This window comes from Microbacterium sp. HSID17254 (assembly GCF_003989315.1).
Classification (GTDB): Bacteria; Actinomycetota; Actinomycetes; order Actinomycetales; family Microbacteriaceae; genus Microbacterium.
In genome coordinates, this window is the sequence record NZ_RBLT01000023.1 from 1 (window position 1) to 55571 (window position 55571).

45 protein-coding genes are annotated in these 55571 nt (G+C 70.5%); 17 read left to right on the forward strand and 28 right to left on the reverse strand.

The annotated features are described in order from the left end of the window. From D8M34_RS12705 to manA, 3 genes are all read right to left on the reverse strand, one after another. Nucleotides 1–2740: glycosyltransferase (locus tag D8M34_RS12705; RefSeq protein ID WP_148113057.1), on the reverse strand; the 2740-nt coding region annotated here is incomplete at its 3' end. Nucleotides 2741–2822: 82 nt separating this feature from the next. Continuing rightward, complete coding sequence (locus tag D8M34_RS12710) at nucleotides 2823–3140, reverse strand: WhiB family transcriptional regulator (RefSeq protein ID WP_126894191.1); 318 nt, start codon at nucleotides 3138–3140, stop codon at nucleotides 2823–2825. Between the two features lie 154 nt (nucleotides 3141–3294). Then, the gene (gene manA / locus D8M34_RS12715; protein ID WP_126894192.1) at nucleotides 3295–4422 is read right to left on the reverse strand and encodes a mannose-6-phosphate isomerase, class I; all 1128 of its coding nucleotides are present in this window, start codon (nucleotides 4420–4422) and stop codon (nucleotides 3295–3297) included. Nucleotides 4423–4490: 68 nt separating this feature from the next. Here manA and D8M34_RS12720 point away from each other — a divergent pair, with 68 nt between their 5' ends. Then, entirely contained in the window at nucleotides 4491–5906 is a 1416-nt protein-coding gene (locus tag D8M34_RS12720; protein ID WP_126894193.1) for an O-antigen ligase family protein, read from the forward strand. Beyond that, a complete protein-coding gene (locus tag D8M34_RS12725; protein WP_238695656.1) occupies nucleotides 5903–7201 on the forward strand; it encodes an O-antigen ligase family protein in 1299 nt (432 codons plus the stop codon). Before D8M34_RS12720 ends, D8M34_RS12725 begins: the two co-directional genes overlap by 4 nt. Nucleotides 7202–7211: 10 nt before the next feature. Here D8M34_RS12725 and galE read toward each other — a convergent pair whose 3' ends face one another. Continuing rightward, complete coding sequence (gene galE / locus D8M34_RS12730) at nucleotides 7212–8201, reverse strand: UDP-glucose 4-epimerase GalE (protein ID WP_126894194.1); 990 nt, start codon at nucleotides 8199–8201, stop codon at nucleotides 7212–7214. Nucleotides 8202–8347: 146 nt separating this feature from the next. Here galE and D8M34_RS12735 point away from each other — a divergent pair, with 146 nt between their 5' ends. The 3 genes from D8M34_RS12735 to D8M34_RS18895 are packed head-to-tail and all read left to right on the forward strand — an operon-like array spanning nucleotide 8348 to nucleotide 11824. Then, nucleotides 8348–10258, forward strand: a complete 1911-nt coding sequence (locus D8M34_RS12735; protein WP_126894195.1) for a glycosyltransferase — start codon at nucleotides 8348–8350, stop codon at nucleotides 10256–10258. Then, the gene (locus D8M34_RS12740) at nucleotides 10255–11217 is read left to right on the forward strand and encodes a glycosyltransferase (protein ID WP_126894196.1); all 963 of its coding nucleotides are present in this window, start codon (nucleotides 10255–10257) and stop codon (nucleotides 11215–11217) included. The genes D8M34_RS12735 and D8M34_RS12740 overlap by 4 nt, the downstream gene beginning before the upstream one ends. A gap of 1 nt (nucleotide 11218) precedes the next feature. Then, nucleotides 11219–11824: a hypothetical protein gene (locus tag D8M34_RS18895; RefSeq protein WP_153245004.1), complete on the forward strand. Its 606-nt coding sequence runs from the start codon at nucleotides 11219–11221 to the stop codon at nucleotides 11822–11824. 33 nt (nucleotides 11825–11857) lie between these two features. On the opposite strand, the gene D8M34_RS12755 is transcribed toward D8M34_RS18895, so the two are convergent. Genes D8M34_RS12755 through glf form a run of 3 tightly spaced genes read right to left on the reverse strand, consistent with a single transcriptional unit; the run spans nucleotide 11858 to nucleotide 14557 of the window. After that, nucleotides 11858–12592, reverse strand: a complete 735-nt coding sequence (locus D8M34_RS12755; protein ID WP_025103024.1) for an ABC transporter ATP-binding protein — start codon at nucleotides 12590–12592, stop codon at nucleotides 11858–11860. After that, entirely contained in the window at nucleotides 12592–13410 is an 819-nt protein-coding gene (locus D8M34_RS12760; RefSeq protein ID WP_126894199.1) for an ABC transporter permease, read from the reverse strand. The genes D8M34_RS12755 and D8M34_RS12760 overlap by 1 nt, the downstream gene beginning before the upstream one ends. Nucleotides 13411–13420: 10 nt before the next feature. Further along, a complete protein-coding gene (gene glf / locus D8M34_RS12765) occupies nucleotides 13421–14557 on the reverse strand; it encodes a UDP-galactopyranose mutase (protein ID WP_062766491.1) in 1137 nt (378 codons plus the stop codon). A gap of 151 nt (nucleotides 14558–14708) precedes the next feature. Between glf and D8M34_RS12770 the strand changes: the two genes are divergently transcribed. After that, complete coding sequence (locus D8M34_RS12770) at nucleotides 14709–15596, forward strand: glycosyltransferase (protein WP_062766488.1); 888 nt, start codon at nucleotides 14709–14711, stop codon at nucleotides 15594–15596. Here the strand turns inward: D8M34_RS12770 and D8M34_RS12775 are convergent, their stop codons facing one another. Genes D8M34_RS12775 through D8M34_RS12785 form a run of 3 tightly spaced genes read right to left on the reverse strand, consistent with a single transcriptional unit; the run spans nucleotide 15597 to nucleotide 18504 of the window. After that, a complete protein-coding gene (locus tag D8M34_RS12775; RefSeq protein ID WP_231729423.1) occupies nucleotides 15597–16331 on the reverse strand; it encodes a glycosyltransferase family 2 protein in 735 nt (244 codons plus the stop codon). It abuts the gene before it with no gap. After that, nucleotides 16328–17557 carry a hypothetical protein gene (locus tag D8M34_RS12780; protein ID WP_126894200.1) on the reverse strand — a complete coding sequence of 410 codons (1230 nt, stop codon included), beginning with the start codon at nucleotides 17555–17557 and terminating at the stop codon, nucleotides 16328–16330. The genes D8M34_RS12775 and D8M34_RS12780 overlap by 4 nt, the downstream gene beginning before the upstream one ends. Continuing rightward, a complete protein-coding gene (locus D8M34_RS12785) occupies nucleotides 17554–18504 on the reverse strand; it encodes a glycosyltransferase (RefSeq protein WP_062766482.1) in 951 nt (316 codons plus the stop codon). The genes D8M34_RS12780 and D8M34_RS12785 overlap by 4 nt, the downstream gene beginning before the upstream one ends. 102 nt (nucleotides 18505–18606) lie before the next feature. On the opposite strand from D8M34_RS12785, the gene D8M34_RS12790 reads away from it, so the two are divergent. Next, complete coding sequence (locus D8M34_RS12790; RefSeq protein WP_062766479.1) at nucleotides 18607–19623, forward strand: glycosyltransferase; 1017 nt, start codon at nucleotides 18607–18609, stop codon at nucleotides 19621–19623. Nucleotides 19624–19632: 9 nt separating this feature from the next. On the opposite strand, the gene D8M34_RS12795 is transcribed toward D8M34_RS12790, so the two are convergent. The 3 genes from D8M34_RS12795 to D8M34_RS12805 are packed head-to-tail and all read right to left on the reverse strand — an operon-like array spanning nucleotide 19633 to nucleotide 22707. Further along, nucleotides 19633–20016, reverse strand: a complete 384-nt coding sequence (locus tag D8M34_RS12795) for a DUF2304 domain-containing protein (protein ID WP_062766476.1) — start codon at nucleotides 20014–20016, stop codon at nucleotides 19633–19635. Then, nucleotides 20013–20753 carry a glycosyltransferase family 2 protein gene (locus tag D8M34_RS12800; protein WP_062766473.1) on the reverse strand — a complete coding sequence of 247 codons (741 nt, stop codon included), beginning with the start codon at nucleotides 20751–20753 and terminating at the stop codon, nucleotides 20013–20015. The genes D8M34_RS12795 and D8M34_RS12800 overlap by 4 nt, the downstream gene beginning before the upstream one ends. Nucleotides 20754–20769: 16 nt before the next feature. Further along, a complete protein-coding gene (locus D8M34_RS12805) occupies nucleotides 20770–22707 on the reverse strand; it encodes a DUF6541 family protein (RefSeq protein WP_126894201.1) in 1938 nt (645 codons plus the stop codon). A gap of 133 nt (nucleotides 22708–22840) precedes the next feature. Here D8M34_RS12805 and rfbA point away from each other — a divergent pair, with 133 nt between their 5' ends. The 7 genes from rfbA to D8M34_RS12840 are packed head-to-tail and all read left to right on the forward strand — an operon-like array spanning nucleotide 22841 to nucleotide 31480. Continuing rightward, complete coding sequence (gene rfbA, locus D8M34_RS12810; protein ID WP_025103013.1) at nucleotides 22841–23713, forward strand: glucose-1-phosphate thymidylyltransferase RfbA; 873 nt, start codon at nucleotides 22841–22843, stop codon at nucleotides 23711–23713. Beyond that, nucleotides 23710–24708 carry a dTDP-glucose 4,6-dehydratase gene (rfbB, locus tag D8M34_RS12815; RefSeq protein WP_062766466.1) on the forward strand — a complete coding sequence of 333 codons (999 nt, stop codon included), beginning with the start codon at nucleotides 23710–23712 and terminating at the stop codon, nucleotides 24706–24708. Before rfbA ends, rfbB begins: the two co-directional genes overlap by 4 nt. Then, nucleotides 24705–26132, forward strand: a complete 1428-nt coding sequence (locus tag D8M34_RS12820) for a sugar nucleotide-binding protein (protein ID WP_126894202.1) — start codon at nucleotides 24705–24707, stop codon at nucleotides 26130–26132. Before rfbB ends, D8M34_RS12820 begins: the two co-directional genes overlap by 4 nt. Further along, nucleotides 26129–27430, forward strand: a complete 1302-nt coding sequence (locus D8M34_RS12825) for a UDP-glucose dehydrogenase family protein (protein ID WP_062766460.1) — start codon at nucleotides 26129–26131, stop codon at nucleotides 27428–27430. Before D8M34_RS12820 ends, D8M34_RS12825 begins: the two co-directional genes overlap by 4 nt. Beyond that, complete coding sequence (locus D8M34_RS12830; protein WP_082758493.1) at nucleotides 27357–29483, forward strand: acyltransferase family protein; 2127 nt, start codon at nucleotides 27357–27359, stop codon at nucleotides 29481–29483. Before D8M34_RS12825 ends, D8M34_RS12830 begins: the two co-directional genes overlap by 74 nt. Before the next feature lie 8 nt (nucleotides 29484–29491). Next, complete coding sequence (locus D8M34_RS12835) at nucleotides 29492–30391, forward strand: glycosyltransferase (RefSeq protein WP_082758492.1); 900 nt, start codon at nucleotides 29492–29494, stop codon at nucleotides 30389–30391. A gap of 18 nt (nucleotides 30392–30409) precedes the next feature. Continuing rightward, nucleotides 30410–31480 carry a glycosyltransferase family 4 protein gene (locus D8M34_RS12840; RefSeq protein ID WP_062766451.1) on the forward strand — a complete coding sequence of 357 codons (1071 nt, stop codon included), beginning with the start codon at nucleotides 30410–30412 and terminating at the stop codon, nucleotides 31478–31480. A gap of 25 nt (nucleotides 31481–31505) precedes the next feature. On the opposite strand, the gene D8M34_RS12845 is transcribed toward D8M34_RS12840, so the two are convergent. From D8M34_RS12845 to D8M34_RS12870, 6 genes are all read right to left on the reverse strand, one after another. Continuing rightward, nucleotides 31506–33260, reverse strand: a complete 1755-nt coding sequence (locus D8M34_RS12845) for a glycosyltransferase family 2 protein (RefSeq protein ID WP_082758491.1) — start codon at nucleotides 33258–33260, stop codon at nucleotides 31506–31508. Further along, entirely contained in the window at nucleotides 33257–34015 is a 759-nt protein-coding gene (locus D8M34_RS12850) for an ABC transporter ATP-binding protein (protein ID WP_062766445.1), read from the reverse strand. Before D8M34_RS12850 ends, D8M34_RS12845 begins: the two co-directional genes overlap by 4 nt. Beyond that, a complete protein-coding gene (locus D8M34_RS12855; RefSeq protein ID WP_062766442.1) occupies nucleotides 34015–34884 on the reverse strand; it encodes an ABC transporter permease in 870 nt (289 codons plus the stop codon). Before D8M34_RS12855 ends, D8M34_RS12850 begins: the two co-directional genes overlap by 1 nt. 64 nt (nucleotides 34885–34948) lie before the next feature. Beyond that, nucleotides 34949–38308, reverse strand: a complete 3360-nt coding sequence (locus tag D8M34_RS12860; RefSeq protein WP_161973071.1) for a glycosyltransferase family protein — start codon at nucleotides 38306–38308, stop codon at nucleotides 34949–34951. Between the two features lie 107 nt (nucleotides 38309–38415). Continuing rightward, nucleotides 38416–40626 carry a hypothetical protein gene (locus D8M34_RS19360; protein ID WP_194088848.1) on the reverse strand — a complete coding sequence of 737 codons (2211 nt, stop codon included), beginning with the start codon at nucleotides 40624–40626 and terminating at the stop codon, nucleotides 38416–38418. Between the two features lie 101 nt (nucleotides 40627–40727). After that, nucleotides 40728–41801, reverse strand: a complete 1074-nt coding sequence (locus tag D8M34_RS12870; protein WP_062766433.1) for a glycosyltransferase — start codon at nucleotides 41799–41801, stop codon at nucleotides 40728–40730. A 122-nt stretch (nucleotides 41802–41923) separates the two neighbouring features. Here D8M34_RS12870 and D8M34_RS12875 point away from each other — a divergent pair, with 122 nt between their 5' ends. After that, nucleotides 41924–43687, forward strand: a complete 1764-nt coding sequence (locus D8M34_RS12875; protein ID WP_062766430.1) for a DUF4012 domain-containing protein — start codon at nucleotides 41924–41926, stop codon at nucleotides 43685–43687. Nucleotides 43688–43829: 142 nt separating this feature from the next. Beyond that, entirely contained in the window at nucleotides 43830–44399 is a 570-nt protein-coding gene (locus D8M34_RS12880) for a hypothetical protein (RefSeq protein ID WP_025102999.1), read from the forward strand. A gap of 154 nt (nucleotides 44400–44553) precedes the next feature. Here the strand turns inward: D8M34_RS12880 and D8M34_RS12885 are convergent, their stop codons facing one another. The 6 genes from D8M34_RS12885 to D8M34_RS12910 all read right to left on the reverse strand — a co-directional run bounded on the left by D8M34_RS12885 (nucleotide 44554) and on the right by D8M34_RS12910 (nucleotide 50460). Continuing rightward, complete coding sequence (locus tag D8M34_RS12885) at nucleotides 44554–46008, reverse strand: LCP family protein (RefSeq protein WP_126894204.1); 1455 nt, start codon at nucleotides 46006–46008, stop codon at nucleotides 44554–44556. Then, entirely contained in the window at nucleotides 46005–46472 is a 468-nt protein-coding gene (gene purE, locus D8M34_RS12890) for a 5-(carboxyamino)imidazole ribonucleotide mutase (RefSeq protein WP_025102997.1), read from the reverse strand. Before purE ends, D8M34_RS12885 begins: the two co-directional genes overlap by 4 nt. 121 nt (nucleotides 46473–46593) lie before the next feature. Next, nucleotides 46594–47718 (reverse strand): 5-(carboxyamino)imidazole ribonucleotide synthase, encoded by a 1125-nt coding sequence (locus D8M34_RS12895; protein WP_126894205.1) that lies wholly within the window; start codon nucleotides 47716–47718, stop codon nucleotides 46594–46596. Between the two features lie 84 nt (nucleotides 47719–47802). Further along, complete coding sequence (locus D8M34_RS12900) at nucleotides 47803–48351, reverse strand: PH domain-containing protein (protein ID WP_025102995.1); 549 nt, start codon at nucleotides 48349–48351, stop codon at nucleotides 47803–47805. 58 nt (nucleotides 48352–48409) lie between these two features. Then, on the reverse strand, nucleotides 48410–49180 hold the full coding sequence (locus tag D8M34_RS12905; protein ID WP_126894206.1) for a biotin--[acetyl-CoA-carboxylase] ligase: 771 nt from the start codon (nucleotides 49178–49180) through the stop codon (nucleotides 48410–48412). Then, the gene (locus tag D8M34_RS12910; protein ID WP_126894207.1) at nucleotides 49177–50460 is read right to left on the reverse strand and encodes a CDP-glycerol glycerophosphotransferase family protein; all 1284 of its coding nucleotides are present in this window, start codon (nucleotides 50458–50460) and stop codon (nucleotides 49177–49179) included. Before D8M34_RS12910 ends, D8M34_RS12905 begins: the two co-directional genes overlap by 4 nt. Nucleotides 50461–50610: 150 nt before the next feature. Between D8M34_RS12910 and D8M34_RS12915 the strand changes: the two genes are divergently transcribed. Then, the gene (locus D8M34_RS12915; RefSeq protein WP_126894212.1) at nucleotides 50611–51636 is read left to right on the forward strand and encodes a glycosyltransferase family 2 protein; all 1026 of its coding nucleotides are present in this window, start codon (nucleotides 50611–50613) and stop codon (nucleotides 51634–51636) included. Nucleotides 51637–51646: 10 nt separating this feature from the next. Here the strand turns inward: D8M34_RS12915 and D8M34_RS12920 are convergent, their stop codons facing one another. The 3 genes from D8M34_RS12920 to D8M34_RS12930 all read right to left on the reverse strand — a co-directional run. Beyond that, complete coding sequence (locus D8M34_RS12920) at nucleotides 51647–53083, reverse strand: CDP-glycerol glycerophosphotransferase family protein (RefSeq protein ID WP_126894208.1); 1437 nt, start codon at nucleotides 53081–53083, stop codon at nucleotides 51647–51649. After that, nucleotides 53080–54333 carry a CDP-glycerol glycerophosphotransferase family protein gene (locus D8M34_RS12925; protein ID WP_126894209.1) on the reverse strand — a complete coding sequence of 418 codons (1254 nt, stop codon included), beginning with the start codon at nucleotides 54331–54333 and terminating at the stop codon, nucleotides 53080–53082. Before D8M34_RS12925 ends, D8M34_RS12920 begins: the two co-directional genes overlap by 4 nt. 45 nt (nucleotides 54334–54378) lie before the next feature. Continuing rightward, the coding region (locus tag D8M34_RS12930; RefSeq protein ID WP_126894210.1) for a S1C family serine protease at nucleotides 54379–55571 on the reverse strand (1193 nt) is incomplete at its 5' end.

Sequence of the window (55571 nt, forward strand, 5' to 3'; positions counted from 1 at the left end):
TCGCACGGGTCGGGATGGACAGCAGCAGAGCGGCGAGGACGACCAGCAGCTGGACGGTCACGACGAGGCGCGCCGTGCCCTCCGCGCTCCCGCTCAGCTCGGCGGGTGCGGCGGGCTCCCCCTCGAGACGCCACAGCACGCCGCGGTGGGTGGACCCGGCCTGCATGAGACCGGCGCGCTGGTCGATGGCCGCCACGGACGCGGTCCGCAGCGACCGGGCTCGATCCCCCTCGTCGTCCACCGCCGCGAGGAGCACGTAGCTGATCCCCCGTTCGAGCAGCTCCGAGGGCGCGTCGAAGTCGCGGGCCGAGATGAGATCCACCGCGAGGGTGGAGACGTCGTCGCCCTGGGGCTCGACCGCGGTCGAGAGCATCGTCGTCTGTGCGCCCAGGGTCTCACTGGCGCCGTGGACGACCTCGACGGCGAGCCCGCCGTCGTTCTGCGGCGTGAGGATGAGGGTCGCGACGGGCTGGTCCCCGGCCGCCTGGGCGCGCACGTACGCCGGAAGCGTCGACTCGGGACCATTGGTCAGCGCCGATCGATCGGTGTGGAGCGCGGTGAGGGCGGGTACGGCGCAGGCGACGAGCGCGAGAGCCGCCACACCCGTCGCGGCGACGCGGAGCCGAGGCAGCGGGAAGGCCGTGTCCAGGGTGACCGTCGCGGCGCCGACCACGCCGATCCACGCGAGGCTCAATCCGGTGCCCGGCCAGATCGGGACGGCGGTGCCCTGCGTGAAGGCGACGCTGACGTCCACGGCGAGGAACGCGGTCCCCAGCCCGGTCAGGGCGACGACCAGGAGGGTGATGCCGGCGCGCCACCGCGGGGACACGGCCGACCCCAGGGCGAGCAGCGCGAGCGGAGCGCACAGCAGTGCCGCCCAGGTGCCGGGGACGACCGTCGACCAGCGGGCGAGATCCTCGGTGGGGAACCCGGTGGCGAGGGCGAGACGCCCGGCGGCATCGGCCGCGGCCTGCGGCCCGAGCCAGGTCAGGCCGGGGTCCGCGAACAGGCCCAGGGGGGTGCCGTGGGCGAGCTGCCAGAAGATCAGCGGCGCGAACAGGGCAGCCGTGGGCAGGGGCAGCCAGAGGAGGCGGCCGGCGCCGCGGAACTGCGCGGTGCCGAGCACGATCCCGAGCGCCACGACCCACAGCACGGCGAGCGCCGGCGCGAGCACCGGTGCGCACGCCACGACGGCGGCGAGGAGCAGGGACGCGCTGCCGGCGGCGCCCCAGGAGCGGTGTGCGACGACGGCGGAGTGGAACAGCCACGGCAGCAGCAGATGCACGAGGACCGCGGCCGGTCGGCCGTCGACGAGCGCGGTGAGGAAGGTCGGCGCGAGGGCCCACGCGATACCGGCGAAGATGCGCAGGCCGGCACGATCGGTGACCCGGGTGGCGGCGAACCACCCGCCGAGGACGGCGAGGGGAAGCGCGAGGATCCACAGCAGGACCACCGCGAAGGAGGGCGCGCCGGGCCACAGCGAGCCGAGCAGGGCGACGACGGCGGCGAACGGATCGGCGGGGCCGACGACGTCGAGACCGACCCCGCGCATCCCCCAGGCGGCGTCCCTCCACAGCGCGCCGACCGTCTCCCGCAGCGGAAGCAGCCCGCCCCCGCCCAGCGCCGGCCAGGCGAGGAGGCTGGTGAAGGAGGCGATGCTCACCACGAGTGCGGCAAGGACCGCCCATGCCCCGCCGCCGGAGAAGAAGCGGAGCTCACTGACGGCTCCGTGCTCGCTGCCGTGCCCGTCGTCGAGCCGCCGTCGCAATTGCGACGGGGTGACCCGCAGCGGGGCGATGCTCGCCCAGGTGGAGGAGCGGAAGGACCGGATCCGAGCCCGCGATCGCGCGACGGCCGCGAACCGGAGCATGGCGGTGAGGGCGGCTCCCCACTCCGGGAACACCGCCTCCGGCCGCTTGCCGACGAGATGGGTGAGGGAGCGCCAGAGCGCGAGGGGCAGGAAGGTCAGCCAGTGCAGAGGGACCGCGGCCGCCGGGGCGTAAGCGAGACGCCGGTGCAGTTGCGCGAGGCGGGTGACGAAGGCACGGCGGGATCGTCCTGTCGGCAGTGCCGCCGGACCGTCCGGAGCGGCGGAGACCCGCGCCGCCGGGGCGAGCACGACCCGACCGCCTCCGAGCCGCGCGCGCACGCCGAGATCGAGACCCTCGTCCGCGCCGGCCAGGGCGGGGTCGGGGCGCAGGGCCTCGCGCACCTCGCCGCGGATGAGCAGGCCGCGGATGTCGGCGCCGAGGGCATCATCCATCCGATCGTGCTGACCCTGGTCCAGCTCCCCCGCCGCGAGCTCCACCGCGCGGCCGAAGGTGGTCATGCTCACGCCCAGGGACACGATCTCGCGGTCGTTGTCGGTGGCGACGAGCTTCGGCGCGACGATCGCGGCGGACGGCGAGCGCTCCAGCATGCCGGTGAGGCGCTCCAGGGCGCGCGGGTGCGGCGCGGTGTCCTGCGCGAGGATCCAGATCGCGGAGCCGTCGAGGATGCGGGGGCGCGCCAGGTCGATGGCCTCAGCGAAGGACGTCGAGGGCCGTGCCTCGATGATGCCCTCGACCGTGGCGGCGACCGCTTCACTCTCCCGAGCGGTGGCGGCGTCGCCGCACATGATCAGCGTGACGGCCGCGGGCGGGACGGTCTGGGCGCGCACGGCGTCGAGCGTGCGGAGGAGCTGGGCGCGTGCGGAGGGGCCGGGGCGCGCGACGATGAGGGCATGAACTCGGGCTGGCATGACGTGGTCAGCCTATGCGCGGTGTCATGCCGGGAAGCGCACCGCTCCCGGCGCGCCCACGAAGCCGCGCGGCGGAGAGGCGTCAGCTGGCGCGACGCTTGAGCTTGCGACGCTCGCGCTCGGAGAGGCCGCCCCAGATGCCGAAGCGCTCGTCGTTGGCCAGCGCGTACTCGAGGCACTCGCCGCGCACGTCGCACGAGGTGCAGATGCGCTTGGCGTCGCGCGTGGAGCCGCCCTTCTCCGGGAAGAAGGCCTCGGGGTCGGTCTGCGAGCACAGGGCGTCGCTCTGCCACGCGAGGGCATTGTCGTTGTCCGGGTCGGACCGGCGGACCCCGGGGACACCGAGGTTGACCGGATCGACGAACCAGTTCTCCGGCACATCGGAACGGTATCCCGTCATCTCGACCTCCAACCCTTCAAAAACCGCCCCCCTGGCGGGCCGTGCTCACCTAATTACACCCGTGTCATTCGCTCCGGTCAAGTCGCGGATCGTAAACCCTCAAGCGATTCTTGAAGGTTCATGGACGCCTCTCGGCGTGTCGCGCCCGCGCGGATCAGTGCCCGGGGGTGGCCACGAAAGCCTCCCCCGTGCCCGAGAGCGTCAGGCGGCGCTCATCGGCATCGGCGAAGGCGACCGCGCCGATCCGGAGCGCGATGTCCGCTCCCGACTCCGTGGCCACCCGGACCGCACCGCCGGTGGCCAGCACCATCGTCGGGCCGTCCACCTCCACGGTGATCGGCGCGCCGTCGAGGCGCACCCGGCGGAGGGCGAAGTCCGGCACCGGCACGGAGTACGTCGTCACGGCCTCGTCGCCCGCCGGTCGCAGCACCGGCACCTCGCCCGGCGTGGTGTCCAGGATCGCGAGCAGCTCCGGCACGTCGATGCGCTTGGGCGTCAGGCCGCCGCGGAGCACGTTGTCGCTGGCCGCCATGATCTCCACGCCGAGACCGGAGAGGTACGCGTGCAGCAGGCCGGCCCGCAGGAAGACGCCCTCGCCGCGACGCAGCACGAGATGGTTCATGAGCAGAGCGACCACGACCCCCGGATCTCCGGGCGACGTCTCGGCGATGGCGGCGACGGCGCGCAGCGACGGGTGCTCCTGCCCCGCGGGTCCGTCCGCGGCACGGCGGACGGCGGCGATGACTTCGTCCACCGCGGTCTGCGCCTCTCCCCCGAGCAGCCACCCGATCGCGTCTCCGAGCGGGTCCGCCGCGCCCGTGAGCCGCTCGCGCAGGGACCGCACTCCCGGGGCGTCGTCGAGGGCGTCGAGGAGACGCAGGGTGTCGGCGACCGGACGCAGACCGCTGAGCGATTCGAAGTGCTCGCTGAGGGCGACGAGGAGCTCCGGCTTGTGGTTGTCGTCGCGGTAGTTGCGTCGCGGGTCGTCGAGCGGCAGGGCGCTCTCCCGCGCCCAGCCGTCCCTCGCCTGCTCCTTCGTCGGGTGCACCTGGATCGACAGCGGCCGCGCGGCTGCGAGCAGCTTCAGAAGGTAGGGCAGCGTGCCACCCGTCACCTCGTCCAGCGTCCCTCCGCCGTCGAGGTCGGCGGGGTCGCCCGGGTGGTCGCCGAACCACACCTCGGCCTCCGGCGCCCCGGACGGCACGCGCCCTTCGAGTTCGGCGAGGAGCGACGGCGACCCCCAGGCGTAGTCGCGGGGCACGTTCGTGAGGCTGCGCAGCATGCCCCCAGCGTAGAGCCCGGGGCGACGGACGGGTCGGATCCGGGCCCGTCGAGGTAGCCTGAGTCGCGATGGCCCAGTACACCAAGCACCCGGTGGCCGCCCCGCCCACCGCGCCCGAGCGCGAATCCACGGGGCACCTCCTGCTGCGCGGGTACGTCATCGCCGTCCTCTTCGTGGCGTTCGCCCACTCCGCGGTCTACAACCTGCTGGGAGAGGTCGGCGCGGCGATCACGCTCGCGCTCTTCACCGCGGCCACGCTGGCGGTCGGGATCCCGATGCTCGCCCGGAACCGTCCGCAGCCGTTCCGCTGGCGCCGGCTGCCGTGGGCGGCCCTCGGCTACGCGGCCCTCGCCCTCCTCTCCGTCGTCTGGTCGCAGTGGCGTGTGCCGACCGTGGCGACGGGCGTCCTGTTCGCCGCGGTCACCGTGAACGGCCTCTTCATCGCGCACGTGCTCACCTGGCACGAGATCGTCCGCGCGCTGTCCTCCGCATTCAAGTGGATCCTGGGGCTGTCGCTCGCGCTCGAGCTCTGGGTCTCGCTCGTCCTGCACGGCCCGCTGCTGCCGAACTTCGTCGACCTCCCGCCGGGGAAGATCGACCCGCAGTGGTACTGGGTCCGGGACAACCTCTTCGACGGAGGGCGCATCCAGGGCATCCTCGGCAACGCGAACCTGCTCGGCATCGTGTCGCTCTTCGCCCTCATCACCTTCGGCGTGCTGTTCGCGGCGAGGTCGCGCTGGCGCACGACGCTCGCGCTGTGGATGCTGCTGGCCGCGTACTTCCTGTTCCGCACGGCGTCGGCCACCGCCCTCGCCTGCGCCGGAGCCGCAGCCGTCGTGCTCCTCGTCGCCCTGCTCATGCGGCGCGCCACCTCACCCGGCGCGCGCACCCGGATCTACGTCATCGCGATCGGGTCGACCGCCGTAGGCGCCCTCGTGCTCTGGCTGCTGCGGGAACCGCTGCTCGGCCTGCTCGGCCGCAGCGCGGATCTGACCGGCCGGTCGAGCAAGATCTGGGAGAAGGTCCTGGAGCGCGTCGCGGAGCACCCCGGGATCGGCAACGGGTTCTCGAGTCCCTGGGTGCCCACGGACCCGGCCTTCGACGGCTGGATCGTCGACCACGGCATCACCGTCTTCCACGCCCACAACATGTGGTTGGACGTGCTGCTGCAGCTCGGCGTCGTCGGCCTCGTGCTGATGGCCATCGCGTACGGCAGCCTGCTCTGGCGCTCCTGGTTCTTCGCCGTCGACCGGCCGCGATGGGATCTCGACGCGCATCGCCCCTACTCTCCGCTGACGCTGCTGCCCAGCCTGTTCACCGTCGTGCTGCTGGTGCAGGGGCTCACCGAGTCCACCCCGATCATGCTGTGGGGCTGGCTGCTCCTGGTGCTCCTGTCCTTCAAGCTCAAGTCGGTGCCGCTGGTCGGCGTCGGCGAACGGGACCTCGTCTTCGAGCGCGGCGCGACGCCGCGGCGGGTGCCGTGACGACGGGGCATCGCCTCGCCCGCCTCCTCGGCTCGGCGGAGATGGCCAGGGCGTTCACGCTCGCGGCGCTGCTGGCGGTGTTCGGCTCGTTCGCGATCGAGCGGATGACGTCGGCGGTCACGCTCGCCACCGTCATCACCGCGCTCTGCCTGCTCGGCGCGGCGATCCTGTGGGTGCGGCGGGAGGAGCTGTCCGCGCTGCGGATCGCGCCGTCCTCGCTGCTGGCGTTCCTGGCGTGGGCGCTCGTGAGCCTGCTGTGGACGACCGACCGCTCCGACACGATCCTGGGCTGGCTGTCGCTCTTCGGCTACGCCTTCCTCGCCATCACCATCGGGCACGTCCGCGACACCCTGCAGACCGTGCGGGCGCTGGGCGACACCCTCCGCGTGCTGCTCGGCATCTCGCTCGGGGTCGAGATCCTGTCCGGGATCCTCCTCGACCTCCCCTTCGCGTTCCTCGGCGTCCAGGGCAACCTCGCGGCCGGCGGACCCATCCAGGGCCTGTTCGGCAGTCGCAACATGCTCGGCTTCATCGCCGTGCTCGCCCTCATCACGTTCGTGATCGAATGGCGCACGCAGTCGGTCGACCCGCCCCTCGCCGTCGGCTCTGTCGCCCTCGCCGGCGGCCTCGCGTTCCTGTCCGCGTCGCCCACCGTGCTGGTGCTCGCCGGCGCGGTCGGGGTGGTCACGGTCGCCCTCACCATCGTCCGCCACACCCCGCCGGCGCGTCGCAACGTCGTGCAGTGGGCCCTGGGGGTGCTCGTCGCGCTCGCCCTCACGGTGGCGTTCGCGTTGCGCCACCAGATCATCGCCCTCCTCGACGCCGGGTCGGATTTCTCCATGCGCGCGGAGCTGTGGAACATGATCCTGGACTTCGTCGCGGTCAAGCCGATCACCGGGTGGGGGTGGTTCGGCGACTGGGCGCGCGGGGAGTACCCGTTCACGTTCATCAACTTCCAGCTCGACGACCGCCACCAGAGCGCGCTGAACGCGTTCTTCGACGTGCTGCTGCAGCTCGGCGCCGCGGGTCTGGTGCTCTTCCTCCTGCTCGGCGGCATCGCGCTGATCCGCTCGTGGCTGGTCGCCAGCGTGCGCCGCTCGGTCGTCTACGCGTGGACGCCGATCACGCTGGTCACCCTGGCGGTCGACTCGATGTTCGAGAGCTTCACGCTCGTGGACGCCGGCTGGTTCATGCTCGTGCTGTGCGCGCTGCGGGCCGGACAGTCCCGGTCGTGGCGGGAGAACATCGACGCCGCCCACACGGGCGCCATCCCGACGCTGCGCCCGCAGGAGTGAGGCGTCGGGCTCAGCGGACCGTCGGGAGCTTCTCGGCCCAGGCCAGTGCGTCGCGCACGCCGTCGTCGACGGAGCGCTCCGCACGCCAGCCCAGCACGTCGCGCGCGCGATCCACGACCGCGAAGGCGCCGGCCTGGTCCCCCGGGCGCCGGTCCGTCTCGACGACGGACAGCGGGGCGCCGGTCACCCTCTCGAACGCCTGCACGAGCTCACGGACGGTGACCCCGTCGCCGGTGCCGAGGTTGATCACCCGGTAGGGCTCGGTGGGCGTGGCGACCTCGTCGAACCGCGTCACCGCGGCGACGTGCGCCCGCGCGAGGTCCCAGACGTGCACGTAGTCGCGCAGGCCCGAGCCGTCCCTGGTCGGCCAGTCCGTCCCCGTGATCGTGAAGGGCTCGCCAGCCGCCCGCGCCTGCATGATCTTCCCGAGCGCATGGGTCGGCCGGGGGTTCTGCAGGCCGGTGCGCAGCTGGGGGTCGGCGCCGATCGGATTGAAGTAGCGGAGAGCGATGGCGCGGAAGTCGCCCGCGGCTGCGGCATCGGCGAGGATCTGCTCGACCATGGCCTTGGTGGTGGCGTACGGGCTGGAGGGAGCGATGCGGCCGCTCTCGTCGACCCCGTCCCCCGTCTCCCCCGCGTAGATCGAGGCCGACGAGCTGAAGACGATGCGGTGGATGCCGGCGTCGCGGAGACGACGGAACAGGACGATCGACCGGCCGACGTTGGTGTCGTAGTACCCGAGCGGGTCCGCCACGGACTCCGGCACCACGACACGCGCGGCGCAGTGCACGACCGCGTCGATGTCCGGATGATCGCCCAGCAGCCGATCGAGCACCGCGGCGTCGGCGATGTCGCCCACGTACAGGTCGCGCCCCGCGCCGAAAGCGGCGAGGCCCGTGGACAGGTCGTCCAGCAGCACGACCTCGATCCCGGCCTCCAGGCACGCGGTCGCCACGGTCGATCCGATGTAGCCGGCCCCGCCGGTGATCAGTACCTTCATCGCGGTCAGTCTAGCCAGGCGCGTCGTGCGCGCAGGCGGGGCTCTCCGCAGATCCGAAGGAGACCAACGGTAGGCTACTCACTGCTCGTCGAGTCGCGCGCTGCCCTCCGGCAGCGGCTGCGGCACCAACAACGGAGAACCTCCCTGTGGCCCACGTCCTTCAGAACGTCGTCTTCCCGCTCGATCGCGACCCCGACCTACTCCCGCTGTACGCCGACCCCGAGACGTGGTCCGTGATCGAGGACGAGCCGGTCCGCGTCTCCAGCCGCGCACATCTCGGCAACATCCTCGGCCGCCACCGCGCCCGCATCGTCGCCGGGCGCCGGGTCTCGCTCGGCACCTACTTCAATGCCTTCCCCGCCTCCTACTGGCAGCACTGGACCAGCGTCCGGGAGGTCCGCCTCACCGTGCGCACGACCGGCCCGGCGACGGTCCTCGTGTACCGCTCGAACGGCTCCGGCGTGCGTCAGCGCGTGGCCACGCGCGAGGTCACCGGCGAGGCGACGACCTCCTTCGACCTCGACCTCACCCAGTACAGCGACGGCGGCTGGATCTGGTTCGACATCGTCGCGGACGAGAAGCCCGCCGTCCTCGAGGGCGCCGAGTGGACCACTGAGCAGGAGCCCGCCCGCACCGGCAAGGCGTCGCTCGGGATCACGACCTACAACAAGCCCGACTACTGCGTCGAGACGCTGCGGGCGCTCGCGGCGTCGCCGGACGCGCTCGAGTTCGTCAACCGCATCTTCCTCGTCGACCAGGGCACGCAGCTCGTCGCGGATCAGGACGGGTACGCCGAGGTCGCCGAGCGGCTGGGCGAGACCCTCCAGGTCATCCGGCAGGGCAACCTCGGCGGGTCCGGCGGCTTCGCCCGCGCGATGCACGAGGCCCTCCAGCGGCCGGAAAGCGACTTCGTCCAGCTGCTCGACGACGACGTGCGCATCGAGCCGGAGTCCCTGCGCCGTTCCATCGTCTTCGGGCAGTTCGCGACCACGCCGGTCCTCGTCGGCGGGCACATGTTCGACCTCCTCGACCGCCCCAAGCTGCACGGCTGGGCCGAGGTCGTCGACGAAGAGCCGTTCATGTGGCGCAACCTCTACCAGGAGAAGATGCCGCACGACTTCGGGGCCGCCAATCTGCGGCAGTCCCCTCTCCTGCACATGCGCATGGACGCCGACTACAACGGCTGGTGGATGTGCCTGATCCCGCTCGACGCCGTCCGGAAGGTCGGGCTGTCGCTCCCCGCATTCATCAAGTGGGACGACGCGGAGTTCTGCCTGCGCGCAGGCGAAGCGGGCTTCGCGACGGTGTCGATGCCCGGAGTCGCCCTCTGGCACGTGTCGTGGGTGAACAAGGACGACTCCATCGACTGGCAGGCCTACTTCCACGCCCGCAACCGCCTCGTCGCCGGCCTGCTCCACTCGAACGCTCCCCGCGGCGGCCGCCTGCTCGTGCACAGCCGCCGGGTGGACCTCAAGCACCTCATGATGATGCAGTACTACCCCGTGGCCCTGCGCGCGAGAGCACTGCGGGACGTGCTGTCCGGCCCCGACCACATGCGCCGGAACCTGGCCACCGCGATGCCGGCCGCACGGGCTCTGGCCGCCGAGTACCCGGAGACCGTGGTCCACCGCGATCCCGCCCGGGTCCTGCACTCCCGCCACGGGCGCCAGGTCTTCCAGCGGCTGCGGCGGCACGAGTACGACAGCCCCACCGGGTTGCAGCTCCGTGTGTTCACCCTGCGGACGCTGCTGTCGCACTGGATGCATCGACCGGACCCCGCGAACGTCGCCCAGCCCGAGGTCGAGTTCGGCAAGGACGACGCGCACTGGTGGCGGGTGCCGCACTTCGACAGCGCGCTCGTCAGCGCCGCAGACGGCTCCGGGAAGAACATCTACACGCGCGATCGCGCCAAGTACCGCCGGATGCTGCTCGAGACAGTCCGCCTGCACGCCGAGTTGCGCCGACGGTGGCCCGAGCTCCAGCGGCAGTATCGGGAGGCACTGCCCGAGCTTGTCTCGCCGTCCTCCTGGCAGCAGATCTTCGAGGAGAAGGCATGACCGTCGAGTCCCCCGTGTTCGACCCCGCGAGCGCGGCGATCGTCATCGTCACCTTCAACCGCTCGCACCTGCTCTCGGGACTCCTGACGAGCATCGCCGCGATGGACCCGAAACCGGGTCGCGTCGTCGTGGTCGACAACGCCTCCTCCGACGACACCACGGATGTCGTGGAGTCGTTCCGGGACGACATCGGCACGGAGCTGGTCTATCGCCGGCTCGACACCAACACCGGCGGCTCCGGCGGCTTCAGCGAAGGCATGCGCACGGCGTACGACCTCGGCGCCGAGTGGATCTGGATGATGGACGACGACGTGGAGGTACTCCCCGACGGTCTCGCCCGGATGGGCGCCTGGGCTCCCCGGTTCAAGAGCATCCAGGGGCGGCGCTACGACTACGACGGCAGCGAGTTCTACTGGCAGTACCGCATCGCGGAGCGCATGGGCATCCCGATCCCCTTCGCCCCGGCGGGATTCGACTCCTCCGGCTACAAGGAGATGAACAGCGGCTGCTTCGAGGGGATGTTCATCCACCGCTCGATCGTGCAGCGGATCGGGCTCCCGGACCCGCGCTTCTTCATCTACTGGGACGACCAGATGTACGGCTGGCTCGCCTCGCGCCTGACCACCGCGGTCATCGTGGACGAGTTCGTGCTGCGCCGCACCCGCGAGATCCGGCAGTGGGACATGGGCATCCGCCACATGAACGCGTCCAGCAACGCGTACCGCTACTACATCATGCGCAACCGCGGCTTCATCAAGCAGTACTACCGGGTGCACGGCGTGTACAACCCGGTGCTCTTCGGGCTCGGGACGACCGCCACGTTCTTCAAGGAACTGATCCGTCTCGTCTTCGTCGAGCGCACGGTGCGCGGCACGAGCAACCTGTTCCGCGGACTCCGCGACGGCGGCCGCATCGGGCGCGACCGCTCGTGGCAGCCGATGAGCCCCCTGGAGGCCTGAGATGGTGGAGCCGCAACCCGAGGTGCGGTGGGCGCCGCTTCCGCCGCGCCCCCGGAACCGCGGACGCATCTGGCTGATCGTCGGCCTCGCGGTCGCGGCCCTCGCGATCGTCGGGCTGCTGCTCTTCTTCCTCCTCCCCCGTGACGGCGCCCCGGCGCCTGGCGCGAGCGCGAGCGCCTCGCCGTCCGCCACCGCCTCGTCGACCCCGACGACCGCGCCGTCGTCCCCGACCGCGCCGTCGGGAGCCGCGACGCCGGAACCCACGCCCATCACCACGCCTCCGCCTGTCGGCGACCCCTCTCTCGAGGTCTTCCGGGACAAGGTCGGCGGGTGGCTAACGGCCGCCGAGCGCGGCCTCGACATCGTGGACGAGAACCGGAACCAGGACGCCCTCCCCGTCGTGGACTCCCTCCAGGAGGACGCCCAGCGGTTGGGCGACGCGGTCCCCCCGTCGTCCATCCAGGACGCCTGGCGCTCCGGGGTCGAGACCTACGCGGAGCGCCTCACCGCCCTTCGGACGGCGCTCGAGAGCGGTTCCGGCATCTCCGGCGCTCTCGACAGCGCCCGCTCCGCGGTCGCCGAGCTGAGCAGCGTCGCCGGGTTCTGACGTCGCCCCCGTCCGCCCGCGCCGCGGGGCCGGTCAGACGGCGTAGTCGGCGTTGTAGCGGTCCAGCACCTCGGCGATCGGCGCGTCCAGCGCGAGCGTGCCGCGGTCGAGGTAGAGACCGCGCGTGCAGAAGCGCCGGAGGTCGCGCTCGTTGTGGCTCACGAAGAACAGGGTCCGACCGTCGGAGAGCAGCTCGTCGATGCGCTTGTAGCACTTCTCCCTGAACGCCTTGTCGCCCACCGCCAACACCTCGTCGACGAGCAGGATCGGCTCGTCGAGCTGGGAGACGACGGAGAACGCCAGCCGTACCTTCATCCCGTTGGAGAGGTGCTTGTAGGGCGTCTCCTCGAACCCGGCGAGCTCGGCGAAGCCGATGATGTCGTCGTAGCGGCGCGCGATCTCGTCCTTGGCCATGCCGTGCAGCCCTGCCGTGAGCCGCACGTTCTCCCGCACCGTCAGGTCGCCGACGAAGCCGCCGGTGATCTCGATGAGGGGTGCGACGCCGCCGTTGACCCGCACGCGCCCCTCGTCCGGAAGCAGGACGCCGGCGACGAGACGCAGCAGCGTCGACTTGCCCTGTCCGTTCCGTCCGACGACGCCGATCGACTCCCCCGGCTGCACGGTGAACGAGACGTCGCGGAGCGCCCAGAACTCCCCGGGGCGCGACCGGCGGGAGGCGCCGCCGAAGAGATCCTTGAAGCTCCGCCGCCCGCGCCGGTTGCGCCGGAAGCGGACGCCGAGACCCTGGACATCGATCGCGGCGTCCATCACAGCTCCTTCAGCACGGGGCGCTCGAGACGCCGGAACGCCGAGACGCCCAACGCGAGGATCAGCAGGCACATCGCGACGCTGACGGCGAGGGTGAACGGGTTCCACTGGTCGGGGAAGAACGGCATGCGGTAGAGCATGAAGATGCCGGCGAGCGGGTTGAAAGCGCCGAGGGTCTGGAAGATCCCCGGGAGATCGGTGACGTTGTAGATGATCGGCGTCGCGTAGAACATCGCCCGCAGGATGAGGGCGGTCGTGCGCTCGAGGTCCGTATACAGCACGCACAGCGGCGCGACGAGCAGGCCGAGGCCGACGAGCAGCACCGTCTGCATGAGGACGGCGACCGGCAGCCACAGCACGCCCCAGCCGATCTGCACGACCTGGTCGGCATGGCTCTCGAACAGCAGGTTGACGACGATGAACAGCACCAGGACCGGCAGCGAGAACAGATATTCCATGCCCTTGCTGAGCACGATGCGGTTGACCCAGATCGAGCGGGGGATCGACGTCGAGCGGACGAGTCGCGCGTCCTTCTTGAACGCGCGGGTGAAGTCCGACACCGAGCTGTTGAACCATACCCACGGCAACAGCGCGCTGATGAGGAAGATGATGTACGGCTCCTCGCCGACGTCGCGCCGGAACACCTGGGTGAAGACGAACCAGTAGATCGCGCTCATCACCAGCGGATCGAGGACCGACCACAAGTAACCGAGGAAGCTGGTCGCATACCGGACCTTGAGGTCGCGGGCGGACAGCAGCCACAGCGAATGCAGATAGCGCCGGGGCGTCCCGGGCGCCCCGACAGCAGCGTGACTCACGGTTCCGAGTCTAGGAGAGAGTGTTGTTCCAGAGCGACAGCGCCGACCCGATGGCCATGTGCATGTCGAGGTACTGGTAGGTGCCGAGGCGGCCTCCGAAGTGCACGTCCTGCTCCCCCTTCGCGAGCTCGCGGTAGGCCAGCAAACCCTCACGGTCCGTCGGGGTGTTCACCGGGTAGTACGGCTCGTCATCGCGCTCAGCGAAGCGCGAGAACTCCCGCATGATGACGGTCTTGTCGGACTCGTAGACGTCCTTCCGCTCCGGGTGGAAGTGCTTGAACTCATGGATCCGGGTGTAGGGCACGTCCATGTCCGGGTAGTTCATGACGCTGGTGCCCTGGAAGTCGCGGACGTCGAGGACCTCCTGCTCGAAGTCGAGCGTGCGCCAGCTCAGCGCCCCCTCCGCATAATCGAAGTACCGGTCGACAGGGCCCGTGTACACCACGGGGACCTGGCCGACGGTCGCCGTCTTGCTCAGCGGCTGGGACTCGTCGAAGTAGTCCACGCCGAGCTTCACCTCGATGTTCGGGTGATCGGCCATGCGCTCCAGCCACGCCGTGTAGCCGTCGGTGGGCAGGCCCTCCCAGGTGTCGTTGAAGTACCGGTTGTCGTAGGTGTAGCGCACGGGCAGGCGGCTGATGATGTCGCCGGAGAGCCTCTGCGGGTCGGTCTGCCACTGCTTGGCGGTGTAGTCGCGGAAGAACGCCTCGAACAGCGGGCGGCCGACGAGGGCGATGCCCTTCTCCTCGAAGTTCGCCGCGGACTTCACGTCGAACTCGCCGGCCTGTTCCTTGACCAGCGCGCGGGCCTGGTCGGGGGTGTACGCCGCCTGGAAGAACTGGTTGATCGTCCCGAGGTTCACCGGCATGGGGAACACGACGCCCTTGTGCGTCGTGTAGACCCGGTGCACGTAGTTCGTGAACGACGTGAAGCGGTTGACGTACTCCCACACCGTCGCGTTCGACGTGTGGAACAGGTGCGCGCCGTAGCGGTGCACCTCGATCCCGGTCGCCGGCTCGGCCTCGCTGTAGGCGTTGCCGCCGATGTGCGAGCGGCGGTCGATGACGGTCACCTTACGGCCCGCTTCCGCGGCGCGCTCGGCGATGGTGAGGCCGAAGAAGCCGGAGCCGACGATGAGGAGGTCCATGCGTGATTCTTTCCTGTCTGGAGCCCCAGCCGGGGACCCGTCGCGGCAGCCCGTTGGAGGCAGCCGTTGGCCCTCCCATGCTACCCGTGACTGCCGTCGGCACCGGTCAGGGGCGTCCGCCCGCGCCCTCACTTCGTATGCTGAAGGGACGATGACGATAGATATCATGCTGCCCTTCTGGGGGGACCCGACGCTGCTGCGCCAGACCGTGGAGTCCGTCCGCGCGCAGACCGACGGCGACTGGCGCCTCACGGTGATCGACGACGCCTACCCGGACCCCGCGGTGGCGGAGGCCTTCGCCCGCCTCGACGACCCGCGGATCCGGTACCGGCGGCATGACGAGAACGTCGGCATCATCGAGAACTTCCGGGAGAGCGTGCGTCTGGCCGACGCCGACCATCTGGTGGTGCTGGGCAGCGACGACCTCCTGCTGCCGGGCTACGTCGCCGCCGTCCGCGCCGCCATCTCCCGCCATCCGGACGCCGCCGTGGTCCAGCCGGGCGTTCAGGTGATCGACGAGAACGGCGCGCCGTCGCTGCCGCTCGTCGACCGGGTAAAGCAGCGGATGCTGCGACCGGACACCCGTGCCGGCGACGTCGAGCTGAGCGGGGAACGGCTCGCGACGAGCCTGGTGCGGGGCAACTGGCTCTACTGGCCGTCGCTCGTATTCCGGACCGACGCCATCCGTGCGCACGACTTCCGCGACGACCTGCCCATCGTCCTGGATCTGGCGATCCTCCTCGACATCGTCTTCGCGGGCGGATCGCTCGTCGTGATCGACGACGAGGTCTTCGCCTACCGACGGCACACCGAGAGCGCGTCGCAGAAGGCCATCCTCGACGGTTCCCGCTTCCGGGACGACCGCCGGTTCTTCCTGGAGACGGCGCGACGGGCCGAGGAGCGCGGCTGGACGACGACCGCCCGCGCGGCCCGGGCCCGGGTGTTCGCGCGCCTGCATGCCCTGACGACGGTGCCGACCGTCATGCGACGCGGGGACGCCGAGGGCCGCCGCGCCCTCTGGGCGCACATCCTGCGCTGATCAGCGCCGGACGGCCGACCCCCACGCCCGCAGCAGCATCACGCGGGCGCGGAGCACCGCCCCGATCCCGCGGGGCCGGGACGGGGAGGCGTTCGCATCGTGGATCCGCCGCCGGATCGTCGGGGCCTCGATGTGCGTCATGGTGCGGTGCGCGTTGCCGACGAGCGCGATCCAGAGATCGTGGCTCTCGTCGAGGTACGACGGGAACGGCAAGACCCGGTCGAGGGCGTCCCGGCGGATCGCCATGGCGCAGCCGTAGTACGGCGCCATCCCGGCGAGGATCCGCAGCGCGTTGCGCACGCCCTGCCGTGACCATGCCGCCCGCAGCCGCCAGGGCCGGCGGGTGATCGGGTTCGGGAGCGGATCGTCGGAGCCGAGCAGCACCAGATTGGACGCCGCGACCGCGGAGTCCTCGAGCGCAGCGAGGAACAGGGCGCGCCGACCGGGGATCCAGACGTCGTCCTGATCGGACAGCATCACGACGTCGCCCGTGGCCCGGCCCAGCGCCTCCTCGAAGGTGCGGACGTACCCGCGGTTGTCTCCCCGCGCGTGCACCCGGATGCGCGGATCGTCGAAGCCCGCCAGCACGTCGACCGTGCCGTCGGTCGAGGCGTCGTCCACGACGACCACCTCGTCCTGGGGCTCCAGCTCCGCGAGGATCGACTCGAGCTGCGGCGCGAGGTACCGCTCGCCGTTGTACGTGGCCATGCACACGCTCACCCGGATCGCGCTCACGACGCGGCCTCCTTCGCTGGTCTGCGCAGCTCGGCACGGAGCACGAGCACCTGATACCCCGCGACGCACAGCTCCGACACCGCCACCGCCCACGCCACCGCCGGCACGGATCCGGCCGCGGCGAAGAGGAGGATGAGCGGAGCGCCGACGAGCGCACCGATGAGCGTCGAGACGGCCAGTGCGCGCACCCGCCCGACGACGACCAGGCAGGAGTAGCCGACGATGGCCGCCGTGGCGATGCCGATGAAGGCGACGCCGAGCGGCAGCGACACCTCCCAGGGGACGGTGATCGCGCCGACGGAGAGGATCGTCGACGCCCACGGGCTCAGCACCGCGATGCACGCGCCGCCGATGATCCCGATGACGACGGCGGCGCCGGCGGCGATCCGCGCCCGGTGCCGGTAGTCGGCCTCCGGGTCGGGCACCCACCCCTGGAAGAACTGCTGGATGGGCAGAAGGGCGATCGAGGCGTACTTGAACAGACGGTCGGCGAAGGCGTACATCGGCTGCAGCGCAGGGAGGAACGCCTGCACGGCCACCATCGGCAGGGTCACGTAGAGACCGCTGACGAGCGTGGCGGAGACGGCATGACGCTGTCCGCCGAGCACCACCCGCAGCGGCACCCGGCTGTGCGACGAGGCGGTGGAGCCGCGCAGGACGGTCACGGCGTCGATCACGACGGCGCCGACGAAACCGAGTCCCTGGGCGACCAGATACACCCACAGCTCGCCGGTCAGGACGGCGCCGACGATTCCGACGACGGCCCCGAGGACGGTCGGCAGCGTGTCGCAGAGGAGCAGCCGCAGGGGCTTGCCCTCCCCCGTGAAGTACCACGCCGCCCCGAGATTCGGCAGCAGGTACACCGCGGCGCCGAGCACGGAGACGAGGACGTCGCCGCGGGTGAGCAGGGCGAGGATGAGCGCGATCACCGGGAGCACGAGCAGGTAGAGCAGGGCGCGAGCGCGGAGGGACGTGCGGTAGAAGGCCTGCCGCCCCTCGACGGGGATGCCGGCGACGGTCGCGGCGCCGGTCGCGCCCCAGCCGAAGGCCACGAGGATGCCGCCGAACTGCGACACCGTCTGGATGAGCGCGAGGGTGCCCCAGGTGGTCTTGCCGAGAGAGGCCGTGAGGAGCGGGATCGAGATGATGCCGATGAGGGTGACGACGCCGACCGAGACGGTGAACCCGCTCAGGCGGCCGGCCGCGGAGCGCACGGCCCCGCTCACGCCGGCTCCTGCGCGATCACGGGTGCCGTCCACCGGATCTCGGCGGCGACGGGGGCGAGCGCCGCGGGCATCCGGCCCATCCGTCCCCGGAACGCGGCGACGGCCGCGGCTCGGTACACGCGCAGCAGCGCCCGTCGTGGCTGCGCGACCCAGACGGCGTTGACGAAGTGGATGCCGTCGAGGAGGGAGTCCCGGATGATCTGGCGGGGAGCCACGAGGAGGTACTCGCGGTTGAGCACGATCCGGTTCCGGAGACGGTAGAAGTAGCGGAAGGGGGTGCTCAGGGTGATCTCGGGCGGGATGCCGGGCAGCCGCACCGTGCGTCCCCACAGCTCACGGCGGTACTTCGCCCCGAGGGCGTGCTCCATCCGCACGCCGCCGGCGGCGAGGACCCGCCATCCGCGGCGGCGCAGCCGGAGCTCGAACTCCGTGTCGACGAGATCGATGAAGAAGTCCTCGCGCAGCGCTCCGACGGCCTCGACCACCGGCACGGGGAGGAGCATCCCGGACTGGATGACGTTGGCGGCGTCGCCGTAGGGCGCCTCGGGCCCGCGCTGCTGCCGCACCCCGGCGAAGAACTCCGGGACGACGACGCCGACGCGGGCGCCCGCCGCCGTCGCGGCGTCGTGGGCCGCGAGCAGCGCGGCCACGAAGCCCGGCTCGATGTGCGAGTCCTGGTCGAACGTCAGCACGAACCCGGCGCCCGCCTCCTGCGCCCTGGCGATGCCGTCGTTCAGCGCCGCGGCGATGCCGTCGTTGGCGGGGCGTCGCACCACCGTGGCGCCGTCCGCGGCGAGCGCCGACAGCACGGGGTCGGAGGTCGGGCCGGAGCCGTCGTCGACGACGATCACGCCGTCGACCTGCGGGGCGACCGAGGCGACCGCCTCTCTCGCGGATTCACCGGGCCGGAAGGTCGAGAAGACGGCCCAGACACGCGAGGCGCTCATCCGAGGCGCACCGGACGGGGGACGGAAAGCAGAGACTCCAGCATGGCGCCTTTAGACTAGCCTCATTCGCTGATCGACCCCGCAGACCCGGAAGGCCCTCTCGTGTCGACCTCCCCGTTCGGCACCATCGTGCTGGCCGCCTACTCCCCCGATCCGGAGCTCTTCCGTCGTCAGCTCGCCTCCCTGCGGGCACAGACGGTGGAGAACTGGGAATGCGTGATCTCGGTGGACGGCGATCCCGCGCCCGTCGCCGCCCTGGTCGAGGAGATCACCGAAGGGGACGGTCGCTTCCGGATCGTCGGCGACGGATCGCGGCTGGGCTTCTACCTGAACTTCGAGCGCGGCCTCCTCGCCGTGTCCGAGCGCAGCACGTGGATCGCGCTCTGCGACCAGGACGATCGCTGGGACGCCGACAAGATCGAGCGTCTGCTGCCCCACCTCGACGAGGTCTCGCTCGTCTCCGCCCAGGCGCGGATCGTCTCGTACCCCTCCGAGAAGGAGACCGAGCGCACGGCCCGCCGCGATCACGGCCCGCTCTTCACCCTCCTCTCCAACGAGTTCACCGGCTCGCTGTGCCTCTTCGCCCCGGAGCTGCTGGCGACCGCCCTCCCCTTCCCCCGCGCCTCGACGAGAGTCGCGACCCACGACCACTGGCTCGCAGTCGTCGCGGCGGCCCACCGGGGCACGCGCATCGTCGACGACGTCGTGCAGGACTACGTGCAGCACGACGCCAACGTCTTCGGCGACCCGAGCCGGCTCGGCGGCGGCAGCATCCGCCAGTCGGTGCGCAACATCCGCGACCAGGCGGAGCGCTACGAGGGCTCCCGCTCCCCGCGGGCGATCGCCCGGATGACCTTCTGGACCTATGTGGGCTGGCGACAGCTGCTGGTCGACACGCTCGATCGACGGATCCCGGCGTCCCGCGTCGACGCCCGTCGTGACCGGATCTTCGGCGACGACCGTCGGTTCCGCGCGGCATCCGCCCTGCTCCGGGTGGCGCGGCGGCGTGGCATCGTGCCGGCGCGCTTCGCGCTCGAGTATCGCGCGAGCTGGCTGTGCGGAGCGGTCAGCGGCGGGCGCCGCGCCGTCCGTCGTGCCGTCGACGCGACCGGCGTCTGACGGCGGAGCTCAGTCGCGCTCTCCCGGCGCGCTGCGCTCCTCGAGACTCGAGGTCCGCTGCTCCAGCCGCTCCAGCTGAGTGCGCAGGATCGCCGACTCCTCCGCGAGACGGCGGGTCTCCTCCTCGACCTGGCTGAGCTCCCAGGACAGGTGCAGCGCGACCCCGAGCAGCAGCAGGATCGCCGTCGCGAAGAGCAGGTTGGACGGCACCTGCACGCCGAGGAACGCCGTGAGACCGGCCAGGAGCCCCGGGAAGAGCCCGACGATGAGCACCGAGACGGCGATGATGAGCCACAGCACCGCGTACTTCTCGCGGAGCCGTCGCGTGAGCAGCATCCAGAGGACGATGACGAGGATGAGGACGGCGAGGGCGATGCCGACGAGGACGATCATGCGCGCGGTTCTCCCTTCCGCGAGCCGGTGCGTCGCATCGCTGCCAGCAGCAGGGCGAACACCGACCTCAGCAGGTAGACGGTGGAGCCGAGCGGACCCTGGCTGGGGGTGCCGTGGGCGCGGGGACGCATCGCGACACCGACCTGAGTCACCGTGAGGCCGGAGTGCAGCGCCGCGACCAGCGAGTCGAGCGTGTCGCCGAGGTACTCCGCGGGGTAGTACCGGACGTACTGGTCGATGGCCCGCGCGTTGGCGGCGCGGAATCCGCTCGTCACGTCCGTGAGCCGGGTCTTCGCGATCCGCGAGACCACCGAGGCGAGGAAGACCATCGCCCACCGGCGCGGCCCGCGGACGGAGTAGTCGCCGACGTCGGAGAAACGCGCGCCGATCGAGATGTCCGCCTTCTCGAGGCCGCCGAGCACCCGCTCGATGTCGCCCGGGTCGTGCTGCCCGTCCGCGTCCACCTGGATCGCCGCGGCGTACCCTTCGCGCGCCGCATAGGTGAACCCGGTGCGCATGGCCCCGCCCACGCCCAGGTTGAACGGCAGCGACAGGACGGCGGCGCCGGCCTCCCGTGCCGCCGCGGCGGTGGCGTCGGTGGAGCCGTCGTCGATCACGACGACGTCGTAGCGCGACGACGCGGCGCGGATCTCGCGGACGGTCGTCCCGACGTTGTGCTCCTCGTTCCACGCGGGCACGAGGACGAGGACACGGTTCGCACGTGTCTTGTCGGTCATGTCAGGATCTCCGAGTTCAGCCCAGACCGCACGCGGTCACTTCGTACAGTCTGGCATCGCCTTCGCTGTCGACCAGACGCACCACCCCGGAATCCTCCAGCTCCTCCAGGCCCGGGAGCGGATGCGAGCCGTTGTGCACCTCCCGGTCGCCGAAGTCCAGCACGAAGCCGACGCCGGTCTCGCGGAGGGCATCGCACACGTCGGGCTGCGTCTCGGCGTCGGCGAGATGGTCGTTCACCGTCTGGGCGTCCTCGGAGACGTCCACGAGGATGTGCGGCATGAGCACCTCGCGGCCGCCGATCGCATAGGCCAGCGCGGTGCCCGTGTAGGGGTTCCCCGCGATCGTCTCCCCCGCCGGCACGTGGGCGGGGAGTCGTTCGAGCAGCGCCATCTCATCGGCACTCACCAGTGCGGAGTCGTCGTCCAGCGCGAACCGTCCGTGCGCCTGCTCCACGGCGTGCGGCAGAGCGGGCAACGGCAGCAGGACCGCGCCCACGACCGCCAGGGCCGCGCCCGTGAGCGTGCGGACCCTCACGGCCTCGGGGCGCGCCGCCGCCCAGCGTCGTGCCACCGCCTCGACGGTGCGCGCGACACCGAACGCCGCGAGCGGGACGAGCGCCACGCCGAAGACGGCGGCGAGCCGCGGCCAGTTGTTGTACCAGCTCCCGGTGAGCGCGTCACGGAGCGTGCCGAACGGCGAGGCGATGACGATCACGAACAGGGCGGCGCCGATGATCCACGACGCCACCGTCACGAAGATCGGCCCGGTGCGCTCCCGGACGGCCCACACCAGACCCAGCAGGATCGCGAGGGCGACGCCGATCGACACCGTGCCGTAGAACATCGACACCTGCGCCACCTCCTGCACGGCCTCGGCCGGGCTGAGCGCGGTCGGCCACAGGCGCGTGGGCAGCGGCGGGCGGAGGATCTTGAGCAGCAGCAGCCCCAGGCCGAGGTACGCGAGCACTCCGACCACCAGCCCGATGCGTGCCCGACCCGCGGGGTGTCCGCGCCAGAAGCGGACGGCGAAGACGCCGACCATCGGGACGGACAGCGCCAGCCACGCGACGAACCCGCCGGGGTGAGCGAGGGCGACCCCGGGGATCGCGCCCAGGAGGACAAAGCCCCACCAGCCCGGCGCCCGCTCCCCGGCGCTCGCCCCGATCCCGAGCAGGGAGGCGGTCGCGGCGAGCGCGACCGGGGCGAGCGCGAGCGCGAGCTGGAACGGGTAGAGCACGCCGTAGTCCATCGGGAGCAGCGGGAACATCGGCACCGACGCGCTGACGAGCGCCGCGCTGACCGTGACGGCCGCGGTCGCCCCGGCGAGCACCCGCGAGAGCAGCACGGCGCCGAGCGGCCACAGCACCGCGGCGATCACGAGCGTCTGCGCATTGACCACGGCGGGGATGCTCGCGCCGCTCAGCTGGACGACGATGGCGGCGGTGGCGTGCCAGACCGACGGGTAGAACGGCACGCCGCCGTTAGGGCTCGTCATCTGGCCGAGTTGAAGGGGCGAGGCGGCGCCGGTGTCGAGGATGTAGCGGATCGCGTTGAGGTGGAAGACGTTGTCGAACGTCTGGGAGATCGCCGTCGGCGCTCCGATCACGGAGAGTGTCTGCCCGCCGATCACGATCGCGGCGAGGACCAGGGCGAGCACCGTCCACCACGGCGAGAAGGAGCGCGGCGCCACGGGGCGCGGCGTCGTCCTGCGTCGCACGAGCAGCACGCCGGCGCCGATCACGACCGCAAGGACGAGGCTCGGAAGGATCGACCACCCGAGACCGAGCCATCCGGCGACGACGCTCGCGCCGCCGTTCACGGTCGTCGCGAAGGCGGGGGCCGCGGCGACGGCCCAGAGTCCCCGGAGCCCGATCACCCAGGCGAGCGACCCTCCGAGAACCGCGTACACCGCGAGGAGGACGACGGCAGGCCACAGCAGTTCGAGCATTCCCATTAGTTCCAGATCTCTCGAGGACAACCGGATCAGGATATCCCGGGGCCATGGCGATCCCCTGCGTGGTCCGGCGGGACGCCGCTGCCTCGGCTCGCGCCCGGGACTTCCGGGAACAGTGTGTCAACATAGAGGCGTGAAAGGCATCATTCTCGCCGGGGGCTCCGGCACGCGTCTGCACCCGATCACACTGGGGGTCTCGAAGCAGCTGATCCCGGTGTACGACAAGCCGATGGTCTACTACCCGCTGTCGACGCTGATGCTCGCCGGCATCCGCGACATCCTGGTGATCACCACTCCGCACGACGCCGCGCACTTCGAGCGGCTGCTGGGCGACGGATCGCAGTTCGGGATCAACCTGCAGTTCGCGCAGCAGCCGTCGCCGGACGGCCTCGCCCAGGCCTTCACCATCGGCGCGGACTTCATCGGCGACGACTCGGTCGCCCTGGTCCTCGGCGACAACCTGCTCTACGGCCCCGGCCTCGGGAGCCGCCTGCAGCGCTTCGAGGACATCGACGGCGGCGCGGTCTTCGCCTACTGGGTGGCGGAGCCCCAGGCCTACGGCGTGGTCGAGTTCGACGACGAGGGCCGCGCGGTGTCGCTCGAGGAGAAGCCCGCACAGCCCAAGAGCAACTACGCCGTCCCCGGTCTGTACTTCTACGACAACGACGTCGTCGAGATCGCCCGCAACCTGGAGCCGAGCGCACGCGGCGAGTACGAGATCACCGACATCAACCGCGCCTATCTGGAGCGCGGCAAGCTGCAGGTCGAGGTCCTCCCGCGGGGCACCGCGTGGCTCGACACTGGCACGTTCGACCAGATGACGGACGCCGCGGAGTACGTGCGCACGATGGAACGACGCACCGCGCTGAAGATCGGCGTCCCCGAAGAGGTGGCGTGGCGTCAGGGCTTCCTGAGCGACGACGAACTGCGCGAGCGCGCCGAGAAGCTGGTCAAGTCGGGCTACGGGGTCTACCTGCTCGACATCCTGAAGAGAGGACACGCATGAGCCGTCTGCTCGTGACCGGAGGCGCCGGCTTCATCGGCTCCAACTTCGTCCACCACGTGGTGGCGCACACGGACCACCACGTGACCGTGCTCGACGCGCTCACCTACGCCGGCAACCGGCGCTCGCTGGAGGGCCTGCCCGAGGACCGGGTCACCTTCGTCGAGGGCGACATCACCGACGCCGCCCTCGTCGACCGGCTCTTCGCCGAGACCGACGCGGTGGTCCACTACGCCGCGGAGTCTCACAACGACAACTCGCTGAACGACCCGCGTCCGTTCCTCGACACGAACATCGTCGGCACCTACACGCTGCTCGAGGCGGCGCGTCGCCACGATCGCCGTTTCCACCACATCTCGACGGACGAGGTGTACGGGGACCTCGAGCTGGACGACCCGGAGCGCTTCACCGAGTCGACGCCGTACAACCCGTCGTCGCCGTACTCCTCGACCAAGGCCGGCAGCGACCTCCTGGTCCGCGCCTGGGTCCGGTCGTTCGGCGTCCAGGCGACCATCTCGAACTGCTCCAACAACTACGGCCCGTACCAGCACGTGGAGAAGTTCATCCCGCGGCAGATCACGAACGTGCTCCGGGGCATCCGTCCGAAGCTCTACGGCGCCGGCGAGAACGTGCGCGACTGGATCCACGCGGACGACCACTCCTCCGCGGTCCTCACGATCCTGGACAAGGGCGCCATCGGCGAGACCTACCTGATCGGCGCGGACGGCGAGCGCAACAACAAGGACGTCGTGGAGCTCATCCTCACGATGATGGGGCAGCCCGCCGACGCCTACGACCACGTCACCGACCGCGCGGGCCACGACCTCCGCTACGCGATCGACTCCACGAAGCTGCGCACCGAGCTCGGCTGGCGTCCGCAGTTCTCCGACTTCGAGGCCGGCCTGTCGGCGACGATCGACTGGTACCGCGACAACGAGTCGTGGTGGGCGCCGAGCAAGGACGCCGTCGAGGCGTTCTACGCGGGCAAGGGCCAGTGAGCGCCGCGTTCGGGAAGAAGCTGGAGCGCATCGAGACCCCCATCCCGGGTCTCGTGGTGTTCGAGCTGCCCGTCCATGGGGACTCCCGCGGCTGGTTCAAGGAGAACTGGCAGCGCGAGAAGATGGTCGCCCTCGGTCTCGAGGACTTCGGTCCCGTGCAGAACAACATCTCCTTCAACGACGCCGTCGGCACGACGCGAGGCATCCACGCGGAGCCCTGGGACAAATGGGTGTCGGTTGCGACCGGGCGCATCTTCGGCGCCTGGGTGGACCTGCGCGAAGGCCCCACGTTCGGGGCGGTGTACACGACCGAACTCGATCCGTCACGGGCGATCTTCGTCCCCCGAGGCGTCGGCAACTCGTACCAGACCCTCGAAACGGACACGGCGTACACCTACCTCGTCAACGACCACTGGTCCCCCGACGCCTCGTACTCGTTCCTGAACCTGGCCGACGAGACGGCCGCCATCGCGTGGCCGATCCCGCTCTCCGAGGTGGAGATCTCGGAGAAGGACAAGGCGCACCCGCGCCTCGCGGACGTCACGCCGATCCCTCCGCGGAAGGTGCTCGTCCTCGGAGCCTCGGGCCAGCTGGGTCGCGCCCTGCGCGCGCGGCTCGGCGACGCGGCGCACATCGAGTACGCCACCCGCGCGGACATCGACGTGTCGGCGACCGACCTCGCATCGGCACGCCGCTGGCGTGACTACGGCCTCATCGTCAATGCGGCCGCCTACACCGCTGTGGACCAGGCGGAGACAGCGGACGGCCGGGAGCAGGCATGGGCCGCCAACGCCTCCGCGGTCGCCGCGCTCGCGCGGATCGCCGACGACCACGGCATCACGTTCGTCCACGTGTCGAGCGACTACGTCTTCGACGGCACGCACGACGGTGCCTACCCCGAGGACGCGCCGCTGCGCCCCCTCGGCGTCTACGGGCAGACGAAAGCCGCCGGCGACCTCGCGGCATCGACCGCCGAGCGGCACTACATCGTGCGGACGTCCTGGGTGATCGGCGAGGGCGGGAACTTCGTCCGCACCATGCAGTCCCTCGCCGAGCGCGGGATCGACCCGCGGGTCGTGGGCGACCAGATCGGACGCCTGACCTTCACTTCCGACATCGCAGCCGCGATCGCGCATCTCGTCGAGACGCGGGCCCCATACGGCGTCTACAACGTGACAGGATCGGGCGACCCCCGCTCCTGGGCGGACATCGCACGCGAGGTGTTCCGCCTGAGCGGCCACGACGCGGACCGCGTCACCGCCGTGAGCACGGATGAGTACTTCGCATCAGCGACCGGCCCGGTCGCCCCGCGCCCGCGGAACAGCGTTCTGGATCTCGCGAAGATCACCGCGACCGGGTTCGTCCCCGCCGACGCCGACGAGTCACTCGCGGCGTATCTTGCTGTCGAGGAGGAGATCCGATGAGGCTGAGTGTCATCGGCTGCGGGTACCTGGGGGCAGTGCACGCCACGGCCATGGCGTCCATCGGCCACGAGGTCGTCGGCTTCGACGTCGATGCCGACAAGATCGGTCGCCTCGCCGCGGGAGAAGCGCCCTTCTTCGAGCCCGGCTTCGACGAACTGCTGCGCGACACGCTGGCGACAGGGCGGTTGACGTTCTCCACCGAACCCTCCGACCTCGCCGCCGCACAGGTCCACTTCATCGCCGTCGGAACACCCCAGCGCGAGGACGGCGATGGAGCCGACCTCCGGTTCGTCGATGCCGCCGTTCAGGGCTTGCTCCCCGTGCTCTCCGAGGGGGACGTCGTGGTCGGCAAGTCGACGGTTCCCGTAGGCACCGCACAACGGCTCGCCGACATCGTCGCTCCCACCGGCGCCATGCTGCTCTGGAACCCGGAGTTCCTCCGCGAGGGCTTCGCTGTCCAGGACACCCTTGAGCCCGACCGCATCGTCTACGGAACGGCAGACCCGGAGGGTCCAGGGGTCGCGATCCTCGACGAGGTATACGCGAAGGCTCTCGCGGCCGGGATCCCGCGTCTCGTCACCGACTTCTCGACGTCCGAACTGGTCAAGGTGGCGGCCAACGCGTTCCTAGCCACGAAGATCTCCTTCATCAACGCGATGTCGGAGATCGCCGACGCCACGGGCGCGGATGTGACGCAGCTCGCGGATGCGATCGGACACGACGTCCGCATCGGCCGCCGCTTCCTCAACGCCGGCGTCGGCTTCGGTGGCGGTTGCCTGCCGAAGGACATCCGCGCGTTCGCCACCCGAGCTGAGGAGCTCGGGCACGGGAGAGCTCTGCGATTCCTCCGCGAAGTGGACGAGATCAACCTACGCCAGCGGAACCGCCTCGTCGATGTCGTGTCAGAGGAACTCGGTGGCTCCGTCGCCGGACGTCGCATCGCGATCCTCGGGCTGGCATTCAAGCCCAATTCGGACGACACGCGCGACTCCCCCGCGCTGGATATCGCCACGCGCCTGCACGGGCTCGGGGCGGACGTCATCTCCTATGATCCGGAAGCGATCGAGACGGCGCGTCGTGTTCGTCCTCACCTGACGTACGCGCGTACCGCGGACGAGGCTCTCGCCGGTGCCGAAGCAACGGTCGTCGTGACCGAATGGGAGCAGTTCAGGCAGCTCGACCCGGAGACGGCCGCGGATCTGGTGGCGGACCGTCTGATCATCGATGGCCGCAACTGCCTCGACGCCGGCCGCTGGCGCGCTGCCGGGTGGAGCTACCGTGGCCTCGGTCGGCGCTGACCCGCGCGTCCGCGCAACGAAGAGAACCGCTTCGTCCCGGCTACCCCACCCGCCTCGCGCGGACATCCAGGCGCTGCGCGCGTTCGCGGTAGCGGCCGTCGTCGTCTTCCATGTCTGGCCGCATGCGCTCACCGGCGGGTACATCGGAGTCGACGTCTTCTTCGTGATCTCCGGCTACCTGATCACCGGGCAATTGGTCCGACTGCGCGAGCGGGGCGGCCTCCGGCTGAGTGCGTTCTGGGCGGCACGGGCGCGTCGCCTGCTTCCTGCGGCGCTCCTCGTGCTCGCCGCGAGCACCGTGCTCACTCTGCTCTTCGCGCCTCCGGCTCTGGTCACGCAGTACCTGCGTTCCATCGTCGGAAGCACTCTCTACGTCGAGAACTGGGTGCTCGCCGCCGACGCCGTCGACTACCTTGGCGCGGACAACGCTCCTCCGATCGCCCAACACTACTGGTCGCTCTCCGTGGAGGAACAGTTCTACATCCTCTGGCCGCTGCTCGTGATCGCCGCGACCAGCGCGGCCATCGCCAGGGGACGAGGCCGCAGGGCCCTCCTCGTCACCCTCGGCACCGTCACGGCGGCGAGTCTGGTGCTGAGTCTGGTGACGACATTCACCGCTCCCTCCTTCGCGTACTTCGCCACGCCGGTGCGGATGTGGGAGTTCGGATTCGGTGCCCTGGTGGCTGTGCTCCCGGCGATCGCCGTCCCCCGCGCAGCGCGCGCCGTGATCTGGCTAGCCGGGTGGCTCGCGCTGATCGGCTCCGCCCTCATTTTCGGACCGACGACGCCCTTCCCGGGATACGCAGCAATCCTCCCCGTCGCGGCGACGGCCGCGCTGATCCTCATCGGCCCGACCCCGCCCTTCGCGGCGGCCCGCCTCCAGGCCTGGCGTCCTGTGCAATGGCTCGGCGACAACTCTTACGGCATCTATCTGTGGCACTGGCCGCTCATCGTGATCGCTCCCGCCGTCCTCGGGGCGGAGCTCGACCTCTGGCAGAACGTCCTGCTGGTCGTGCTGACTGCGGTCCTCGCCGCGCTCGGCAAGAGATATGTCGAGGATCCGCTGCGGTTCGGCAGGCTCACCAGTTTCCGCCCTCGGACGATCCTGTGGGGGACGGCGGCCGCAATGGTCGTGGTCACGGCCGCCGCCGGCGTTCCCGCGCTCGCCATCTCCGCGTCCGAGCAGGAAAGGACGGCCCAGGCGCAGACAGAGATCGCGGATCCCGACGCGTGCCGAGGCGCGAATCTCCTCCTGGGCCCCGACTGCGCCGGCGCCAAGAGCGAGATCGTCGACCGCGCCGAACTGATCCCCGGGCTCGCTGGGCTGTACGACGACACAGACGGCGCTTTCGCCTGCTACACGCAGAGTGCGGCGCCGATCGAGCCCTGCCACCTCGGATCCGAGGCGCCCGATGCCGTGCGCATCGCCGTCACCGGAGACTCGCACGCCGCCATGTTGGTCCCGGCTCTGCGAGACGTCGCCGAGGACGCCGGGTGGTCCATCGACGTCTACGTGGGCCGAGGGTGCGCGTGGTCGAGCGATCCCGACCCCGCGTGCGCTGAGCGTCGCACGGCCCTGGACGCCGACCTGCTCGCCGGCGGATACGACGCAATCCTCGTGACCGCGTGGAACCAGATCGACGCCGACGCTTCGGAGCGCGCGGAGCGCGGCGCGCAGTTCGCCGACCGCTGGCGCGCCGCGCAGGAGGCCGGAGTCCGCGTGATCCCCGTGCTCGACAACCCGGCTGTCCCGCAGGCTGCCGCGGACTGTCTGGCGGAGCAGCGCGACTTCTCCTACGAGACGTGCGCGTTCTCCGCCGCCGATTTCCTCCGCGAGGATCCTCTTTCGATAGCCGCCCGTGACGCAGGCATCACGCCGATCGACCTCCGGGGCGCCTTCTGCGATCCGGAAGGAGTGTGCCCCATGGTCGCAGGAGGCGTCGTCGTGTACCGCGACCTCCATCACATCACCGCCACCTTCAGCCATTCCCTCGCTCCGTACCTTCGCCGGGAGATCACCGCACTTGTCCCCGACTCGGCCCCCACTTCTTAGGAACCGCCATGCCCCCACTCGTGTCGATTGTGATGCGCACGAAGGACCGTCCGGTTTTCATCCGGCGTGCTCTTCGGAGCATCGGCTCGCAGACCCACACCCATTGGGAACTGATCATCGTCGACGACGGCGGTGCTCCCGGGGTCGTCGAGGCGGTCGTGGCCGAGAGCAGCCCTCTGGTGCGGGAACGAACCAGGATCATCTCGCACCCGGTCTCACTCGGGCGCTGGCAGGCGGCCAACGCCGGAGTGCGCGCCGCGCGCGGGGATCTGCTCGTCCTGCACGATGACGACGACTCCTGGGCACCGGAGTTCCTCGCCCGCGCCGTCGCCTACCTGCACGAGCACCCCGATCGCCTCGGCGTCGTCTCGCGCATCGAGATCGTGTGGGAGCAGCGCACCGGCGACGAGCTCAGAGAACTCGGCCGCGAAGCGTTCCTCCCCGAATCGGTGGCCCCGCTGCTGATGGATCAGCAGCGGTTCAATCAGTTCGTGCCTATCGCGTTCGTCTATCGGCGGGAACTCCACGAACGCCTCGGACTCTATGATGAATCCCTCCCTGTCGTCGGCGACTGGGTCTTCAACACCCGGGTCCTGGAGCTCGGCGCTCTGGAGTACCTCGATCCCGCGCCGCTGGTGTACTGGCACCAGCGCCCGTCGGGTATCGGGGTGGACGGCAACAGTGTGATCGCCGCAAGCGAGGACCACCGGCGGACAGACGCGCTCCTCCGCGACGAGGAGTTCCGGCGCCTGGTCGCCCGAGAGGGAGCGGGAGCGGCGCTGTACTTCGAGCGCCGGCTGCGCGAGACGGAGGAACTGATGAAGCGGGAGTTCGCCTCCCTGCGGAAAGAAGCGCTCCACCCGCTACGGTCGGCGTACCGCCGCCTGCGGAACAGGTTCCAGAAGTGAGATCGGAAGTGTGACGAGATGAAGACAGGTCCCCGGCTCTGCGTGTTCCCGGCCTGGAACGGCAACCCCTACCTCAACCTGATGGGCCTCGCGCCCCGGGCTGCCGGCTACCGCTTCATCGAGCGATCGGCGTACTCGTCTCTGCTGGCCTCCGTCGCGGCGCTCGACGCCGGAGACGTGCTGCACCTCCATTGGACGGCACCGATCGCACAATCCGCACGATCTCACCGCGAGGCGGCGAAACGCGTGCAGGTGGTCGCCGAGAGTCTTGCGGAGGCTCGCGCACGGGGCGTGAAGATCGTGTGGACCGTCCACAATCGCCTCCCCCACGAGCTCACGCATCTGGATGCGGAGCGTCGGCTCTATGCGGTTCTCGCCGAGGCGGCCGACCTCATCCACGTGATGGCACCGGCGACGTCCGACTTGGTCTCCGACGTCGTCGTGCTGCCGCCGGAGAAGATCGTGACGATCCCCCACCCGAGCTACCTCGGCGTCTACGACTCCGACATCTCGCGGGACGACGCGCGCGCCAGCTTCGGTCTCGACCCGGAAGACCATGCGATCCTCTTCCTCGGTCAGATCCGACCGTACAAGGGCATCGACCTCCTCCTCCAGGCGACCGCGCACGCGCAGCGCGCAGGGGGGCGTCGACCCGTCCTCCTGCTCGCCGGTTCCGCCAATTCCGAATCGATCGCGCAATACGATGCGCTCAAGCCGTCCGGCATCCGCACGATCACTGCTTTCGAGTCCGTGCCCGATGCCGATGTCGCGAGGTGGTATCGCGCCGCCGACGTCGCCGTGTTCCCGTATCGCGCCATCCTGAACTCCGGAAGTCTGCATCTCGCGGCGACGATGAACGTCCCCTCGATCCTGCCGGGTCTTCCCCATCTTCGGGAACAGTTCGGTGCCGAGCCCTGGGTGACGTTCTTCGACGTCGACGCGCCCGTGGACTCCCTCACTGCTCTTCTCAGTGATGACGACCTGTTCGCAGGCGTGGGCGAGACGGACTTCGAACGGTTCAACGACGGCATCAGCCCGTGGACGGTCTCGCTGTCGTACCTCAGAGCCCTACGGACGCTCGGAGACTAATGCTCCGCCGAGACGCCGGAAGGCGTCAGGGCCGAGCAGGGATCACACGCCGAGTCAGGGTGCGGGCGGCGGACACCGTGCGGATCACGAGGCGGCGCGGCGCACGGAACACCCAGTGCGCACGACGCTCGAGTCGGACCCAGGCGCCGCTCTGCTCATACAGGAGGTTGTCGAACGGGTGGTACTCCGGGACGTCGGAGTCCGCATAACCGGAAACCACCACGCCGTCAGCGAAGAGGAAAGCGGGCTGCAGGAGGACCGCTCGCGGCAGGCGGGAACGCGAGAAATCAGCCTCGCACGTCCATCCTCCGTCCTTCTCGCTCCACGACCACCGGAGCGGTCGCACGACCGACCCCGCACTCCACAGCACCGGAATCGCGTCCGGCGACGAAGCCCTCGTGTGTAGGCGAATGGGGTCTCGACCGAACAGCGGCGTCACGGTGGCCGCGAATCCGCGTTGCCGGGCAGCAGCGGCGGCGACGTCACCCGCAGCGAGCTCCGGCACGAGCGCACGGATACGCTCTCCGAACCCCTCCTCGGCTGCCTGCGCGAGGCGGACCCAGGCCTCTTCGGTCGGAGCGTCGACGATACGAACGTTCTCCAGAGCCTCGGCCACGCCCCGCAGCAACCTCTCCTCGGCGGCATCGGCATCGCCGTCGGAGGCGCGATCTCCCTGGGCGATGACGAGAAGATCGGAAGCGGCGTGCCGGAGGAGCGCCTCCAGGGAACGCAGACGGATCAGGCCGTCAGCACTGCTCCACGTCCCCCCGTCCACCGTCTGTGCCGTGGCGCGCGCCGCGAGGATGTCGCCGGCGGCGAAGAGACGCAGCGTTACGCGCTTGCGGATGTCGATCCACGTCGCCGCAGGGCCGGCGATCGCCAAGAGATCAGCGAGCAGTCGGACCGCCTCGGCATCGTCATCCTGCGGCTGAGTCCACGACGCCAGGAACTTTCGCACGTGGAAGAAGCCGTCGCGGTCGTGGATCAAGGAGGCATAACGCGCACGCAGACCGTCGTCACCGACCGACGCCACGAGATCCGCGCACTGTCGTTCCTGCGTGACGTAACTCAGGAACGAGGCCGCGGACGATGCTCGCGATGTCATCGAGGTCCCGCCCGGTCGATCACGATACAGGTAGACGACATCTTCGATGACGTCGATGCGGTCCGCCTTGACGTACGCGGTCACCATCGGCACGATGTCGTTCGAGCGAGGAACGTCGGGGAAGCGGATGTCGTTCTCGACCCAGAACGCGCGATCGAAAGCCTTGTTCCAGCAGGGGCGGCTGAAGATCAGCGTGGGGATGTCTGTCAGCGTCGCCCCGCGCACGGGAGCGTCGAAGGCGCGCATACTGGCGGTCGGGCGCCACGTCGCTGTCGGCGAGAACTTCAGATAGTCGCCGACGGCGATCTGCGATCCGCTGGCCTCCAGGGATTCGACGAGCGCTCGGTACGCCCCCTCTGGCACGATGTCGTCACCGTCCGCGAAGACGATGTAGCGTCCGGTCGCGCGCGCCACCCCTTCATTCCTGGCGGAGCCGCCGCCGCGGTTCGTCGCTCGGACGACCGTCACGCGGGAATCGGCGGCAGCGACTCGCTCGATCAGCTCCGGCGTGCCGTCGTCGGAGTGGTCGTCTACGACGATCACCTCCATATCGTCGACGTCCTGAGCGAGGATCGAGCGGATCGTCTCCGAAATCCAGGAGCGCACGTTGTGCGTCGGAACGATGACCGAGAGAGGGCGAGCGTTCCCACCGTTCTCGGCCGTCGCCGCCATCATCGCTCCCCCTCCCTGAGCACCTGGACAGCGTCGCGGATCGGCCCGTCGAAGATCTTCCGTCCGCGGTTGATGACGATTCCGCGTTCGCAGAGCTCCTCCACCATACGGGTATCGTGGCTGACGACCAGCATGGTCACGCCGCTCTCCGCGAGTTCCTTGATCCGGATCCGACACTTCTCACGGAAGGGTGCATCGCCGACGGAGAGGACCTCGTCGACGAGGAGGATGTCGAGGTCGACGTGAATCGCCACGGAGAAGGCGAGGCGCATGAACATGCCGGAGGAGTAGTGCTTGACCTCCTGGTCGATGAAGTCCCCGATCTCGGAGAACTCCACGATCTCGTCGAAGCGGGCTTCGGTCTGGGCACGGCTCATCCCGAGGATCGCGGCGTTGAGGAACACGTTCTCGCGACCCGTGAGGTCGGGGTGGAACCCCGCACCGACCTCGATGAGCCCGGCGACCCGGCCGCGGGTCAGCACGATGCCCTCGTCCGGCTCGAGCACGCCGGACACCAGCTTCAGCGACGTGGACTTGCCCGACCCGTTGAAACCGAGGACGGCGACCGACTCGCCTTCGCCGACCTGGAAGGTGACGTCGTCAAGGGCGGTGAAGGTGTCGGCGCGGACCCGTCGACCGCGGATCCAGCCGACGAACGCCTCCTTGAACGAATGCGAGTTGCGCTTCAGGAACCGCTTCGTCACGTGATCGACGATGATGCTGGGCGTGGACTGGGTGAGAACTTCGATCTGCGGCATCAGAGGTCCTGCGCAAACGTGCGCTCGTAGTGACGGAAGACGGCCTGTCCGACGATCAGGAAGACGATCGTGATCGCGATCGCGCACAGAGCAGCCCAGGAGAAGTACTCCGGAAGCCCCTGCGGCTCGACGACCGTCGGCTCCCAGAACCCGACATGGAAGAGCTCCACCGCGATCGTGATCGGATTGGCGGTGTACAGGAACGATGCCCACGGATAGTTCCGCAACGCTTCGGCGATGAGGATCCAGCTGTAGAGCACCGGAGAGGTCCAGGTGGAGAACATCTTGATGAGATCGACGAAGTTCTGCGCGTCGCGATAGCGCACGTTCAGCCCGCTGAAGAGAAGGCCGAGACCGAGAGCGAAGGCGAGGATGAGGAGGAACCCGAGCACGGCGCCGACGAGGCCGGCTGCGGTCGGAACCCAGCCGATGAGCAGGCAGACGACCACGAGGATGGCGAGCTGCGGGAGGAAGTGGATCACCGAGCCCACGATCGCTGCCACGGGGAAGAGCTCCCGAGGCATGTAGATCTTCCGCACGAGGGCGCGATTGTCCACGATCGAGTTCGTCGCGTTGCCGAAGGCTTCATTGAAGAGATTCACCACCACGATCCCGCTGAATAGATAGACCGCGAAGTTGTCAACGCGGTGGTTCTGGAGCACGATGCCCATGATGAAGTAGTAGATGACGAACTGCGACGCCGGTTTGACGTAGGACCATATCCAGCCGAGGGTCGAGTTCCGATACCGCGTCGCTGTTCCCTTGCGGATCAGGACCCGGAGCAGATAGTTCCACCGGAAGACGTCGAGGAGACCGCTTCCACGGCCCGGGCGATCATAGTCCGCGACATCGACAAACGTTCCTGCCAATTGCAGTCCTCTCGAGGGGTGGGCTCGGCGACCGGGCTTGTCGCGGGCAACCCGGCTATCCTACTCAGCCGACCTGAGAGGTCCGTCCGTGCGCGGCAGCCCGGTGGGCTGCGAGCGGGAGGACGTCGTCCAGAAGCCGGCGAGCGCGTGCGTCGAAGGAATGCTCCGCGGCGATCCGGGAACCCGCCGCCGCGAGGTCCGACGCCGAAGGCCACATCGTCGATCCCGGCGCGAGCAGCTGCTGCAGTTCCGCGCGGTCCCGATAGGTGTGTACCTGATCGCCGAAGACCTCCCGCATCCCGGGGACGTCGTCGCTGACGATGCGTGCCCCCGTCGCCGCCGCGTCGAAGAGCCGATTGGAGAGGAAGCCGCCGCGCCGCATGTCGACCCAGTGGTCGTTGAGGACGACGCGCGCGCTCGCGTAGGCCGCAGGCAGCTCGGTGTTCGGCAGGATCAGGCCACGCACGTGGCTTACGGGGATGTACTGCTCCCAGCCGTCATCGCCGTAGACCTCGACGTCCTCAGCGACCTGCACCGCGTCGAGCACGACCGGCCGCCGCTCTCCCCGCGTGCGGCCGACGAAGAGCACGCCGCCGTCGCGCGGTCTGTCCTGCGACGGACGGAAGCGCGAGGGGTCGGTCGCCTGCAGCAGCGGGCTGATGGCGACGCCCGAGCGCCGTCCCTGCTCCGCCGCCCACTGGGGCCCCGCGGCGTACACCGCGTCCCATCCTTCGTTCAGCTCATCCACGGTCACCTTGTCCGGGTGCGAGATCACCCAGAGGAGGTTGACGGCGTCCGGCTGAGGCGTGAACCGGTGCAGGCCGCGCAGGGTCAGCGTGACGTCGTCCCATCCGCTGCTCGCGGGTCGCTGCCAGGAGCTCGTTCGATCGACGACCACGTCTTGGCCGAGACGCCGCAGAGCTGCCGCCAGATCATCGGCATAGAACGTGTCACCCCAGCGGTCACCCAGGATCGTGCCGGGGCTCGAGGTCTTGAGGGCCCACCGAAGACGGGGAGTGCGCTCGTTCGTCTGCAGCGGCGTCACGACACGTTCGATCTGCCATTCGGGCTCGCGCAGCGGGAATCCTCGCTGCTCTCCCCACCTCACCTCGGCGACCCGCAACGGCCCGCCATCCAACACCGAGCGGTCGTCCAGCTCGGTGAGGAGCTCCTCCCTCCACACCTGCGAGAAACGCCGGCGGTTGGGCAGGACATGGGCGAACCGCCCCGCCGTCTTGCTCTCGAGATGAAGGACGGTCGACGTCGGCACGACACGCAGAGGACGGGCCGTATACGCCTTCAGTCGAAGACAGAAATCGACATCCTCCATCCCGTTGACGTATTCCGCATCGAAGCCGCCCACTTCAAGGTAATCGGCCCTGTGCACGGCCATGCACGCGGCGGTGACCGCGGAGAAGGAGTAGGAGGCGACGTGCGGCGGCACGTCGGTCAGGTGGAATCCTGTGAGCAGGTGTCGGGGAGTCGCGAGCCCGCCGGCGAACACGGTCCCAGCCGATTGGACCGTGCGGTCCGCGAAGAGCAGCAGCGGCTGCGCCGCAGCGGCGTCGGGGAGCGCGGCCGCCAGCCCGTCGAACCACCCCGGCTGCACGACGGTGTCGTTGTTAAGGAACACGACCGTCTCCGATGTCGCGATCCGAGCCCCCACATCGCTCGCCACCGCGAAGTCGGCATTCGCCGGCAACCGGACGTACTGCACGTACGGATCCCCGAGAAACGCCTGGCGCAGAATCGCCCCGACAGGGCGGCGCGAACCGTTGTCGATGACGATGACCCCGGCCGTGCTCGTCGCGCGCACCGCTCGCACGGCGTCCACGGTCATCCGCCAGTCCTCGAACGTCGGTATCACGACCGTCGCCGTCACCGACGACGGCAGCGTACAGTCGGCCGCCGGGTGGTGTCGCTTCCGCGCACTGTTGGCGCCCGCACGATTCGCGAAGACGGAACCGTCGTAACGGCGCGCCCAGAACCGATCCCCCTCCAGCACGATGCCGTCGCCTTCGATCGCGAGCCGCGCGACCGCATCGGCGTTCACTCCATAGTCCAGGGCAGGATCGGGAGCGATGCGGTCAGCGCGGAAGACGATCCCGGCGGCATCGAGGCGGGAGTTCCACAGCGCCCCGTCGAGATCCCCCCAGTTCTGAGGAGCGAACGGTGTGTACGCACCGACGGCTGACGCCTCGGGATGCACGTCCAACGCCCGTGACACGTCCGCCAGGCCGCCCGGCTTCCACTGCTGTCCCGGCCTCCAGAGCGTCCAGCCGGAGAAGGCGCCCTCTTCGACGATCGCGGCGGCGACAGCACCGAACGGCTGCCCGAGTGCCGACGAGCGGAAGTAGAACCGCTCCTCGTCGAAGATCGTGCGGAGGGGCGGCGTGTGCCCGTCGTCGGCATCGCACACGACGACGATCTCTCGGAACTCCGCATCCTGCGTTCGTGCCAGCCCACGCAGATCCTCGTAGTGCGCCGCTGTCACCAGGTGACGACCATCCACGATCACGACGACCTGGGTGTTCTCCCCGCCGCGCAGAGACAGCCGCCTCCCGGCGCGAGCTTCGGGGAGGCCTTGCTGAGCGGCGAGCGTGGCGCTCTTCAGCGCTCCCACCGTCACGCGCCCACCGCCCACCGGTTCGATCTCGTCGCTGTCGGCGAGTCGAAGCAGCTCGGCGAGGGGACGGCTGCTCGCGTCGGCGGGTGTGGTCTGTGTCCGCTCACCCCCGAGAACATACGAGAAGAGCTGGTTGAAGGTGCGAGTTCCGCGCGCCTGCGCGCGGTCGTGAGCGCTGTGCCACTCGGGCTCGAAGGCCCAGTTCGGCGTGCGTCCCGCCGTCTCCCCGTCCACCAGATAGTCATCGAGGGCCGCACGCCACGTGAGGAAGGGACGATCGCCGGCGTAGCGCGCGGCGTCGAACATCTCCGCCTCGTGGATGCGCGCGACGACGTGAGCGGCGTCCGCGAGGATGGCCCGCAGCCGCCCCCAGCTCCCGCCTGATCGCACCGGAGCGGCGTCCTGTTCGGAGCGGGGCGCGCGGAGGAACTCGGCGACGTCAGCGAGATGCGAGAGCTTTCTGTTCTCCCGCAGGCCTTCGCCGTTGATGAGTCCGCCGATCGCCCCGAACTGCGGCAGCGCGTTCGCCTCGGTCGCGAATGCGCGGAGCTCGTCTCGCAGCGTGACGGCAGCGTCCATGGACGCGCGCACCATCGGCCGATGCAGGAACGGGTGCGGGACCACGCCCTCCCGCCACCCGTCCGCGAGGTAGTGCTCAGCGGCGGCCAGGTCGTCCTCGAAGCGGATGCCCACCAGGGCTCCGTAGTATTCGCGAGACGTGACGCGCTCCGGATACGCGAGATCCGCCCGTTCGATGTCGGTTTCGCGCGCAGCGAGCTTCCGCTTCCACAGGGCCATTGGCGTCATCCCATCGACATCCGCCGCATCGACGGAACCAGCTACTCGTTCTCAGCCTATTCGCATCGGGGTCCGGTGCCCGGCATCTTCGACGCCGCGCACCGGCCCTACTTGATGCCGAGCGCTGTGCAGGTCGCGGGGGCGAGCGTGGTGACCGTGGTCCCGGCAGGCGGTGCAGACGGGGCGAATCGGCCGCCTGCAGCGACGAAAGTGACGTTGTTGCACGACACAGAGGTCGTCAGTGCGGGCCGGCGTTCGAACGAGGACAGCGCGGCGGCGGACTCGAGGCGCGAGGTCTTCGCCAGGCCGAACGCCGCGGCCATGTCCCACGTCGGCAGGTGGATGAGCGTGAGCCCGTCGACGAGGTACACCTCCGACGTTCCGTCGGCGCGCACGAGTGTTCCCGCTTGCATGTAGGGGGCGCCCACCACGAACGCGCTCGCTGTTCCGGCGCGCAGCTGCGTCACCTTCGGATAGACGCCACCCGCGAGCGAACGCACCTGCCCCGCGGACGCGACGTGTCGAGTCGTCCCCGCGGTGACGTGCAACACCGCGTCGGAGCCGGCGAAGCGCACGAAGGCCTCGGTCGTGACCTGTGCTCCGGAGAGGTTGAGCCGGCCACAGGTCGGTGCGTCCAGTGCGGTCGCAGCGATGCCGGTCGTGTTCCCTCGCGTGAGGACACTGAGACCGGAACCCGAGGGCATGTACGTCTTCCCGGCGCAGGTGAAGACCGCCCCGAGCACGCCCTTCTTGTAGCCGTTCAGCGCCGAGGCCGGGACGGTCACCTTCGTCCGGCTGAGGCCGAGGTCCTGCGCCAGATCCCAGGAGGGGAGATGCAGGAGTCGCCCGTCCTGCGTCGCAAGGTACACCTCCGACGTCCCGGACGCGGTGACGAACTGTCCCGGCGCGAACTGCATACGCGAGCTCATTGTGAACTTCGCACGCGAGACGGGAGCCATCACGGCGGCGTAGGGATCGGCCTTCCCGCCGTTCGCCGCGACCCGGGCCGCAGCGTCGTACAGCGGGATGAGGGTCTTGCCCGAGATCACGTGCACCGTGCCGGCGTGAGCGACCCGCGCGAACGGAGTCATCTCCGGTCCGGCACCGATCCGCGCGAAATCGCTGTCCGCCATCTGCACGAGGCGGTCGCAGGAACCGCCCCACGCAGCGACGAGGTCGCACGTCGGGAACCGGTGGGTCTTGCCGCCGTCGAAGTAGGCGATGACCCCGGTCGACATGTTCCGCACGAAACGGGATGTCGTGCCGCCATCGGCGTACTGCGACACGGAGGCGACGGTGCGGAACGCGCCGAACTTGGCTTCGTACTCCGGCCAGTCGTCCGGCGTGACATGATAACGAACCCCTGCGCTGACGAAGAAGATGTCCCCGCCGACCCGGAGGTTCTCACCACGCGAGCCCTGCGTGGATCCGAACCAGTCGGTGAAGTAGTTGTAGAAGTTGCGGTTGCCGTACGCGGAGCAGCCGTCACCCTTGCCATATCCCGCGCGGAGAGCGGCCGCGTTCGGCTGGTACGGCGTGTAGTAGTAGAGCGCGGAGGTGGCCTTGTTGGCCACGTACACCGGCGCCGAGCCGCACCCGGTGTTCGGGTTGTAGAGGATGTTCCACGTGCGGCCGGGCGCGTACCACTGGAACCACTTGCCCTCCATATAGATCTGCATCTGGCGCGCGGCGCCGTAGATCTGATGGAAGAACCCGATGTAGTTCGGGTCGCACGGAGCAGTGTCGGGGCAACCCTGGCCCAGCGCGATGCGGTACCGCCAAGCACTCGGCCACGTGTGCGTGACCAGCCCCTGCTCCTTCTGGAGCATGACGATCAGCACCTGGGGGTTGATGTTGCAGGCCTGTGCCACGCGATAGATGATGCGTGCCGCGGATTCGTTCGCCGCACCCGAGTATCCGCTGCAGTACTGGTCGCCCGGGCGGGACACCGTGTTCATCCGGAAGTCCTTGAGACAGACGATCGGCTCGTTGTTCTCGTCGCGCCCGCCGAGGCAGCGGGCCACCTTGCTGTTGAAGAAGCTCTGGATCTGCGCCTCGGTCATCGTGCCCTTGTTGGTGAACACGGCATCGCTGATGATGTTGCCCGGAGTGAAGCCCGCGAGCGTCGTCTTCGACAGACCTGTCTGCACCGGGTCGGGAGCCGCCGCAGCGGCGGCCGGAGCGGCGGCGGAGACGGCGGCGGAGGCGACGGTGGCGGGGACCACCGTACCGATCACCAGAGCGGAGGCAGCGAGGAAACAGGTGAGAAGGCGGGTGACCTTCGTGGTGTTTCGCGAGCGTGGGGCACGTCGAGACATGTGACCAGTGTGACGGAAGTTGCGAGATGATGCCACTGTTGCCGGGAAAACGCGATCGCCGCTCGGCGTGTCGCACCGATGCGGAGCCCGCTCTCAGGTGTTCAGAGGTCCGCGTGCAGACTCCACACGCGCTCCGCGGCACTCGCCCACGAGAAGGCTCGCGCGCGATCGCCGGCGAGAACGCGCAGCCGCGCCGCCCCATCGGTCGCCGCATCTTCCACGGCCTCCGCGAGATCCTCCGCCGCGACCACGGCTCCCCCGTCGGCGATGACATCGCGATGGCACCCCGACTCGGTAGCGACCACGGGGATCCCGAGGGTCATCGCCTCCACCGCCCGCCACGGCCACCCGGCGACGGCATCCGTCGACACGAAGACCCGCGCGCCGGCTATCACGGCCGCACGTGCGGGGACGTCGAGCACGCCGCGGATATGCGCACGCCGCTCCGGCAGTCCGGCGGCGGCGGCGATCTCGGCGATGCGCGGCTCACTCCCCTCCGCCGCGCCGATCACCACGGCATCGAGGCCGGCGGCGACGGCCCCGCGGAAGCCGGCGGCCAGGCCGTCTTCCGGGCCGGACAGCACGAGGTAGTCCGCGGGGACGCCGAGGTCGTCTCGGTGCGTGGACGCGGCGGCGGGGACCACCAGATCCTGCGCGGGCGCGCCGGCGATCACGCGGACGCGGTCGCCGAGCTTCGCGAGCCGCGAGACCTTCTCGGCCATCGAATGGGAGGGCACGACCACGGCGTCCGCGTGCTTCACCGCGCGCCGCAGCATCCCCCGGTGCCAGGCGACCGCGCCCCGGGACAGCTGGGACGGCGCCTCCCACGCGCGCAGGTCCCACAGTGTGACCGTCGTCTGGTCGTTGTCGTGCACGCGGTCATGGCGGACCAGCGGGGCCAGCAGCGTCGGCGCATGGATGAGACCGCCGCCGACGCCGGGAGCGATGCCGAGCTGCCAGGACGCCGCGAGCTCCCGCCGCCCGACCGCGAGCGTGCGCACCTCGCCGATCCCGCGGATCCCGACCTCCGCGCCCGCGGGCACGATCGCGTCCACCGTGCAGTTCGGCGGCGCCGTCTGGACGAGACCGACGGCGAGATCGCGCGACGCCGACGCCTGGTCGGGATCGACGACATGCACGAGCTGATCCAGAACAACACGCAGCCGAGCACCCATGGGATCAGGCTAACCGCGCGACCCCGGCCCGGCGGGGAGCGCATCACCTTCCCGGGGCGGTACTCAGCGTTCCCACAGAATGAGGCTCTCGCCGGATGCCGCCGGCGTGCTTGAATGCCAGGGTGAGCGATGGTCGACTTCCCGTCCGGCGCCGGTGGATCGGGTGGACCATCGGCCTCCTCATCACGCTGCTCGTCCTGGCTCTCGGCTGGGTGGCCGTGCGCGGCATCGGGGCGGTGGACAACCTGCAGCAGATCTCGAAGGGGACGACGCAGCTCAAGCAGGCGATCGCCGCCGGCGATCTCGACGCCGCCGGGCCCATCGCCGGACGCATCTCCCACCACGCGGAGTCGGCCCGGTCTCTCACCGGGGACCCGATCTGGCAGGCGTTCGGCGTCCTCCCCTGGCTCGGACCGAACTTCCGCGCCGTGAGCGAGATCGCCGTGATCGCGGACGACGTCTCCACCGACGCGCTGGACCCGCTGCTCGACGTCGCCGACGCGGTCGACCTCTCCAGTCTCGGCTTCTCGGGCGGCGCGATCGACCTCGCCCCCTTCGCGGAGATCGAGGAACCGCTCGGCACGGCGAGCGCGGCTCTGACCTCGGCGGAGGACCGGGCGCGGCGGATCGACGCCGACGCCACCCTCCCACCCCTGGCCGACGCCGTCCGGGAGATGCGGGGCGCGGTCACCCAGGCCGCGACGGCCGTGGGCGCCCTGCACGGCGCATCCGTGCTCCTGCCCACGATGCTGGGTGGCGACGGACCGCGCACCTACGTGCTCGCGATGCAGAACAATGCCGAGCTGCGGTCGTCGGGCGGCATCGTCGGCTCCATCGCGCTGCTGCGCGCCGAGAACGGCAGGATCACGCTGCAGCAGCAGGCCTCCACGCGCGACTTCCCCCCGCTGGACACCGCGCTGCCCCTCAGCGACAGCACCGTCGCGCTCTTCGAGGACCGCCCGGGACGCTATCTGCAGAACATCACGAGCATCCCGGACTTCCGCGAGGCCGGCGAGACCATCGCCGCCCGGTGGGAGGGCCGGTTCGGCGGGAAGGTCGACGGCGTCATCGCCGTCGACGCGCTGGTGGCGGCGCATCTCATGCGCGCCACCGGCGACCTGACGTTCGGCCCCTTCACCGCGACGGCGGACACCGTGACCGACATCCTGCTCTCGGAGATCTACGCCGCGGTCCCCGATCCCGCCGTCCAGGACGACATCTTCGCGCAGGCCGCCGGTGGGCTCTTCGCGGCCGCGCTGTCGAACGCGAAGCCTCAGGACCTCGTCCGCGCTCTCGCGGACGCCGCGGGGGAAGGACGCGTCCGGATCTGGAGCGCGCACGAGCCGGAGGAGGAGCTCCTCGCGGCGAGCGCCCTGGGCGGCACACTCCCCCAGGACGACGCCGACGCCGCGGCCGTGGGCGTGCTCTTCAACGACGGCACCGGCGGGAAGATGGACTACTACACCCGCGCGTCCATCGCGACGGCGGTGGGGACGTGCGCCGGAGCGCCGACGACGCAGGTGCGCGTGACCTGGACGAACACCGCACCCGCCGAAGCCGCCACCTCCCTGCCGGCGTACGTCACGGGCGACGGCGTCTACGGAGTGCCCGCGGGGAGCGTGCGCACCCTGATCGCCGTCTACGGTCCCCAGGGCGCCCTGCCTTCGCACATCGATCGCGACGGCGCCGAGGAGGGCGTCCAGACGACGACCATTCAGGACCGGCCCGTCGTGCAGCACGAGGTGCTGCTCGCCCCGGGAGAGTCCACGACCATCACGGTGGAGTTCCAGGGCGAGGGCGCGGGAGAACGGCTGACGGAGGTGCGGCACACGCCGCTGATCGTCGATCCGGAGCTGACGCGCGACACCCTGCGTTGCGGCTCGTGACATTCGCCGACGGATGAGGTACTGTCATCTCACTGGGGAATAACCGGGGTCCGTGAACCTGCCGTGGGGGCAGAGGGCCTCGCGCAGTCGGATGCAGGGGTGTATCCGGAGGCGATTCCGCGTGAAATTCTGGGGAGAAATCATGCTGAAGAAACTGGCTGCCATCAGCCTTACCGCTGGCGCGCTCATCCTGGCCGCGCCGACCGTCGCCTCTGCCGCGCCGAGCGACTCGTACCCGTCTCCGCCGAGCGCGAAGGTGGGTGACGCGATCATCGACACCTGCGAGGTCTCGACCGTCGCGTTCGGCGCCGGGTTCTTCGAGCCGTCGGAGACCGTGGGCGTGTCCGTGTCCGGCCAGAACGCCGGCGCCGCCGCCATCTCGGGCAACACCGCCGCTTCCGACGGCAGCCTGACGGTGACGTTCCGCCCGCCGTCCGACGGACAGGGGGCCTACGCCCTCGACTTCGCCGGTTCGCGACCGTACACCGCCATGGTGACGGTCTCGCACGGGAACACGGCCGCATCGAGCTGCGACCACGATCCGGGAGTGGCCGCGCCGGCCGGCACCGAGCTTCCGCTCACCGGCGGGGGCATGGAACTCGCCCTCACCGGCGGATCGGTGTCGCCGTGGGTCCTCGGCGGTGGAGCGGTCGCTCTGGTCGCCGGTGGTGCCCTCGTCGCCGTCGGAGCCGCGCGCCGCAAGCGCGCCTGAGCCTGGCTGCCGCCTCGTGCGGTGGTCGGCTGGACGACGGTGATCCCTCCCCCTCCGATCACCGTCGTCTGGCGAATCCGGTCATGAACCGGACGCCCACGGGTGATGTTTCCCGGGAACATCACCCGTGGGCTGCGTCATGCCCGCGGCACGCTCACGGAGTGGGCGTCGGCGTCTCCGTCGGCGGGTGCAGCTTCTCCTGCATGAGCTCGTGGATGAAGTCGTAGTTCGGGTCGAACTCGTCGACGCCGTTCTCGGGGGTGAGCTCGACGGTCTGGACCGGCTGCTCCTTCGCCTTGAGCATCAGATCGAAGAACTCCGGCAGCTTGCCCTGCGGGAGATCGGTGCTGATGAGCGCCGTCCCCGCGGCCGCCACCTCGTTGAACCGCGTGAGGACGGTCTGCGGAGTGAACTGGGCGAGGATCGCCTCCTGCAGCTCCCGCTGCCGCTTCATGCGGTCCCAGTCGCTGGTCGTGTAGCGCGAGCGGGCGTACCACTGCGCCGTGTCGCCGTCCATGTGCTGCGCCCCCGGCTCGATCCAGCCGATGGCCCACTCGTTGACGTCGGTTCCGGACCACCCGTCGGGCGGCCCACCCTTGGGCAGGCGCTCCGTGACCGTGATGTCGACACCGCCCAGAGCGTCGACGAGGTCGGCGAAGCCGTGCATGTCGACGAACACGTAGTACGGGATCTCGATGCCGAGCACCCCTTCCGCGGCGTCCTTGGTCGCCTCGATGCCGGGCGCCGAGCCGGCGGCGTCCGCCCCGGGGTAGAGCCCGGTCCCCTTGTCCTCGCGGCACACCTCGGCCGCATTCCGGACGTGGTTCATCCAGCCGTTCCAGCCGCAGGACGACGACGCGAAGCCCTGGAACCCGTCCGGATAGAGCTCCTGCATCGGGCTGCCGTCGCTGAACGGGGCGTGCGGGAGCTCGCGCGGGATGCCGGTGATGGTGACCGCGCCCGTCTCGGCGTTCACGGAGACCACGGAGATGCTGTCGAATCGCATCGAGTCGCGCCCGTCACCGCTGTCCGCACCGAGCAGCAGGATGTTGTAGTACCCGTCGCTCGGCGGCAGGCTCGGGCCGCTCTGCCCGAAGATGGCACCGACGCTGCCGCGCACGGAGCCCACCGCCGTCGCCGCGTACCCCGTGACGCCGCCGACCAGGCCCAGCAGGACGAGGGCGACGACCGGGAGCAGGAAGCGCGACGGGGCGGGGACCTTCACGAGCCGGACGAGTCGGAGCGTGTCGAAGGTGAGGACGATCCAGAGGACGACGATGCCGACGAGCAGCACCTGCACGAGAGTCAGGAGCGCGGCGGACACGAGGCCGCCGCCGATCGCGAGCCAGAGGAAGACGGGGCGCGCAAACAGCGCGAGGCCGAGGGCGACGATCGCGAGGACCCACGTGGTCAGTGTGACGCCGAGACCGAACCGCCCCAGACGGCGGTTCCCGGCCAGGACCTGGGCCGAGCCCGGGAGCAGGACGTTGAGCCCGACGAGCCACCAGGCGCGTTTCGACATGAGCCGGGCATCGCCGGAGTCGGGGTGCCGCAGCGGCCGCGTCTCGATGAGCGGGCGCCGCGTCGCGCGCGGGGGCGCAAGGGTCACAGCGAGCCCTTCAGCCGATCGTTCTTCTCCTCGACCTGCGCCTCGAGGTCGGCGGCGTAGGCCTCGACGCGGTCGGCGAGCTCGTCGTCCGCGGCACCGAGGATCCGGGCCGCGAGCAGACCGGCGTTGCGGGCGCCGCCGATGGAGACCGTCGCGACCGGGATCCCCGCGGGCATCTGCACGATCGAGAGGAGCGAATCCATGCCGTCCAGGTACGCCAGCGGCACAGGCACCCCGACGACGGGCAGCGCTGTCATGGACGCGAGCATGCCGGGCAGATGGGCGGCACCGCCGGCGCCGGCGATGATGACGCGCAGCCCGCGGGACCGGGCCTCCCGTGCGTACGACATGAGCTTGTCCGGCGTGCGGTGGGCGGAGACCACCTCGACCTCGTGCGGGATCCCGAAGTCGGTGAGCGCCTGGGAGGCGTCGCTCATGACGCGCCAGTCGGAATCGGATCCCATGACGACGCCGACCAACGGGGCGGCGGAGGAGTGCAGTGGCTCGGTCACCAGATCAGGCTACGGTCTCGCGCTGGGAGAATCCCCGAGCGGCACACGTCTTTTCCCGTGTCCTGCCGCCGACTCAGTCGAACGCGGCCGCCGCGGCCCTGGCCTCGTACACCGCATCGTCGAGGTCGTCCCCGGCGACGTTGACATGCCCGACCTTGCGGCCGGGGCGAGGGGCCTTGCCGTAGGTGTGGATCTTCGCGTCCGGGTGCGCGGTCATCGCCGCCTCGAAGCGATCCCCCAGGGTGCCCTCCGCGGGACCGCCGAGGATGTTCACCATCACGGACCAGGCGGCGCGCGGCTGGGTGTTCCCCAGCGGCAGATCGGCCACGGCCCGGAGATGCTGCTCGAACTGCCCCGTGATCGCGCCGTCCTGGCTCCAGTGGCCGCTGTTGTGCGGACGCATCGCGAGCTCGTTCACGAGGATGCGCTCATCCTCGGTCTCGAAGAGCTCCACCGCGAGCATGCCGGTCACACCGAGACCCTCGGCGATACGACGCCCGATGTCCTCGGCGACGTCGGCGAGCCGGTCGGTGGCGGCCGGGGCCGGGGCGATGACCTCGGCGCAGACGCCGTCGCGCTGCACGGTCTCCACGACCGGATACGAGATCATCTCTCCCCCGGGGCGCCGTGCGACCTGCTGGGCGAGCTCGCGGACGAACGGCACGAGCTCCTCGGCGAGAAGCGCGTCGGTGTCGTCCAGCGCGTCCAGCCAGTCCAGCGCCTCGGCGGCGGAACGCACGACGCGCACGCCCTTGCCGTCGTAGCCGCCGCGCGGCGTCTTCACCACGGCCGCACCGTCGTGGTCGTCGAGGAAGCGCTGCAGCTCCTCTGTCGAACGGACGGGTGCCCACTCCGGCTGGGGCACGCCGAGCTCCGCCAGGCGCGCGCGCATGACGAGCTTGTCCTGCGCGAACTGGAGGGCGTCCGGACCCGGATGCACGGCGACGCCCTCGGCCACGAGGGCGCGCAGGACCTCCTGCGGCACGTGCTCGTGGTCGAAGGTGATGACGTCGACGTCGGCGGCGAAGGCACGAACGGTCTCGAGATCGCGGTAGTCGCCGACCGCCGTGGCGGCCAGCCCCGCGGCCATCCCCTCCTCCTCGGCGAGGACCCGCAGATCGAGTCCGAGCTCGACCGCCGGAGCGATCATCATCCGTGCCAGCTGTCCTCCGCCGATCACGCCCACGCGCAGCGCCATGTGCCGCCTCCATTCGTCATGCCCATTCTTCCGCACGCGCGAGGGCACCGGAAACGCTCGGGCACCGGGGACGCCCCCGGCGGGTCAGGACAGGTCGTCGCCGCTCGCCTGGGCGTCGCGGTGGGCCAGGATCTGGCCCACCTCGATCTGGTCGGCCAGCGTCTCGTGCACGAGGGTGACGTTGGGCACGTTGACGAGGCGCAGCGGGGCGTCGACGCCGTTGGAGAGCGTGATCGTGCCGCAGCCCCACATCCGCTGGAGCGGACCGCGGCGGACGCCGATGGTGTAGCCGCGCGCGTGGGACATCTCCCGGCGATGCCGCGAACCCAGCCCCTGCGCCGCGATCACCCGACGTGTGGTGATCGTCGTCGTCCGCGAGTACCAGACGATGAACGGGATCACGACGGCCACGAGGACGACGAGGCCGGCGGCGGCGAGCAGCATCCAGTCCTCGAACCCGGCCGGCAGGTTGCCGTAGAAGTACGCGGTGACCCCGAAGACCGCGATGAGCACCAGCGCAGACCAGAAGAGGCGACGCGCGTGGCTGCGGAAGCGCGCGATGAGCAGCTCCTCGGCGGGGGTGCCGGGCGGCGGCATCAGCGGTCTTCCGCCGAGCGTCACGGGCTGGGTCACACCCCCATTGTGCCCGGGATCGCGGACAACGCCGTCCGCGGGGCGGCGTGTCCCCGCGTCACGCGGGCCGCACGTGCACGACGTCGCCCGCGGAGACGGCCTGCGCGGTCCCCTCCGCGGCGACGAGCAGGCGCCCCTCCGCATCGATGCCGACGGCCGTGCCCTCGAGGATCCGTCCGCCGGGGAGGGACACCCGCACGGCCTGTCCGATCGTGGCGCAGCGTGCCGTCACCGCCTCGCGCAGCCCGCTCGTGACCGCGCTTCCCGCGGCGGCGAGCGCGCGCAGGTGCCCGTCGAGCGCACCGAGATAGTCGTGCAGCAGCGCGTCCTCGTCGGCGACGACGTCGTGCACCGCGAACGACGTGGCCGTCGGCACCGGGAGCTCGGCGGCCGCCATGGCCGTGTTGACCCCCGCCCCCACGATGACCGCGTCCGGGCCCGCCTCGGCGAGGATCCCGCAGATCTTGCGCCCGTCGACGAGCACGTCGTTCGGCCACTTGAGCGCCACCTCGGCATCCGGGAGCTGCGCGGCGACAGCGGCCGTCATCGCCTCACCGGCTGCGAGCGGGATCCATCCCCGGGCGCGGGGATCCGACGGGAGGTCGCGCAGGAGCACCGACACCGCGAGCGCGGTGCCCGCCGGAGCGGTCCAGCGGCGGTCGAGGCGCCCCCGTCCCGCCGTCTGGTCACGAGTGAGGAGGACGGAGAGGTGCGGCCAGGCGCGAGCGTCGTGCGCCTTCGCGCGGAGGTCGGCATTCGTCGACCCGGTCGCGGCGAGGACCTCGAGACGCGGTACGAGCGCGGCGGTGCGCGGGAACCCGGAGCTCATACGTCCTCGTCGTCCGCCTCGTCGTCATCGTCGTCCTCATCGCCGCGGACGACGCCGATCTCGCGGTCGCGCCAGCGCTCCCACTCCGTCATGAGCCCGTCGACGGCGGCGTGGAACTTCTCCGTGGCGACCCCCGGAGTCGTGTCCCCGAAGTAGTGGCGGACCCACATCTGCAGGCGGGCGACCGCCGCCTCGTCGGCCCGGACGCGCTCGAGCTCGGCGACGATGTCGTCCGCAGACTCCGCGGTCAGCCATTCGCAGTCCGAGAGGTAGCCGGTGGTGTCGACGGCCGCACGGTCATCGACCGGGCGCGTGATCATGAGCGGCTTCCCGGCCGCGAGCCGGTCATAGACCATCGCGGAGATGTCGACCACGGCGACGTCGGCGGCCGCGAGCTGCCATCCCAGCTCCGCACCGTCGTCGTACACGTGCTGTGCGGCGGGATCGGCCGCGTTCGCCGCGGCGATGGCGGCGATGATCCGGCGGTGGGCGGCCCCGTAGGCGTCGTCGACGACGCCGCTCCGCGGATGCGGGCGGTAGATCACCCGGTGACGACCGGTCTCCAGCAGTCGGGCGACGAGCCGCTCGCCGTGCGACGCGATCGAGCCGTAGTGGGCGCTCGGGCGGTCCCCCTCCCAGGTCGGCGCATAGAGCACGACGAGGCGGTCGTCCGCGGTGTACGGCAGGGAGCCCGAGTAGTGATCCGCCTGCGGACGGCCGATCTCGATCGTGCGGCGCTCCACGTCGTAGTCCCACAGCGTGCGCGAGAGGCGGTCCCTGGCGGCCTGCCCGGCCACGAAGGCGTAGTCGTACGCCTTGTACTGGTTCGTGGTCATGTACATCTTGTCGGACTCGCCGTGGTTGATGAACACGTGCCAGCGGCGGCCGTAGCGGAACATCTGGAAGTTGCGGGTGTTCTGGTTGACGTACAGCACGACGCGGATGTCCTGCGTGGCGAGGAAACGCTCGAGATCCCGCACCGTTGGCACGAAGGCGACGGGCGGCGCGTCCTCCTCGAGGAGCTTCTCCGCTCCGGTCGCCTGGCGGGCCAGCACCACGACGGGCCAGCGCTCCGCGAGCGCGGCGAGCGGGCGGTACCACTGACGCATCTGGTACATGTTCACGGCGCCGTCGGCGAAGTACACCGCGACCCGGAAGTGATCGGCGGGATAGGGCTCCTGGGCCGCGAGGCGGCGACGGACGCGCTGCACCGCGGACCGGGACGCGAGCGCCCGTCGCAGGAGCCGATAGGCCTTCTTCGCGTCAGACAGTGCACCCATCCCTCCAGGATAATTCGTCCCGCTGTCCTCCCCCTGGGCGCCCCGGGGTCCCGATGCTCCGCCTGGGAGAGCGCGGGGAGGCGCGCGTGACATGATCGACGTGTGCCAGCCAACGGATCCCCCGCCCCCGTCACCGGGGTGTCCTTCGTGATGCCGGTGCTGAACGAACGCGCCTACCTGGAGCACGCCGTCGCCTCGGTGCTGGCCCAGGAGGTGGGGGTTCCGACCGAGCTCGTCCTCGCGCTGGGACCGTCGTCGGACGGCACCACCGACCTCGCGCGCCGCCTCGCGGCCGCCGACGACCGGATCCGGCTGGTGGACAATCCCGCCGCGCACATCCCCGTCGGGCTCAACGCCGCGATCCGGGCCAGCCGCTACCGCACCATCATCCGGGTCGATGCGCACTCGGAGCTCGCCCCCGGATACGCCGCCCGTGCCCTGCAGACCCTGCAGCGCACGGGAGCGGCCAACGTCGGCGGCGTCATGCACGCGGAGGGCCGCACCCCGTTCCAGAAGGCCGTCGCCCGGCTGTACAACTCCCCCGTCGGCCTCGGCGGCGGCGCGTATCACGGCGGCCGGGTCGAGGGCGAGGCGGAGTCGGCCTACCTCGGTGTGATGAGACGAGAGGTCCTCGACGAGGTCGGGCTCTTCGACGAGTCGATCCGCCGCGGCGAGGACTGGGAGCTGAACCTGCGCATCCGTCAGGCCGGTCACCGCGTATGGTTCGACCCCGAGCTGGCGGTGACCTACTGGCCCCGGGAGAGCTGGCTGCGACTGGCCAGGCAGTTCCGCGCGACGGGGGCCTGGCGAGGAGAGCTGGTGCGCCGCTTCGGGCGCCGCAACGGTCTGCGCTACTTCGCCCCGCCGGTGCTCCTGCTGTTCGTCGTGCTCGCCGTCGTGCTCGGCATCCTGCAGCTCACCGGGGCGGTGTCCGGCACGGTCTCCCTCATCGCCTCGGGTCTGGTCTACCTCCCGCTCGCGCTCTACGTGCTGCTCGTGATCGGGGTGGCCCTCGCCCCGGGCGGGGGCGGCGTGCGGCAGCGCCTGTGGACGCTGCTCGTGCTGCCCACCATGCACCTCTCGTGGGGCCTGGGCTTCATCGGGGGCGTGCTGCGCGGAGCCGGCGACACCGTGGACGCGTCCCGGCTCGGCACGCGCAACACCCCGCTGCCCTGACCTCCGACGACTACGGCGTGACGAATCCGAGGTCGAGGATCCGATCGACCACCCGCTGCGCGGCACGGCCGTCGTCGAGCGCGTTGAACTGCCGCTGCCAGGCGGCGTAGCGCTCCGCGTAGCGCTCCCGGTGGCCCTCGTCCGCCATCGCCGCCACGAGCTCGTCCTGGGTGCGGACCAGAGGGCCGGGTGCGCGCTCCGCCAGGTCGAAGTAGAAGCCCCGGAGCTGTCCGCGGTAGTGGTCGAGGTCGGGCACGAGGAAGTACATCGGCTTGCCGGTGACGGAGAAGTCGAACATGACGGAGGAGTAGTCCGTGACGAGGGCGTCGGCGGCGAGCAGGAGCTGCGACGTCTCGGGGTAGCCGGTCACGTCGATCACCCGCGCGCCGGCACGGTCCCTGCCCTCCCCCAGCGTGCGCGAGTGACCGCGCACCAGCACGACCGCGTTCGTCTGCCGCGCCAGGAGCTCGGGATCGACGAAGTCGACCATCTCTGCCCGGTCGTCCCGCCAGGTCGGCGCGTACAGCAGAACGCGCTCGTCCGCCCCGATGCCGAGTGCCGCGCGCACCGCGACCGGGTCACCCGTGCGCAGCGCATCGTTGCGCGGATAGCCATCGATCCAGATCGGCCGCCCGAAGAACGCGTAGGCCTTGCGGAGGATCCGTGCGGCGTACGCGTTCTGCGCGAGAAGCGCATCCCACCGCCGCGACTCCTTGACCACCGCCGCCATCCGGCGCGGGTCGAAGCCGGGACGGTGCAGGGCCAGGCGCTTGAGAGGCGTGCCGTGCCAGGTCTGCAGCACCTTCTGCCCCGGCTTGCGTACGAAGCGGCGCCGCATCCAGTCGTTCACGACGAGGAGCCGCGCGGCGCCGCGAGCACGCCACCAATCCGGGCTGCCCTCGATCACCGCAATCGCGCCCTCCGGCACCTCGACCGACAGGTCCACGACGCTCCAGTATCGGCGGACCTGCGGTGCACGCCGGGCGAGTTCGCGGTCGATGGCGCGCGGGTTGCAGCCCACGCTCCGGCCGTAGAAGCTCTCGAAGAACACGGCGTTCTCCATACCGCCGGCCTGCGCCACGTACCGCTCCTCGAGCGTGGAGCGTCCCTCCGCCGTGTCGTACACCGGGTCGAGGGGAGCGCCGATGCGGGCGACGGCGCCGTCGACGGCGATCCGCACGCCCGGGAGCACGACCGGCGCGAGACGGAGGGCCGTCAGGTCGACGCCCTCGATGCGCAGTTCGTACTCCCCGGACGGCAGAGGCAGCTCCGGACCGCCCCATCGCGACGCACGGAGCACGAACGTCGCCTTCCAGGTCTTTCCCCCGCCGGTGAGGCGGGCTTCCACCCGCGCTCGCGGTCCGACGAGCTCGGCGCTCGTCGGACGCTCCCCGGTCCCTGCGATGACCAGCGCCTGTGCCGTGTCATCGATGCGGGCCGTCGTCATTCTGCTCCCTTCGGCGCGGGGACCCCCCGCGCACGGATCGCGCGGTACACCCGACGGGTGTTCTGGCCGTCGCGGAACGCGTGCATCTCCGCGCTGAGCGTAGCGGAACGCCCGGCGGCCTCGTCGAACGCGGCCGCGTCGCCCAGCAGCGATGCCAGCCGCGCGAGCCCGGGCTCCCACCCGGTCGCGACGCCCGACGCGGCGACCTCCTCGAAGCGGCCGTAGAAACCACGGGTCCGGGCGTACTCCGCCACATCCGGCGCGAGGAAGACGACCGGCATGGCGAGGAGGCCCACGTCGTAGGCGAGCGAGGAGTAGTCGGTGATGAGGATGTCGACGGCGGGAAGGAGCGGCGTGACATCGCTGACGACCGTGCTGGGCAGCGCCCGCACCCGTGTCGTCGGCAGGGGCGGCGCGTAGCTGCCGTCGCCGAGCGGATGAGAGCGCACGAGGAGGACGGCGTCGTGCTCCTCCAGCACCTGGATGATCCGCATCCATTCCTCGGCCGTCGGCACGGAGGGGTCGGGGGCGCCGTCCCGCCACGTCGGCGCGTAGAGCACGATGCGGTCGGCGTCGCCGATCACGCCCACGGCCTCGGCGAGCAGAGCCCGTGCGTGGGCGCGGCGTTCCTGGGGTGTACCGATCGACAGCACGTCGACGCGCGGCTCCCCCGTGACCACGACCCGGTCGTCGCTCAGTCCGAACGCGGACTCGAGGCGTGCCCTGGCCCGGTGCGACGCCGCGGGGAGCACGCGGATCCGCTGCGCGGCGCCGCGGTACAGCAGCCCGACGAGGCGCCGCAGGATCGGGGCGCCGGGGACGGCAGGCACCTGCGTCGTGGCCGGGGAGTCGAGTCCGATGCGCTTGAGCGGGATGCCGTGCCAGAGCTGCACGACGAAGGCACCGCCGTTGCCGTAGCGGTTCACGTCGCCGAGGCCGTGCGTCACGACGAGCACGCCGGCGCGGGCCGTGGCCCACCAGCCGCGGAGGCCGCCCCGCGGGACGGTCCGCAGGCCGAGGGCCTCGGCGTCGGCCGCTTCGCGCGCTGACCCGGTCAGCCAGAGGGTGTCATGCCCCTTCGCTGCCGCATACCGGTGCAGGGCGAGAGCACCGTCGCCGACGCCGGCGCCGCAGCCGAAGACCCAGCGCCGACCGCGCGGCACGACGAGGGTGCCGAGACGGCCGAGGGCGTACAGCGGGATCCGGAGCAGCTTGGCCGCATTGCCGGTGCCGAAAGAGAAGGACGCCACCCGGCGAGCCTATCGCGCGGGTGGCGTCCTTCTCTGACGGGGCGATCAGCCGGCGAGCGTGCCGAGCGTCACCTCGATCTGACTCTGCTTGCCGTTGCGGACGTAGGTCACGTCAGCCGTGCTGTCGGCCGCCGCCGCACGGACCTGAGCGGTCAGGTCGGTCGCGCTCGTGATCGGCACCCCGTTGAAGTTCGTCACGACGTCGCCGGCCTGGAGACCGGCGGCCGCGGCCGCGCCCCCGTCGGTGACCTCGGCGATGTACGCACCGGCCTCGGTCGCGCCCTCGACGCCGGAGGCATCGCGGACCGATGCGCCGAGCAGACCGTGGGTGGCCGCGCCGTCGGCGATGATCTCGTCCGCGACGCGCTTGGCGATGTTGGACGGGATAGCGAAGCCGATGCCGATCGAGCCCGACTCCTCGGAGCTGCCAGAGCTCGCGATGGCGACGTTGATGCCGATCAGCTCGCCCTTGCTGTTGACGAGGGCGCCGCCCGAGTTGCCGTGGTTGATCGCGGCGTCCGTCTGGATCACGGCGATCGAGATCGACTCGGTGGCCTGCTGACCGCTGTTGCCCGGCAGATCGAACTGAAACGGCCCTTCGCTCTGCCCGTCCTCCGGCGCCTGCTGCTGCGGGGCGTCCTCGGAGGAGGAGTCGGGAAGCGCGGAGGAGGCGATCTGGATGCTGCGGTTCAGCGCGCTCACGATGCCGGTGGTGACCGAGTTCGCCAGGCCCAGCGGGGCTCCGAGCGCGACGGCGGTGTCGCCGACGTTGAGCTTCGACGAGTCCGCGAACTCGATCGGCGTGAGGCCCTCCGCATCGGTGAGCTTGATCACCGCGAGGTCGTAGATCGGGTCCGTGCCGACGACGGTGGCGTCGTAGATACGGCCGTCGGAGGTCGTGACGCGAATGGTCGGATCGGCCGCCGCCCCACCGAGGGTGACCACGTGGGTGTTGGTGAGGACGTAGCCGTCCTTGCTGATGATGACGCCCGAGCCGCTGCCGGCCTCCTGCGATCCGGCCACCTCGATGGTGACGACGGAGGGCAGGGCCTCGGTCGCGACGGCAGTGGTCTCGTTGACCGAGCCGGGGTTGTTGACGGTGACGGTCTGCGGGCCCTGGGCGGTGCCGGAGGACGGGGAGTCCTGCAGCCCGGTGAGCAGGGCGCCGCCGCCGAATCCGGCGACGCCGCCGACGAGGGCGGCCGCGACGATGAACGCCGCGACGCGGGTGCCGCCGC

Coding starts and splice junctions, on each gene's coding strand:
- D8M34_RS12740 (WP_126894196.1), top strand. CDS start 10,255: ATGACCGTCGAGTCCCCCGTGTTCGACCCCGCGAGCGCGGCGATCGTC.
- D8M34_RS12920 (WP_126894208.1), bottom strand. CDS start 53,083: ATGACGACGGCCCGCATCGATGACACGGCACAGGCGCTGGTCATCGCA.
- D8M34_RS12845 (WP_082758491.1), bottom strand. CDS start 33,260: ATGATGGCGGCGACGGCCGAGAACGGTGGGAACGCTCGCCCTCTCTCG.
- D8M34_RS12870 (WP_062766433.1), bottom strand. CDS start 41,801: ATGGGTGCTCGGCTGCGTGTTGTTCTGGATCAGCTCGTGCATGTCGTC.
- rfbB (WP_062766466.1), top strand. CDS start 23,710: ATGAGCCGTCTGCTCGTGACCGGAGGCGCCGGCTTCATCGGCTCCAAC.
- D8M34_RS12785 (WP_062766482.1), bottom strand. CDS start 18,504: ATGAGCGCCTCGCGTGTCTGGGCCGTCTTCTCGACCTTCCGGCCCGGT.
- D8M34_RS12880 (WP_025102999.1), top strand. CDS start 43,830: ATGCTGAAGAAACTGGCTGCCATCAGCCTTACCGCTGGCGCGCTCATC.
- D8M34_RS12770 (WP_062766488.1), top strand. CDS start 14,709: ATGACGATAGATATCATGCTGCCCTTCTGGGGGGACCCGACGCTGCTG.
- D8M34_RS19360 (WP_194088848.1), bottom strand. CDS start 40,626: ATGTCTCGACGTGCCCCACGCTCGCGAAACACCACGAAGGTCACCCGC.
- D8M34_RS12795 (WP_062766476.1), bottom strand. CDS start 20,016: ATGATCGTCCTCGTCGGCATCGCCCTCGCCGTCCTCATCCTCGTCATC.
- manA (WP_126894192.1), bottom strand. CDS start 4,422: ATGCTGCGCAGCCTCACGAACGTGCCCCGCGACTACGCCTGGGGGTCG.
- D8M34_RS12915 (WP_126894212.1), top strand. CDS start 50,611: ATGCCGGTGCTGAACGAACGCGCCTACCTGGAGCACGCCGTCGCCTCG.
- D8M34_RS12905 (WP_126894206.1), bottom strand. CDS start 49,180: ATGAGCTCCGGGTTCCCGCGCACCGCCGCGCTCGTACCGCGTCTCGAG.
- D8M34_RS12720 (WP_126894193.1), top strand. CDS start 4,491: ATGGCCCAGTACACCAAGCACCCGGTGGCCGCCCCGCCCACCGCGCCC.
- D8M34_RS12830 (WP_082758493.1), top strand. CDS start 27,357: ATGGCCGCAACTGCCTCGACGCCGGCCGCTGGCGCGCTGCCGGGTGGA.
- D8M34_RS12895 (WP_126894205.1), bottom strand. CDS start 47,718: ATGGCGCTGCGCGTGGGCGTGATCGGCGGAGGACAGCTGGCACGGATG.
- D8M34_RS12755 (WP_025103024.1), bottom strand. CDS start 12,592: ATGGACGCCGCGATCGATGTCCAGGGTCTCGGCGTCCGCTTCCGGCGC.
- D8M34_RS12910 (WP_126894207.1), bottom strand. CDS start 50,460: ATGGGTGCACTGTCTGACGCGAAGAAGGCCTATCGGCTCCTGCGACGG.
- D8M34_RS12805 (WP_126894201.1), bottom strand. CDS start 22,707: ATGGGAATGCTCGAACTGCTGTGGCCTGCCGTCGTCCTCCTCGCGGTG.
- glf (WP_062766491.1), bottom strand. CDS start 14,557: ATGGACCTCCTCATCGTCGGCTCCGGCTTCTTCGGCCTCACCATCGCC.
- D8M34_RS12710 (WP_126894191.1), bottom strand. CDS start 3,140: ATGACGGGATACCGTTCCGATGTGCCGGAGAACTGGTTCGTCGATCCG.
- D8M34_RS12860 (WP_161973071.1), bottom strand. CDS start 38,308: ATGGCCCTGTGGAAGCGGAAGCTCGCTGCGCGCGAAACCGACATCGAA.
- D8M34_RS12840 (WP_062766451.1), top strand. CDS start 30,410: ATGAAGACAGGTCCCCGGCTCTGCGTGTTCCCGGCCTGGAACGGCAAC.
- D8M34_RS18895 (WP_153245004.1), top strand. CDS start 11,219: ATGGTGGAGCCGCAACCCGAGGTGCGGTGGGCGCCGCTTCCGCCGCGC.
- D8M34_RS12850 (WP_062766445.1), bottom strand. CDS start 34,015: ATGCCGCAGATCGAAGTTCTCACCCAGTCCACGCCCAGCATCATCGTC.
- D8M34_RS12835 (WP_082758492.1), top strand. CDS start 29,492: ATGCCCCCACTCGTGTCGATTGTGATGCGCACGAAGGACCGTCCGGTT.
- galE (WP_126894194.1), bottom strand. CDS start 8,201: ATGAAGGTACTGATCACCGGCGGGGCCGGCTACATCGGATCGACCGTG.
- D8M34_RS12800 (WP_062766473.1), bottom strand. CDS start 20,753: ATGACCGACAAGACACGTGCGAACCGTGTCCTCGTCCTCGTGCCCGCG.
- D8M34_RS12825 (WP_062766460.1), top strand. CDS start 26,129: ATGAGGCTGAGTGTCATCGGCTGCGGGTACCTGGGGGCAGTGCACGCC.
- purE (WP_025102997.1), bottom strand. CDS start 46,472: ATGGGATCCGATTCCGACTGGCGCGTCATGAGCGACGCCTCCCAGGCG.